Source organism: Sinimarinibacterium arenosum (genome assembly GCF_005047655.1).
Taxonomy (GTDB): domain Bacteria; phylum Pseudomonadota; class Gammaproteobacteria; order Nevskiales; family Nevskiaceae; genus Solimonas.
In genome coordinates, this window is sequence record NZ_SUKF01000013.1 from 1 (window position 1) to 48134 (window position 48134).

General features: G+C 60.6%; 58 protein-coding genes, 1 tRNA gene and 1 other RNA gene. 32 read left to right on the forward strand and 28 right to left on the reverse strand.

What is annotated here, in order from left to right:
• Positions 1 to 303 precede the first annotated feature (303 nt).
• Positions 304 to 909, reverse strand: coding sequence for a hypothetical protein (locus E4T66_RS20430; RefSeq protein ID WP_136851836.1), 606 nt, complete (start codon positions 907 to 909; stop codon positions 304 to 306).
• Positions 910 to 1330: 421 nt separating this feature from the next.
• Entirely contained in the window at positions 1331 to 1804 is a 474-nt protein-coding gene (locus tag E4T66_RS20435; RefSeq protein ID WP_136851838.1) for a hypothetical protein, read from the reverse strand.
• Between the two features lie 78 nt (positions 1805 to 1882).
• Here E4T66_RS20435 and E4T66_RS20440 point away from each other — a divergent pair, with 78 nt between their 5' ends.
• The 11 genes from E4T66_RS20440 to E4T66_RS20490 all read left to right on the forward strand — a co-directional run bounded on the left by E4T66_RS20440 (position 1883) and on the right by E4T66_RS20490 (position 7896).
• Positions 1883 to 2245, forward strand: a complete 363-nt coding sequence (locus tag E4T66_RS20440) for a hypothetical protein (protein WP_136851841.1) — start codon at positions 1883 to 1885, stop codon at positions 2243 to 2245.
• A gap of 82 nt (positions 2246 to 2327) precedes the next feature.
• On the forward strand, positions 2328 to 2669 hold the full coding sequence (locus E4T66_RS20445; RefSeq protein WP_136851843.1) for a hypothetical protein: 342 nt from the start codon (positions 2328 to 2330) through the stop codon (positions 2667 to 2669).
• 134 nt (positions 2670 to 2803) lie between these two features.
• Positions 2804 to 3607 (forward strand): replication endonuclease, encoded by an 804-nt coding sequence (locus tag E4T66_RS20450; protein ID WP_136851845.1) that lies wholly within the window; start codon positions 2804 to 2806, stop codon positions 3605 to 3607.
• Positions 3591 to 3803, forward strand: coding sequence for a hypothetical protein (locus tag E4T66_RS20455; protein ID WP_136851847.1), 213 nt, complete (start codon positions 3591 to 3593; stop codon positions 3801 to 3803). The genes E4T66_RS20450 and E4T66_RS20455 overlap by 17 nt, the downstream gene beginning before the upstream one ends.
• Complete coding sequence (locus E4T66_RS20460; RefSeq protein ID WP_136851849.1) at positions 3800 to 3994, forward strand: hypothetical protein; 195 nt, start codon at positions 3800 to 3802, stop codon at positions 3992 to 3994. The genes E4T66_RS20455 and E4T66_RS20460 overlap by 4 nt, the downstream gene beginning before the upstream one ends.
• Positions 3994 to 4281 carry a hypothetical protein gene (locus E4T66_RS20465; RefSeq protein WP_136851851.1) on the forward strand — a complete coding sequence of 96 codons (288 nt, stop codon included), beginning with the start codon at positions 3994 to 3996 and terminating at the stop codon, positions 4279 to 4281. The genes E4T66_RS20460 and E4T66_RS20465 overlap by 1 nt, the downstream gene beginning before the upstream one ends.
• An 81-nt stretch (positions 4282 to 4362) precedes the next feature.
• A complete protein-coding gene (locus E4T66_RS20470; protein ID WP_136851853.1) occupies positions 4363 to 4593 on the forward strand; it encodes a major capsid protein in 231 nt (76 codons plus the stop codon).
• A 50-nt stretch (positions 4594 to 4643) separates the two neighbouring features.
• A complete protein-coding gene (locus E4T66_RS20475) occupies positions 4644 to 4823 on the forward strand; it encodes a hypothetical protein (RefSeq protein WP_136851855.1) in 180 nt (59 codons plus the stop codon).
• A 75-nt stretch (positions 4824 to 4898) separates the two neighbouring features.
• Positions 4899 to 6371: a hypothetical protein gene (locus E4T66_RS20480; RefSeq protein ID WP_136851857.1), complete on the forward strand. Its 1473-nt coding sequence runs from the start codon at positions 4899 to 4901 to the stop codon at positions 6369 to 6371.
• Positions 6372 to 6373: 2 nt separating this feature from the next.
• The gene (locus E4T66_RS20485) at positions 6374 to 6673 is read left to right on the forward strand and encodes a hypothetical protein (RefSeq protein ID WP_136851859.1); all 300 of its coding nucleotides are present in this window, start codon (positions 6374 to 6376) and stop codon (positions 6671 to 6673) included.
• A 2-nt stretch (positions 6674 to 6675) separates the two neighbouring features.
• Positions 6676 to 7896, forward strand: a complete 1221-nt coding sequence (locus E4T66_RS20490; protein WP_136851861.1) for a zonular occludens toxin domain-containing protein — start codon at positions 6676 to 6678, stop codon at positions 7894 to 7896.
• On the opposite strand, the gene E4T66_RS20495 is transcribed toward E4T66_RS20490, so the two are convergent.
• Positions 7897 to 8079, reverse strand: coding sequence for a hypothetical protein (locus E4T66_RS20495; RefSeq protein WP_136851864.1), 183 nt, complete (start codon positions 8077 to 8079; stop codon positions 7897 to 7899).
• A gap of 243 nt (positions 8080 to 8322) precedes the next feature.
• A complete protein-coding gene (locus E4T66_RS21480; protein ID WP_169577751.1) occupies positions 8323 to 8466 on the reverse strand; it encodes a hypothetical protein in 144 nt (47 codons plus the stop codon).
• Positions 8467 to 8565: 99 nt separating this feature from the next.
• On the opposite strand from E4T66_RS21480, the gene E4T66_RS21485 reads away from it, so the two are divergent.
• Complete coding sequence (locus E4T66_RS21485) at positions 8566 to 9315, forward strand: cyclic nucleotide-binding domain-containing protein (protein WP_169577752.1); 750 nt, start codon at positions 8566 to 8568, stop codon at positions 9313 to 9315.
• Positions 9316 to 9329: 14 nt separating this feature from the next.
• Here E4T66_RS21485 and E4T66_RS20505 read toward each other — a convergent pair whose 3' ends face one another.
• The 11 genes from E4T66_RS20505 to rrtA form a co-directional block, all read right to left on the reverse strand.
• Positions 9330 to 9689, reverse strand: a complete 360-nt coding sequence (locus E4T66_RS20505; protein WP_136851868.1) for a PilZ domain-containing protein — start codon at positions 9687 to 9689, stop codon at positions 9330 to 9332.
• An 86-nt stretch (positions 9690 to 9775) separates the two neighbouring features.
• Positions 9776 to 10813 carry an AAA family ATPase gene (locus tag E4T66_RS20510; RefSeq protein ID WP_136851870.1) on the reverse strand — a complete coding sequence of 346 codons (1038 nt, stop codon included), beginning with the start codon at positions 10811 to 10813 and terminating at the stop codon, positions 9776 to 9778.
• Positions 10810 to 11424: a dTMP kinase gene (gene tmk / locus E4T66_RS20515; RefSeq protein ID WP_136851872.1), complete on the reverse strand. Its 615-nt coding sequence runs from the start codon at positions 11422 to 11424 to the stop codon at positions 10810 to 10812. Before tmk ends, E4T66_RS20510 begins: the two co-directional genes overlap by 4 nt.
• 21 nt (positions 11425 to 11445) lie before the next feature.
• Complete coding sequence (gene mltG, locus E4T66_RS20520) at positions 11446 to 12447, reverse strand: endolytic transglycosylase MltG (RefSeq protein ID WP_248679828.1); 1002 nt, start codon at positions 12445 to 12447, stop codon at positions 11446 to 11448.
• Complete coding sequence (pabC, locus tag E4T66_RS20525; protein WP_136851877.1) at positions 12444 to 13274, reverse strand: aminodeoxychorismate lyase; 831 nt, start codon at positions 13272 to 13274, stop codon at positions 12444 to 12446. Before pabC ends, mltG begins: the two co-directional genes overlap by 4 nt.
• The gene (locus tag E4T66_RS20530) at positions 13271 to 14617 is read right to left on the reverse strand and encodes an aminodeoxychorismate synthase component I (protein WP_136851879.1); all 1347 of its coding nucleotides are present in this window, start codon (positions 14615 to 14617) and stop codon (positions 13271 to 13273) included. Before E4T66_RS20530 ends, pabC begins: the two co-directional genes overlap by 4 nt.
• A gap of 16 nt (positions 14618 to 14633) precedes the next feature.
• Positions 14634 to 15875 (reverse strand): beta-ketoacyl-ACP synthase II, encoded by a 1242-nt coding sequence (gene fabF, locus E4T66_RS20535; RefSeq protein ID WP_136851881.1) that lies wholly within the window; start codon positions 15873 to 15875, stop codon positions 14634 to 14636.
• 48 nt (positions 15876 to 15923) lie between these two features.
• Entirely contained in the window at positions 15924 to 16169 is a 246-nt protein-coding gene (acpP, locus tag E4T66_RS20540; protein ID WP_136851883.1) for an acyl carrier protein, read from the reverse strand.
• Positions 16170 to 16281: 112 nt separating this feature from the next.
• Positions 16282 to 17022: a 3-oxoacyl-ACP reductase FabG gene (gene fabG, locus E4T66_RS20545; protein ID WP_136851884.1), complete on the reverse strand. Its 741-nt coding sequence runs from the start codon at positions 17020 to 17022 to the stop codon at positions 16282 to 16284.
• An 89-nt stretch (positions 17023 to 17111) separates the two neighbouring features.
• A complete protein-coding gene (fabD, locus tag E4T66_RS20550) occupies positions 17112 to 18044 on the reverse strand; it encodes an ACP S-malonyltransferase (RefSeq protein WP_136851885.1) in 933 nt (310 codons plus the stop codon).
• A 3-nt stretch (positions 18045 to 18047) separates the two neighbouring features.
• A complete protein-coding gene (gene rrtA / locus E4T66_RS20555; protein ID WP_248679829.1) occupies positions 18048 to 18677 on the reverse strand; it encodes a rhombosortase in 630 nt (209 codons plus the stop codon).
• 43 nt (positions 18678 to 18720) lie between these two features.
• Here rrtA and gspG point away from each other — a divergent pair, with 43 nt between their 5' ends.
• From gspG to mnmA, 10 genes are all read left to right on the forward strand, one after another.
• Complete coding sequence (gene gspG, locus E4T66_RS20560; protein WP_136851945.1) at positions 18721 to 19167, forward strand: type II secretion system major pseudopilin GspG; 447 nt, start codon at positions 18721 to 18723, stop codon at positions 19165 to 19167.
• An 85-nt stretch (positions 19168 to 19252) separates the two neighbouring features.
• Positions 19253 to 19846, forward strand: a complete 594-nt coding sequence (gene gspH, locus E4T66_RS20565) for a type II secretion system minor pseudopilin GspH (RefSeq protein ID WP_169577753.1) — start codon at positions 19253 to 19255, stop codon at positions 19844 to 19846.
• Positions 19843 to 20235 carry a type II secretion system minor pseudopilin GspI gene (gene gspI, locus E4T66_RS20570; protein WP_136851890.1) on the forward strand — a complete coding sequence of 131 codons (393 nt, stop codon included), beginning with the start codon at positions 19843 to 19845 and terminating at the stop codon, positions 20233 to 20235. Before gspH ends, gspI begins: the two co-directional genes overlap by 4 nt.
• The gene (gene gspJ / locus E4T66_RS20575) at positions 20232 to 20864 is read left to right on the forward strand and encodes a type II secretion system minor pseudopilin GspJ (protein WP_136851892.1); all 633 of its coding nucleotides are present in this window, start codon (positions 20232 to 20234) and stop codon (positions 20862 to 20864) included. The genes gspI and gspJ overlap by 4 nt, the downstream gene beginning before the upstream one ends.
• Positions 20861 to 21850 (forward strand): type II secretion system minor pseudopilin GspK, encoded by a 990-nt coding sequence (gene gspK / locus E4T66_RS20580; protein ID WP_136851895.1) that lies wholly within the window; start codon positions 20861 to 20863, stop codon positions 21848 to 21850. The genes gspJ and gspK overlap by 4 nt, the downstream gene beginning before the upstream one ends.
• A complete protein-coding gene (gspL, locus tag E4T66_RS20585) occupies positions 21850 to 23055 on the forward strand; it encodes a type II secretion system protein GspL (RefSeq protein ID WP_169577754.1) in 1206 nt (401 codons plus the stop codon). Before gspK ends, gspL begins: the two co-directional genes overlap by 1 nt.
• Entirely contained in the window at positions 23052 to 23549 is a 498-nt protein-coding gene (gene gspM / locus E4T66_RS20590) for a type II secretion system protein GspM (RefSeq protein WP_136851899.1), read from the forward strand. The genes gspL and gspM overlap by 4 nt, the downstream gene beginning before the upstream one ends.
• 7 nt (positions 23550 to 23556) lie before the next feature.
• The gene (locus E4T66_RS20595) at positions 23557 to 24318 is read left to right on the forward strand and encodes a type II secretion system protein N (RefSeq protein ID WP_136851901.1); all 762 of its coding nucleotides are present in this window, start codon (positions 23557 to 23559) and stop codon (positions 24316 to 24318) included.
• Positions 24315 to 24758 carry an NUDIX hydrolase gene (locus tag E4T66_RS20600; protein WP_136851903.1) on the forward strand — a complete coding sequence of 148 codons (444 nt, stop codon included), beginning with the start codon at positions 24315 to 24317 and terminating at the stop codon, positions 24756 to 24758. Before E4T66_RS20595 ends, E4T66_RS20600 begins: the two co-directional genes overlap by 4 nt.
• 33 nt (positions 24759 to 24791) lie before the next feature.
• The gene (mnmA, locus tag E4T66_RS20605; RefSeq protein ID WP_136851905.1) at positions 24792 to 25919 is read left to right on the forward strand and encodes a tRNA 2-thiouridine(34) synthase MnmA; all 1128 of its coding nucleotides are present in this window, start codon (positions 24792 to 24794) and stop codon (positions 25917 to 25919) included.
• Positions 25920 to 25923: 4 nt separating this feature from the next.
• Here the strand turns inward: mnmA and folD are convergent, their stop codons facing one another.
• Positions 25924 to 26766 (reverse strand): bifunctional methylenetetrahydrofolate dehydrogenase/methenyltetrahydrofolate cyclohydrolase FolD, encoded by an 843-nt coding sequence (folD, locus tag E4T66_RS20610; protein ID WP_136851907.1) that lies wholly within the window; start codon positions 26764 to 26766, stop codon positions 25924 to 25926.
• 198 nt (positions 26767 to 26964) lie between these two features.
• On the opposite strand from folD, the gene acnA reads away from it, so the two are divergent.
• Positions 26965 to 29634 carry an aconitate hydratase AcnA gene (gene acnA / locus E4T66_RS20615; protein WP_136851909.1) on the forward strand — a complete coding sequence of 890 codons (2670 nt, stop codon included), beginning with the start codon at positions 26965 to 26967 and terminating at the stop codon, positions 29632 to 29634.
• Positions 29635 to 29800: 166 nt separating this feature from the next.
• Positions 29801 to 30574, forward strand: coding sequence for a ParA family protein (locus tag E4T66_RS20620; protein ID WP_136851911.1), 774 nt, complete (start codon positions 29801 to 29803; stop codon positions 30572 to 30574).
• 115 nt (positions 30575 to 30689) lie between these two features.
• Here the strand turns inward: E4T66_RS20620 and E4T66_RS20625 are convergent, their stop codons facing one another.
• The 5 genes from E4T66_RS20625 to hrcA all read right to left on the reverse strand — a co-directional run bounded on the left by E4T66_RS20625 (position 30690) and on the right by hrcA (position 37283).
• A complete protein-coding gene (locus tag E4T66_RS20625; protein WP_136851913.1) occupies positions 30690 to 32114 on the reverse strand; it encodes a GGDEF domain-containing protein in 1425 nt (474 codons plus the stop codon).
• 166 nt (positions 32115 to 32280) lie between these two features.
• Positions 32281 to 33414 (reverse strand): molecular chaperone DnaJ, encoded by a 1134-nt coding sequence (dnaJ, locus tag E4T66_RS20630; RefSeq protein WP_136851915.1) that lies wholly within the window; start codon positions 33412 to 33414, stop codon positions 32281 to 32283.
• Positions 33415 to 33568: 154 nt separating this feature from the next.
• On the reverse strand, positions 33569 to 35494 hold the full coding sequence (gene dnaK, locus E4T66_RS20635; RefSeq protein WP_136851917.1) for a molecular chaperone DnaK: 1926 nt from the start codon (positions 35492 to 35494) through the stop codon (positions 33569 to 33571).
• A gap of 73 nt (positions 35495 to 35567) precedes the next feature.
• Complete coding sequence (gene grpE / locus E4T66_RS20640; RefSeq protein ID WP_136851919.1) at positions 35568 to 36134, reverse strand: nucleotide exchange factor GrpE; 567 nt, start codon at positions 36132 to 36134, stop codon at positions 35568 to 35570.
• A 111-nt stretch (positions 36135 to 36245) separates the two neighbouring features.
• Entirely contained in the window at positions 36246 to 37283 is a 1038-nt protein-coding gene (hrcA, locus tag E4T66_RS20645; RefSeq protein ID WP_136851921.1) for a heat-inducible transcriptional repressor HrcA, read from the reverse strand.
• 102 nt (positions 37284 to 37385) lie between these two features.
• Here hrcA and E4T66_RS20650 point away from each other — a divergent pair, with 102 nt between their 5' ends.
• Positions 37386 to 38285: an NAD(+) kinase gene (locus E4T66_RS20650; RefSeq protein WP_136851923.1), complete on the forward strand. Its 900-nt coding sequence runs from the start codon at positions 37386 to 37388 to the stop codon at positions 38283 to 38285.
• A 14-nt stretch (positions 38286 to 38299) separates the two neighbouring features.
• Positions 38300 to 39985 carry a DNA repair protein RecN gene (gene recN, locus E4T66_RS20655; RefSeq protein WP_136851925.1) on the forward strand — a complete coding sequence of 562 codons (1686 nt, stop codon included), beginning with the start codon at positions 38300 to 38302 and terminating at the stop codon, positions 39983 to 39985.
• 29 nt (positions 39986 to 40014) lie between these two features.
• On the opposite strand, the gene E4T66_RS20660 is transcribed toward recN, so the two are convergent.
• Positions 40015 to 40320, reverse strand: a complete 306-nt coding sequence (locus E4T66_RS20660) for a hypothetical protein (RefSeq protein ID WP_211243060.1) — start codon at positions 40318 to 40320, stop codon at positions 40015 to 40017.
• A 22-nt stretch (positions 40321 to 40342) separates the two neighbouring features.
• Positions 40343 to 40750, reverse strand: a complete 408-nt coding sequence (gene fur, locus E4T66_RS20665; protein WP_136851927.1) for a ferric iron uptake transcriptional regulator — start codon at positions 40748 to 40750, stop codon at positions 40343 to 40345.
• 259 nt (positions 40751 to 41009) lie between these two features.
• Between fur and E4T66_RS20670 the strand changes: the two genes are divergently transcribed.
• A complete protein-coding gene (locus tag E4T66_RS20670; RefSeq protein WP_136851929.1) occupies positions 41010 to 41444 on the forward strand; it encodes an outer membrane protein assembly factor BamE in 435 nt (144 codons plus the stop codon).
• Positions 41445 to 41511: 67 nt separating this feature from the next.
• On the opposite strand, the gene E4T66_RS20675 is transcribed toward E4T66_RS20670, so the two are convergent.
• Genes E4T66_RS20675 through E4T66_RS20685 form a run of 3 tightly spaced genes read right to left on the reverse strand, consistent with a single transcriptional unit; the run spans position 41512 to position 43617 of the window.
• Positions 41512 to 41808: an RnfH family protein gene (locus tag E4T66_RS20675; protein ID WP_136851931.1), complete on the reverse strand. Its 297-nt coding sequence runs from the start codon at positions 41806 to 41808 to the stop codon at positions 41512 to 41514.
• Entirely contained in the window at positions 41795 to 42232 is a 438-nt protein-coding gene (locus E4T66_RS20680) for a type II toxin-antitoxin system RatA family toxin (RefSeq protein WP_136851933.1), read from the reverse strand. The genes E4T66_RS20675 and E4T66_RS20680 overlap by 14 nt, the downstream gene beginning before the upstream one ends.
• Complete coding sequence (locus E4T66_RS20685; protein WP_136851935.1) at positions 42232 to 43617, reverse strand: sodium-dependent transporter; 1386 nt, start codon at positions 43615 to 43617, stop codon at positions 42232 to 42234. The genes E4T66_RS20680 and E4T66_RS20685 overlap by 1 nt, the downstream gene beginning before the upstream one ends.
• A 124-nt stretch (positions 43618 to 43741) precedes the next feature.
• Between E4T66_RS20685 and smpB the strand changes: the two genes are divergently transcribed.
• From smpB to E4T66_RS20710, 5 genes are all read left to right on the forward strand, one after another.
• Positions 43742 to 44221 (forward strand): SsrA-binding protein SmpB, encoded by a 480-nt coding sequence (smpB, locus tag E4T66_RS20690; protein ID WP_136851937.1) that lies wholly within the window; start codon positions 43742 to 43744, stop codon positions 44219 to 44221.
• 291 nt (positions 44222 to 44512) lie between these two features.
• Positions 44513 to 44868, forward strand: a transfer-messenger RNA (tmRNA) gene (ssrA, locus tag E4T66_RS20695).
• A 167-nt stretch (positions 44869 to 45035) separates the two neighbouring features.
• A complete protein-coding gene (locus E4T66_RS20700; RefSeq protein WP_136851939.1) occupies positions 45036 to 46268 on the forward strand; it encodes a tyrosine-type recombinase/integrase in 1233 nt (410 codons plus the stop codon).
• Between the two features lie 115 nt (positions 46269 to 46383).
• Positions 46384 to 46485: transfer RNA gene (locus E4T66_RS20705), tRNA-OTHER, on the forward strand.
• A gap of 274 nt (positions 46486 to 46759) precedes the next feature.
• On the forward strand, positions 46760 to 47377 hold the full coding sequence (locus tag E4T66_RS20710; protein WP_136851941.1) for an HD domain-containing protein: 618 nt from the start codon (positions 46760 to 46762) through the stop codon (positions 47375 to 47377).
• A 183-nt stretch (positions 47378 to 47560) separates the two neighbouring features.
• Here the strand turns inward: E4T66_RS20710 and E4T66_RS21920 are convergent, their stop codons facing one another.
• Positions 47561 to 47953: a rolling circle replication-associated protein gene (locus tag E4T66_RS21920; RefSeq protein ID WP_441347707.1), complete on the reverse strand. Its 393-nt coding sequence runs from the start codon at positions 47951 to 47953 to the stop codon at positions 47561 to 47563.
• 93 nt (positions 47954 to 48046) lie between these two features.
• Positions 48047 to 48134, reverse strand: an 88-nt coding sequence (locus tag E4T66_RS21895) for an IS3 family transposase (RefSeq protein WP_367396750.1), incomplete at its 5' end; no start/stop codon positions are given.

The window sequence follows — 48134 nt, forward strand, 5'->3', positions numbered from 1 at the left end:
CAGAGTAGGGCAGTGGGTCTACAGTTGGGTTAGTGGTCATAGGCCGCGGCACAGCAGGACGGATTGCCACGGCTCTTGTGCATTGGATCCCAAACCATTGAACCGGAGTTGGCGAGGGGCATGGCCAGGATCGCCATGTTTCCGGAATCGGATTGACTGTATCGCCACCATAGCGGCGCAAGCGGTGCGGAAGTCGTACTCGAGGAAGTAGTCGTCGCCAAGCTTCCCCAGTAGCACGCCAAACCACCATTTGCTTGCGAGGATTCGTCCCTTAGCGAGAGCTGCAGCAACAGGATTAGGAAATCAGCCGCCAGAGGGCGGCGGTGTGCATACGTCGGGTACGGAGCCGTTGCCCTTCACGGCACAAACGGTCGGACCACCTCCGTCGCCGGGAGTAGCATCGTCGTCGTTCGGCGTCTTGTTGTCCCCGGAGCCGCCCGCCGCAACTGCAAGGGCCGCAGCGCCCAGAGCGGCCAATCCCACCTTTCCCCAATTGGCGTGCCACCAGGAGTCGCCTTCGCCGCTATTCGCCAGGCCCCATGGGGACAGATCACCGCCAAGTGCAGCGCGGTTGACCAAGAGGGGAATGCCGACGGAACTTACGTATGCCAACTCGGAGCGCACAAACTCCACTTGAACGATGCTCGTAGAGAACGGAAGCGCAACTTCACTCGATCGATTAAGGGCTTCTGCGCCAATGTGCGCCCGAGCGCCGAGACGATCGAAACTCTCGTGGCGAACGTCCATTTGGAGACCGACAGCGGCAGGCAGCTTTTCAGGGCCACCGAAGTCCATCCGTAGGTACGCGTAAGCCTGAACGGGAGCCGATAGGTCTGATGCGATGACTTGACCGGCAAAAAGAACAAACAATACCGCCGCAACTGCCGGCAGATTAAAAAACTTCCTCATGATGACCCTCCCAACCCATCATAATAATAGCGTCCGGTCTGACTCCGGCCGATTCCCTCAGTCGACTGCAGCCTGTCACAGCGGGCGCTTTGTGCTAACCCAGTTACGACACAATCCGAACCTCTTGCCCCCGAGAAAGCTTTCGATGGCACGGCGCGAACGCTATCACGAGGAATTTTCCTACAGCAACTATCCGCCCGGCTAATTGCTTTTTGAGCGCTGCTATGGAATTTGCAATGACCGCACGCGTTGGGCATCGCGCCATGAAAGTTGGGCATTGGAGCTGAATGTGCGTTGAGTCGGGGACCACTCAGCTGCGGAATGCTCGCGGCCCTCTTAGGAATTACTCAGGGCGAGCGCGCCATACGTCGGCCTTCCTTACACGAGGCGCGAGCAGGGACAGGATCACACGATGGCCGGCTTACGAAGCCCAGCAAAACTCGTAGATCCTGAATTCGTTTTCTTTTGCGAAATTACGACTCAATTCTCGTACTGCTGTCAGTGCGAGCATTGAATTGAATTGTGTAACGTAATTCATAATGTATATTGCCCGCTGATGCTCGCGGACCCCTGCCGCATCGGCCTTTGAACTGCTGAAAAGTAGTCCGGACAGCGCCAGCGGCAGAAGTAAAGCCCCCGCACCGCTTGCTAGAAGTCGCCGCCGCCAGTGGGCGCGTTCGGCGTCCGATCTGGCAGCGGCTTCATGCGCCTCTAGTTCAGCTCGCGCCACGTCGGCGCCCATAATTTCTGCACATGCGCTTGCAAGCCAGACGGGCGGTTTTCCGCTGGCCTTAGCTCTCGTCACAATTGCGGGTTCGCATCCGAGCTGTCCGGCGAGTATCGACGGACCTCCGACTTTATTCGCTGCCTGATCAATTAGTTGACTTAGGTTCATGGTTTTGCCTCTTGACGGTTTGACGAGTCGTCAAATACGGTTCGCCCCGAATTTGACGTTACGTCAAAGGGGACGACGATGACGGGCAGGGCGGCGGAATTCGTGGGGGTGAGGGGACGCGATCTACGCATCGTGTTCCTTTCGACAGCGGGTCATCGCAGGGGATTCTACGCGCGCTATCGGACCCGGATGCAGCGTTGGGAGTGCCAGTTATCGGGCTATGGCATGCAGCCGCGCCGCTGGTTCTCGAGAACCCAAACTCTCGCCCTTTGTGAGTTACGCCACATCGCCAGCGTGTGGGACTGGCGCCGCGTGGTCATCGATCAGCGCATTGAATGGGACGGGGTCCGGGACACCGGCTATCTGATCGAGGGCAGGGGACAGCTGGATATGTTCCGCGACCTGCGTGATGACGGCCACGGACTGAGGGCCGCCGCATGAACGGCCTCCCTCGCTACCTCGTCTACCGCGTTCTCGGCGCTCTGGCAGTCACGGCAGCATTCGCGCTGATTCGGTGGCTCTCATGAGCCGCACCAAAGTCATCGAACGTGTGCGCGAGCCTGAGCCGGGCCGCTGGCTGGTGATTCAGGAGGATCACGAGGAGTGGGAAAGCCAGTACGGCTATCACTGGCGCCATGTCCGGACCTGGGTCGGCATGCTCGCGTCATCGGTTGATGATTCCCGGCTTTCGATTATTGCCAATCGCTGCCTGCGAGGCGTGCTGGACGAGCGTCGGGCAGAGGATCAGGCGTCGCATATGCGGCAGGTCCGGGCAGCAGAACGTCAGAGCGTCGCTTCGATGCTGGCACGGCGCACGCTCGCTAACCCCGACGATCCGTTTGCCGCAATGCGGGGTTTGGCGTGATGGCCGCGCGAGCGAGCGAAGCGAGCCGCGAGGGCAGCGCGCCTGGGCTTGTCTCTTGTACAACAAATGTCCCGCGCGTTCTCCCGAGCGAGTCAGAGCTGGTCATCGACACGTCGCGGACGAAGCTGACACGGATGCAACGTGCATTGATGCACGCGGCGAGCCTCCATGAAGCGGCAATTGTTGAACAGTTCGGCCGATGTACTCCGATCATGGTCACAGCGACCCTGCGCGAGGACGTGGCACCGTTGCAGGCTGACGCCAGTACGCCCGTAAAGCTGGCGCGTAAATGGTTTGAACGGCAGGTGAAGCACTATCCCAAGGCGGAACGGCCCCGTTTTCGGTTTGTGCGTGTGGCAGAACTGACGAAGCGGGGCAGGCTGCACTATCACTTCGTGTTTTTCCTGCCTCCGGGGATGCGCTTGCCGATGTGGGACAAGTGCGGATGGTGGCGGCACGGCATGACCCGCATGGAGTGGTGTCGCGGCGCCAGTGTCGGTTACGTCGCCAAGTATCTCAGCAAGGCCACCAACGGTCGGCCAATGCCGAAGGGTTTGCGCATGCACGCCACGGGTGGCCTGACCCGCGACGAAGCCAGCGCGAAGCGATACCACATGGCGCCGACCTGGGTCCGTGAGTACTTCAGCAAGGAAGAACAGCCGCGCCCGATGCAGGGCGGTGGTTGGTGGTCCCGAATCAATGGCTACATCCAGACATCACCCTATTTCGTGAAGTCCACGACGGCTGGTCGCGTCGTCGTGGGCGTCTACAAGTGGTACCGCGATCAGCTCTCCATCAAATCGACTCAAGAGGATTCCCAAAATGCAACAGATGACACTCACGACGCATGTCTTCGGTATCTCAGCCGGTACGTTCTCGGACAAGGACACGAAGGAGGACCGCGAGTACTGCTCGGTACACATGGCTCAGCCGCTTGAAGGCGAGAAGGCCATCGGCTTTCGCAGCGACAAGGTCGGGGCAGAACCCGCAGTGTGGGACCAGCTCAAGGCGGCGAAGCTGCCGGCGCTGTGTGAACTCAACGTGAAGTTGACCCCGACGACGCTGGCCAGCGGTGCCGTCAGCTTCAAGATGCGCATCACCAGCGCGAAGGTCCGCCCGGGCGGTGCAACGTGAGCCGCGAACAATTCCACGTAGACGTGGAACGCAGCGGCGAAGGCGTGCGCGTTGATCTGATCACGCCGGATGGTGAATTGTTGACGGTGGGTCAGATCGACAACCCGGCACAGGTCATGGGCTTTGCGGTCATGTTCGGATCGATGATGTCCGCAATGATCACGCAGGCCATTTTTGAGGTCCGCGGCTGATGGCCTCGGCGTATCTCTTTCAGTGTGCAGGCGCTGACGGCGTCGTCATCGCGAACACAGCCGGCTCGCTGGGAGGCAATGACGGACGAGGCGTACCGCATTGCCCGAGTGGCGGCACCTGGACGCTGATCGAGTACGCCGAACCGGCGCAAGCCTTCAATCCGGCAGATCTCGATCCAGCGATTCTGGCGGAGGCCTTCGGCGCCGGTCTGGTCGTTGTCGGCACCGGCATGGTCATCGCCTGGGCGATCAAGGCTGTCATCCGGCAGGTGCGCGGATCGTTTTGATTTGCCGGCAGTGCACTACCCCCCGAGGTGTGCTGCCGGTTCCTTTAAGTTCGGGGGAAGTGACCGTCGGGAGACGTCCACATGAAGTACGCAAACGTTGCTAAGAAGTACGGTGTTCGCCTGGGCACCGCTGTTGCTGCCTCGGCTGCAACCGTTCCGGCTTTCGCCGTGACGGATTACAGCTCCCTGACCACTGCCGTCGACTGGGCCGATGTTGGCACCGCTCTGCTGGCCGTGGGCGTCGCGATCATCGGCATCGTGGTCGTGATGAAGGGCATCAAGATGATCGTGCGGGCCGTCAAGGGCGCGTGATCGGTAGGGGCGGGGGAAACCTCGCCCCTCTCTTTTTGGGAGGCACTTCGATGAGCGAATACCAATTTAAGGCTGCAAGGCTGGAAACAATGAGGGAGTTGGTGCAGGCCTACCGCGACATGGGCGACGACGACAGCGCAGACGAAATAGAGGACGAGATTGCAGAAATCGAAGCAGAGCTTGAAGCGGAATTCGGAGATTGTGACGGCGACGACGACGAAGGGCTTTGACGTGGACCAGTTCTACTACTTCGCGTTCTTCTGCTACGGCGGGATGGTCGCTGCCTACTTCTTCCGGGGCCTGTGATGCGTGATTTTCGCGCCGCGTTTTGGTTCTTGGTTGGAGTCGTTGGCGTCTCGCTGTTCGCCGTCTCGATGGACTCGTGGGCTGCGACGACCGGTGACAGCTATCTGTGGTATCGGAACCCTGACGGCAGTTGGGCGCGAACTCCTTCGGTAACGGGAACTCCTGCTAAAAATTTTAAGTGGCCCATTGGACGACAGGTCCAATTGAAGCCCGGTGGCGGCGTAGAGGTCGTCAGTGATCGGAAGCTACCTTTGCCGATGCGCGAGGCGCGGTCAGTCGGTGTTCTAGAACGTGTCGGGATTTCGAGGGTCGTCGCTAATCCTTTGCTGCGACGCGCTGCGCGCCTGTTGGGTCCGGCTGCGGTTGCGTTTGAGGTCGTTCACTGGCTCGCCCAAGACGATATTGAATTCAATCAGGATGCGGCGGACTGGCAACGTAAAACGGTCACGCCTCAGTACACCGACCCGAACTGGGTGGATCTGAACAACGTCCCGAACTTTGTAGGCGCGACGGGTCAGGCGGTATGCGATGAGCGAGCGTTCCGCGTCGGCGGTACTTCTTATCAATATGGGCTGGTTTTTGTGTACACCAGCCCGACTCGTGGCAACTGCTATAAGCGCAGCTCGACGGGTCAGGTGACGACCACGGTGATGGCGCAGCCGCAATATGGTGGTTCGACAACCTATTTGACCGAGTTCGATGACGTCACTGACGAGCAGATGGAAACCGCGCTCAACGCGATGCCGGACGAGGATCTTGCTTCTGCCCTCGATACTCACATCGGCGATTCCAGATTGCCGGTTGATCTGCCGTCTGATACGCCGCTCGTGTTCGTTCCTGCGGACGCAGTTGTCTATGCAAATCCGATCACGTCGACCAGCACGACGACGTATCCGGACGGTACGTCTCTGACGACGACGAAGGTATCCGAACAGAAGGCCGATATCTCTGCATCGTCGACTACCGTTTCAGAGTCCCATGTCACCACGACGGTGACGAACACCACGACGACGACGGTCAGGAATCAGGACAACGAAGTCGTTTCGCAGACCACAGAGGAAACCCCTGTAACTCCTGACCCTGCGCCAGATCCGTCCCCGGAGCCGTTCCCGACGCCATATCCGACACCCGTGCCGACGCCTGCGCCGTCAGGTGTGCCTACTCCCGAGCCGTCATACGCTCCGCCTCCTGATGCGTCGTTGCCGGCTATTCCGTCTGCGCCTTCGTTCGCTGAATCGACGCAAGCTTTTCTCGGTCGCGTCTCGGCTTCTCCGATCGGTTCCATGTTCTCGGGTCTTGCTGCTGCGATTCCGAGCGGGGGAGAGTGCCCGACCGCATCTTTCGATGCACTCGGTCAGACCTTCGTGATCGATGCACAGTGTCCCGTTCTAGAAGCTGCGCGCGGTGTCCTGGGCATCGTGATGCTGTTCGTCTACGCCCTCGGCGCAATCGTACTTTTCGGTAAGGCCTGATCATGACCGCATTGTTTGAATGGCTCGGCAATCTCATCGTTTCCGCGCTGTCGTGGCTGCTGGACGTATTCCTCTACGTCCCGCGTCAGGTCTACGCGCTGTTGATGGACGGACTTGCCACAGTGATTGAAGCCTTGCCGGCGCCCGCTGCGGGGTCTGCGTTCGTCACCTATGCGGCGTCGTTGCCATCGGGCATGGGTTATCTCTCCGACGTGTTTCAAGTGCCTGCCGGCGTCTCGATGTTGGCGGGGGCACTGGCGCTGCGCTTTCTGCTTCGCCGCATTCCGTTCATCGGGGGCTAATCATGTCCATCGTCGTCTATGCGGGTCTGACCGGACACGGTAAGAGCTACTCAGCCGTCGAAAACTTCGTGATTCCGGCGTTGAAGGATAAGCGCCACGTCGCGCATAACCTGGACCTTTTTGTCCCGGCGCTGAACGTCGTCTGTGGTCACGACTGCGCGCCGCTGTTGCACCAGATTCCGGCGCAGTGCTCACCTGCCGAAGTGATCGAAAAGTGCCCCGAAGGCGCCGTGATCGTCCTCGATGAGGTCTGGGAGTATTGGGCAAAGGGCCTGACGATCAACGAAATCCCGAAGGACGAGCTCCGGTTTTTCCGTAAGCATCGGCATCGAGTTGGCGAGGACGGCATCGCCTCTGAAATGTGCCTGATCAGTCACAGCCCGACCGACGATCTGCCGTCTTTTATCCGGTCGATTGTGGACCTGACCTACATCCACGAGAAGCACAGCGCCGTCGGCTCAAAGGGCCGTTTTCGCGTGGATGTCTACAGTCGTTGCCAGTCAGCTGAACGTCCGGCAAAAGGCAAGCTGATCCGCAAGTTGCAGGGCAAGTACCGACCCGAAGTCTGGAACTGCTACAACAGCCACACTCAGAGCAAAGCGAAGGTTCTGGGCGAAGGTGGCCTAGAGAAGATGCCAGACGCGCGCGGGAACGTCTGGAAAAGCTTCACGATGGGATCGGCCATGGCTGCGGCACTGCTGCTTCCGTTGTTGTTCTGGCTCGCGTTTCGGGCAGTCACCGGGATGGCGTCTGGCGGTGGGCTCAAAGAAAGCCATGCCGCGATAGCGGCGGAAGCGAAGCGAAACCCGACAATACCTCAACCCACACACGGATCATCGCGGCAGGGTGCACCAGAAGCACACACAGAACTCTCCCGCGCGTCGGACAACCTGGGTGTGGTGGTCGTGTCGCCTCCGGTCGTCGTTGAAGCTCAGACCTTCGACCTGGACAGCCAGACAAGCCGGATTTGGCGGGTTGTCGGCGGCATCAAGCGCCCGGATGGCACCGGAATCGTTGTGCTGGTCAGCGCAACAGGCCGCAGGCTGATGCCGTCCGAGTCCTGCGAGCAAGATGACCTCGGCCAGTGGTCGTGCGCGCTGGATGATGGCCGTGCAACGCTTTGGAGTGGCGCTGGTGGCGGTGGACTGGACGCACGGCAAGCGCCGGGCGTCGGCGTTGGCAGTCCGCCGTTACAGGGCTCTGCGCGGGCTGTTGCTGGTTGATCAGCGCAGTACAGCTACCACCAGCACGACGAGGCCTGCGGCGAGCACGACTAGAAAGTCCCAAAAGCTGAAGATCGGACCTTGTTTCTCGCGGATGATGATGATTCTTTCGGTAATGAATTCGGGGTCATTCGCTACGGGTGGTGCCTGTGTGAATCCAGGGCGTTCTTCTTCGTTGTTCACGCTGTCGCTCGCTGTGCTTTCCCGGACGGAAGCATAAGCCGCCTTTTGACCGTTCGCACTATCCAATTGATCATAATGTATATTATGTTAAGTGTTGGGTGTGCGGATGGAATTGAGTCGTGTCCTCGAAGCGACGTGCTAGCATTCGCAGGCTCTCACCCTTCGACCACATCGCACGCCAACGGCATGACCGAAACCGCAGTCGATCCTTCGATCTTTGCCAACTATGTACCGCTGAACGCGCTACGGCGTGAAAGTCAGCTTGATCTCGCGCGCCACACGCGCCAGCTTCAGGCTGCGCCCGGGGACTTCCTGTTCAGGATCGGAGATGCGGCTAAGGACGTCCTGTACGTCCTTGACGGTGAAGTGCACTTGATTGACGCTCATGGCAAGGCCCTCTCTCGCGTTCGGGCCGGTGAGCCAGCTTCATTTCATCGCCTGGCGCATCAGTCCCCGCGTACCGTCAGCGCTCGCTGCGCAACCACCGTGAAGTACATTGCCGTGGATGCCGGTTTGCTCGATGTCATGCTGACATGGGACCAGACCGGCTCATTCGAAGTTACCGAGCTGTCCGAAGCATCATCGCAGCCCAACGACGACTGGATGACACGTCTGCTGCAGATGCGGACGTTTCAGCTGGTGCCGCCGTCAAACCTGCAGGCAATGTTCATGCGCATGCAGCGTGTTGCCGTAGACCCGGGCACCGTGATCGTCCGTCAGGGCGACGAAGGCGATTTCTTCTACGTGCTGATCTCGGGGCGCTGCATCGTCACCCGCGAGCAATCAGGCCTCAAAGCCGTACGGCTGGCGGAACTCGAATCCGGCGCCTGTTTTGGTGAAGAAGCGCTGATTTCGAACGACCGCCGCAACGCGTCGGTGACGGCGCTCACTCGGTGCGAGCTGATGCGTCTGAGCAAAGCCGACTTCCAGAAGCTGCTGAATGAGCCACTTTCGCGACGTTTGAGCCTCGCGCAGGCTCAACAGAAAGTCGCTGATGGAAATGCGCGGTGGCTGGATGTGCGCCTTCCCAGCGAGTTCCAGACGGGGCACATGCCAAACGCGCTGAATCTGCCTTTGTACATGCTGCGCATGAAGCTTTCGCAGCTTGACACGGCAACCACCTGGATTGCGTGTTGCGACACCGGGCGACGCAGCTCAGTGGCAACGTTTGTGCTGACGCAGAAAGGCTACGACGCCTACCTGCTCGACCAAGGACTCCCGGTACTGGGAAACTAGCCGGCCAGCACTGCCTACATCGTATGCGTCGGGCGATCCGCGCCCAATGCTCCGGCCAGCAAAGCCTCGATTTTCTTCTGCGTGCTACCGCCATCCTGGGCGCTGAACTGCACGCCAATTCCTTGTGCGCGCTTGTTCTGCGCGCCTTTGGGCGTGACCCAGACAACCTTGCCCGCGACCGGGATTCGCTCCGGATTTTCCATCAAGGTCAACAAAATGAAGACCTCATCCCCAAGGCGATAATCCTTGTTGGTCGGGATGAACAAGCCGCCGTTCTTGATGAACGGCATGTAGGCGACGTACAGCGCCGACTTGTCCTTGATATTCAGCGTCAGGATGCCGGGCTGAGAACCGGTCCTGGGCGGGCTACTCATGCGTCGAATTCCCCTGGGACGATACGCATCATTGAATTGCGCTCACTCTACCCGATTTATGCGATCACGCCGACGGCCAACAGTGCTCAATTGCCGACGATCCGCGGCCCGACCCGCAGCCAGCTCACCAACAGCGATTCCAGCAGTAGCTGCGGCTGCGCATTGCCGCCACTAAGCCGAAGCGCTTCGGTGATCTCGTTAAGCATCTTCTCGAAAGCGTCACGCTGCGTCAGATCCGAGCGCTGCAGCACCGCCTCGCGAAACTGGTGGGCAATCCACGACCATGCCCATTGCAGATGCTCCGCCAGCGCTTCACGATCGACACTCGCAGCTGCAGACACCGGATCCTGTCGTCGCCGCGCAACGGCAAGCCACATCTCGCGCCAGGCATGCCGCAGCGATACGCCATCGCCACTGGCAAGCTGTAGCGCTGTCAACGGCGCGCCATAGCCCTGTATCAGGGCATCTGCGTCATCGTGCCCGAGCTGCTGTGCAAGCCACTGTTGTGCGACTTCGGTCTCCGGCGCCGTGAACCGTATTTTCTGGCAACGGCTGCGCAGGGTCGCCGGCAACGCTTGCGGACGCTCCGAAATCAGGATCATCTGCGTACCTGGCGGAGGCTCTTCGATGGTCTTCAGCAAGGCGTTAACGCTAGCCGTATTCAAGGCATCTGCACGATCCACGATAGCGACGCGCTGATGCCCGTAATGCGAGGAAATGCCAAGCCGCTCGATCAGCATGCGAGCCGCGTCAATGGAAATATCGCGACGCTTGCGCTCTGCTTCGGGCTGCCAGTGAATCAGTCCCTGGGCGTGCTGCCCGTTCGGCGTCAGCGCCAGCCCCAACAATCCGTCGGTCCCCAGCAACAATGCATTTGGATGAGCGCCCACTGCAAGTTGCACACAGCTTCTACAGCTTCCGCAAGCGTAGCCGCTGCGATTTTCGCAAACCAAATAAGCTGCCAGCGCGCGTGCAAACCAGCGTTTACCAATGCCCACCGGTCCCTGCAGCAGCAATGCGTGTGGCAGCTGCTGTTGCAGCACCAGCGCGGTCAGATCAAGCCACAATGCTGCCTGCCACGGCAGCGGCTTGCGCAAGTCCTCCGGACGCACGTCCACACTCACAGGCGGACCTCCAGCGCTGCGGCAATCTGGGCCTGGACCTGTTCCAGTGACCGACTTGCATCGATCACCGCAATCCGCCCGGGCTCGTCGCTGGCACGTTGAAGAAAACGCTGACGAACCTGCGTCATGAACCCCAACGTTTCTGCCTCAAAGCGATTGACCTGCCCTCGCGCATGCGCACGGGCCAGACCGATGTCGGGCGGCAGGTCGAGCAGCAGCGTTAGATCGGGCTTGCGCCCCGCCAGCACCAAGGATTCCAGCGCCAGAAGGTGCTGATCCGACACGCCCTTGGCCCCCTGGTAGGCGTAGCTTGAATCTGCGAATCGATCGCATACCACATCGTCTCCGGCGGCAAGGCGCGGTTCAATCTTGTGCTGAAGATGTGCTGACCGCGCCGCGTACATGAGCAGCACTTCGGTCTGCGGTGTAACGCCTTCGCCCCAGTCCGACAGCACCAGCTGTCGAATGGCTTCCGCCTGCGGGGTGCCACCCGGTTCTCGCGTTACGCAGACATTGCGCCCCCGCTGCTCCAGCCACTCGCAGACAAACCGAACCTGCGTCGATTTGCCCGCCCCCTCCCCGCCTTCCAGTGTAATCAGCCGACCGCGCATGGCTCAGAGCTTAGCGGTTTTTCATTTTTTCAACTGATAACGACGCACCGCCGCTTCGTGCTGATCCAGGGTGTCTGAAAACGCATGCGTGCCATCGCCGCGAGCGACGAAAAACAGCGCTTTGCCTTCCGCTGGGTGCAGTGCTGCATACAAGGCTGCACGCCCAGGCAGGCAAATCGGGGTCGGCGGCAGTCCGTTTCGGGTATAAGTGTTGTACGGCGTATCCGCCAGCAGATCGCGCTTGCGCAAATTGCCGTCGAATGCGGAGCCCAAGCCATAGATGACAGTCGGATCAGTCTGAAGCCGCATTCCCAACTGGAGACGCCGCACAAACACCCCGGCAATCTGGGCGCGCTCGGATGCATCACCCGTTTCCTTTTCTACGATGGACGCCATGATCAGGGCTTCGTCCGCTGAAGCGTAGGGCAGATCCGACGCACGCTGATCCCAGGCCTGCTGCAATGCCGTAGTCATGGTGTCGTAGGCGCGTCGAATCACCGCGATGTCGGTGGTGCCGGAGGGAAAGTGATAGGTATCTGGAAACAACCGCCCCTCGAGCGATCCAACCTCGACGCCCAGCTGCTGCAGAATGGCAGCCTCGGCGGCATCACCCAAGGTTTGCTGGATATTGGGATGCTCACGAATTGCTGACAGGGCCTGACGGAAAGTCCACCCCTCAAGCAGTCGCAATTGATACGACACAGTCTTGCCTGACTCGAACAACTGCAGAGCCTGCAACGCCGTCATTCCCGGGCTCAATGGATACTCGCCAGCCTTGATGCGCGTCCCCAGGCCGGTCATCCGTGCATAGGTCCGCAGATACAGCGTGTTGCGCTGTGGCGACACCAGCCACTGTCGCTCCTGAAGCGTCTCCAGCACCGCCGACAGCGTTTGTCCCGGCGTAATTGTCAGCGTTGTATTCGCGCCGAGATTCATCGGAGCGTCCAGCACTCGGCGAACGTCGCTCGCAAACAAGGCTGCTGCCCCCAGGAAAACCACAAAAATCAGTAGCAGACGTTTCACAGGTTCAATGAATGACGTGGATGAGACAGACGCGACCAAAGCTGGCGCGCGTGCAGGCCTGGACTGGGCCATTCACGCGTGCCGCACCGCCGCAGAGGAACAATTCCTGTCAGTGAATTGCAAATGAATGCCTCGTCACATTCCAGAAACTCAGACCAGGGCAAATCGACACACTCAATTGCCCAGTCCAGAGATGCGCAGGTCTCGATGACGCGCTGCCGCATGACCCCGGCAACGCCGCACCGCTCCAGGTTTGGCGTTCGCAGCTTGTTACCCGCGACACAAAACACATTGCTGCGGGTGCCGGAAATCAGCAGCCCGCGCGTATCGAGCATCAACGCCTCGCCAATGGTGTCAGGCCAGTGCCGTGACGCCATCACCTGCTCTAGGCGATTCAGATGCTTGACGCCTGCAAGTGCGGGCTGATCGCCAAGACGGATATCACTGAGCATGACGTCGATGCCAGCCGCCGGTGCCTGTGCGCCCCCTGCAGACTCGGAAGTGACCATAACGAGCCGGTCCGATGCATCCGTGGTTGGCGCATATCCGCGGCTTTGCCAACGCCGCACCACCAAAACCTTGGCACTGGCCCAGACATGCCCTGCCGACAACAGCGCGAGTTCTGAAAGGAGATCTGCCTCTGCCGGCGGCTGCAAGCCCAGAACGGCGCAGTCGGCACAGAGCTTTGACCAGTGATGCGTCCAGTCCACAACGATGCCATCGACGATCAGCATCGTGCGAAATACACCGTCTCCGTAGTGCAGACCGCGCGACCGAGCATGCGCATCATCCTCCGGACGACCGTTGAACAGTGCAATAGCGCTCATTGCACCGGCTCCAGTGCCAGCAGCATGCCTCGCGCCTTCGCTCGGGTTTCCTCAAGTTCCGCGCCCGGCTCGGAATCGGCAACGATGCCCGCTCCGGCTCGAAAATAGACCCGCCCCGGCTCCCAGATCAGACTGCGGATCAGAATGTTGCTGTCGAGCTGACCGTCACGTGATAGATACCCCAGACTGCCGGTGTACGCGCCACGTCCCTCGCCTTCCAGCTCGGCAATGATCTGCATTGCACGCACTTTGGGACAGCCCGTGATGGTGCCCCCGGGAAAGACCGCACGCAGAGCCGCTGCGGGACCAACCCCGCTGCGCAGACGGCCACGCACATTCGACACGATGTGATGCACATGCGCATAGCTCTCCAGCGCCATCAGCTCGCTGACCTCGATGCTCCCCGGCTCGCACACCCGGCCCAGGTCGTTGCGCTCCAGATCGATCAGCATCACGTGTTCGGCGCGCTCCTTCAGGTTGGCAATCAAGACGGCGCGAAGTTGCGCGTCTTCAGCCGCATCTGCACTGCGGCGCCGTGTGCCCGCGATGGGTCGCGTCTGCGCCCAGCCTTCGGCAAGCTGCAACAGGCGCTCCGGCGACGAACTGATCACCGCGGCGCCGTCCCACTGCAACAGACCCGCAAACGGCGCCGGATTGCTTTGACGCAGTTGCCGGTACAAATGCCCCGGTTGCACCTCGCGGGCCAGGGTGGCGTCCCAACGTCGTGACAGATTGATCTGAAAGGTGTCGCCTGCGCTCAGCCATGCGAGGATGCGCCGCACTCCGTCCTCGAATGCCCGGGCATCCTGCTCATGCACCGCCAGGGCCGATGCGCGAGGCGCCACCTCGAAATCCTCGGCGTTGAGCAGGTCCTCGCGCATTTGCGCCAGCACCTGCTCGGAGCGTTCTGACAATAGATGAAGTTGGCCTGTGCTTCGATCATGCATAATCGCAGCGTAACTGCGTACCGCCAGCGCGTCCGGCAAACGACTGGGATTCTGCGGCAACCTCAGCTGCGGTTCGACCCAGTGCGCGGCCTCATAGCCCAGCAGGAAAAACCAGCCACCGCAGAACGGCAGGTCTTCGACACGCTCCACACCAGGTTGGAGCGCGACAAGACGATCAAGCACATCGAAGAAGTTGTCTGTCGCGCGATTAACGCCAGCGCCGCTGAGACGACCGTTCCGCCCAACGAGCACTTCGCCTGGGTCCGCAAACAGGATGTCCCAACGTCCTGACTGAGGATGCCCGGCCACGCTTTCCAGCAGGAGTGGATAGCGCTGCGGGAAGCGCTCGTGCAATACCAATAAATCCGGCCCGGCCGGCAGCTGCGCACGCCACATGGTGCGCCTGCGAAACCTAGCTGAAGCGCTTGAACGCCAGCGTGCCGTTGGTACCGCCGAACCCGAACGAGTTTGACAGCACGACATCCAGCTTGGCGTCACGTGCGGTGCCCGGCACGTAGTCGAGATCGCAGCCCTCGTCAGGCGTATCGAGATTGATCGTCGGCGGAATCACCTGATCGCGCAGCGCCAGCACCGAGAAAATGGCCTCGATGCCACCGGCAGCTCCGAGCAGGTGCCCCGTCATCGATTTGGTCGAACTCACGGCGACCTTGTACGCGTGATCGCCCAACGCGCCCTTCACCGCCAAGGTCTCGGCCAGATCGCCGGCCTGCGTCGAGGTGCCGTGCGCATTGATGTAGTCGATATCTTCCGGATTCAGACCAGCGTCACGCATCGCATTGATCATGCAGCTCCGCGCACCGCGCCCGTCTTCAGGCGGCAGAGTGATGTGATACGCGTCGGAAGACATGCCGAAACCGGTGATTTCCGCATAGATCTTCGCACCGCGCTTTTTCGCGTGCTCGAGATCTTCAATCACGACAACCCCGGCACCATCTCCGAGGACAAAACCGTCACGATCCTTGTCCCACGGTCGGCTGGCCCGCTCGGGATCATCGTTGCGGGTCGACAACGCCCGCGCCTGACAGAAACCGGCCATGCCCGCTGGCGCCGAACCGGCCTCGCCACCGCCGGCAATATAGACATCAGCGTCGCCCGCCTGAATCAGGCGCGCGCCAAGACCGATGCTGTGGGTTGCGGTGGTGCAGGCTGAAACGATCGCGAAGTTCGGGCCGGTAATGCCCAGATCAATCGTGATGTAGCCCGAGATCATGTTGATGATCGAGGCAGGAACAAAAAACGGCGATATCTTGCGCGGACCGCCTGCGTGAAGCTTGCGGCACTCGGCTTCGATATTGCCGATACCGCCGATACCGGAGCCCACGCAAACCCCGATGCGATCGCGGTTGGCGTCGGTGATCTCCAGCCCGGCGTCCTGAACAGCCTGCTTGGCTGCAGCGACGCCGTAGTGAATGAACTCGTCGGTACGTTTGACGTCCTTCACGCTCATCCAGTCTTCCGGCCTGAAATCTTTGATCAGACCGGCGAAGCGTGTGGTGTAGGCCGACGCGTCGAATCGCGTTATCGGCCCAATCCCCGACTTGCCCGCAAGGATGTTCTTCCAGGCCGAATCGACATCGTTGCCCACGGGCGACACGATGCCGAGGCCGGTGACGACAATGCGTCTACGGCTCATGTGACAAGTCTCTGATTCGAAGGATTTGCGCTAAACGAACTACAAATTTCAGCCGGCCTGATTCGTATGGGCCTTGATGTAGCTGAGCACGTCTTTGAAGGTCACGATCTTCTCGGCTTCTTCGTCCGGGATATCAATTTCAAACTCTTCTTCCAGCGCCATGACCAACTCGACCGTGTCCAGCGAGTCCGCGCCGAGATCTTCGACGAAGGAAGCTTCCGGGGTGATCTGATCTTCGCTCACCGACAACTGTTCAGCGATGATCTTTTTTACCTTCTCTTCAAGCGTACTCATGCGTCACTCCGCAGCGTATTTGTGGTGTGTGAAACCGGGGTATTGTAGTGGAACCGGCCCGATGAAACAGTAGGCTTTGGTTGCACTGTGAAATCAGATACTTGAACCGCAGTCAAGACATGTACATGCCACCATTGACATGCAGGGTTTCGCCGCTGACATAGCCGGCCTCGGGCGACGCCAGATAGGCCACTGCGGCAGCAATGTCCTCCGGCGAGCCGAGGCGCTGTGCCGGGACTCTTTCGAGCAGTGCCTTGCGCGTCTCGTCGCCCAGAGCATGAGTCATGTCTGTCTCGATGAAACCAGGCGCAACAACGTTGACGGTGATGCCGCGCGAACCGACTTCTTGCGCCAGCGACTTGCTGAATCCGACCAATCCAGCCTTGGCGGCGCAGTAATTCGCCTGCCCGGGATTGCCCATCTGCCCGACGACGGAGCCAATGCTGACGATGCGGCCATAGCGGGCCTTCATCATCCCGCGCATGACTGCGCGTGACAGGCGGAATACCGAAGTCAGGTCGGTATCCAGCACCTCGGACCAGTCCTCGTCCTTCATGCGCATCAACAAGGTGTCCCGCGTGACACCGGCATTGTTCACCAGAATCGACAGCGGTCCGACAGCTTCAACCAGGGCGGTGCACGCAGCCGCGTCACGGACATCCAGCACTCGGCCCTCACCGCCTTGAGCGGCCAAAGCCTCGGTGATGGCGCTGGCGCCGCCCTCAGTGGTCGCGGTTCCGATCACGCGCGCACCGTCCGCCGCAAGGCGCAGTGCAATCGCACGTCCAATACCCCGGCTGGCGCCGGTGACCAATGCTGTTTGCCCCTGTAGGCGTGTTGTCGCTGCGCTCATGAAGTCGAATTTGGAAACGTTGAAGTCAGAGTGAAGATCAGTGAGTAAACGAAATTACCGTCGACAAGAATAGCATCGAACGCCGATGCTTATTGACCGATAAGAATGGTCGCGGCTTGCTCCAGCCCCATAGGTTCTTCGAGCGCTTGACAAGGCACAGACTTGGCGATGCGCTTGTTCAGGCCACACAGAACTTTGCCTGGCCCGCATTCGACAAAAGCTCCAACACCCTGTGCCACCAAGCTTTCAATGGTCTGGGTCCAGCGCACCGGCTGATGCAATTGATCACGCAGTACTGCGCGAATTGCATCGCCACCTCTCCCGGCCTGACCGTCAAGATTGTGCAACACCGGAATGACAGGCGCGTTAACCGTGACCTCGAGCATCTTTGCATGCAGCTGCTCGGCAGCTTCTCGCATTAGAGAGCAATGCGATGGCACCGACATCGGCACGCGCACTGCCATGCGGGCGCCCAGCGCCTTCGCATTGGCCAGCACCCACTCGATTGCGCCTGCATGTCCAGCAAGCACGACCTGTCCTGGAGAGTTGTAGTTGGCCGCTTCCAGCACGCCCTCACCATCGTACGCCGCGCAAAGTGCCGCAATCTGCGCGTCATCCAGGCCGATCACTGCCGCCATGCCGCCAACGCCCTCGGGCACCGCCGCCTGCATCAACTGTCCGCGCAACTCGACCAGCTTGAGTGCGTCAGCAAAACCCAGGCTTTGCGCTGCAACCAAAGCGCTGTATTCGCCGAGACTGTGCCCAGCCAAGGCGATCGGGTGCGGCACCCCGCGCGCGCACCAGACCCGCCACAGCGCAACATCCGCTGCCAGCAAAGCCGGCTGCGTACGCTCGGTACGATTAAGCTCTTCCACCGGGCCTTCGCTGACCAGCCGGCGCAAATCCCAGCCGAGCACGTCAGATGCTTCGTCGAAGGTTTGCGCAATCAGCGGCGAAGAATGCGCGGCCAGCATGCCAACGGTCTGGGATCCCTGCCCAGGGAACAATACTGCGTAACTCATTGATTACTCTTTTATATTGTCTTGTGCGGGCGACGCCTTGAAGGCCTCCTCGCCACGCAAGGTACGGAATACTGCCGTGTAAGCCAGTGCGCCGACAACTCCATACAGGTGCGATTCCGTCGCAACGTGCCCACCAATGGCCGCCTCGTCGGAAACCGGAGCCCCTGCAAAGAACTCCCAGGCGATCTTTGCAGTCAGATAGGCGAGACAGCCAGAGGCAATCAGATCGCGACGCATCACCTGCGGCAGCAGGCCCAGCACAAACAAACCGTGAATCACACCGGACATGCCGACGTATCGATGCATTTGCGGAACGAAGGCGAGCAGGCACAGGGTCATGAATACCGAAAGCCAGACCACCCGACGCAACCAAGCCCAACCACTCAGATTCTCCGGGCACAACAGCACCAGGACCAACACGCCCATCTGATTGAGAAACAGGTGATACCAGCCCAGATGGACAAAGTTCCCGGTCAGCAGGCGCCACCACTGCCCTTCCAGAATCAGTCCCCGATCGTAGGCAAATGCGGCGCGCCCCCAGTCGCCGAGGCACTCGGCAATCAACATCAACGCCATCAACACCAGCGGCGCGAACCAGATGCCGGCGGACCGATAAGGCGAATTTGATATCATCGATCAGATGTCCACTGCACAGACTGTCCCCTGCACCACCGATATGAATATCCAACAAAAATCTTCCATGCAACGCGGCTTTACGCTCATCGAAATCATGGTGGTCGTGGTCATTCTCGGCATTCTGGCAGCGGTTGTGGTTCCGAGAATTATGGATAACCCTGACAAGGCCCGCATTACCAAAGCCAAGCAGGATATTCGCGTCCTCGAGTCGACGCTGGAGCTGTACAAGCTCGACAACTTCAACTATCCATCGACACAGCAGGGTCTGGACGCGCTGGTCAAGAAGCCATCGGGAGAGCCCGATGCGCCAAATTACAAATCTGGCGGTTACGTCAAATCGCTACCCAAAGATCCCTGGGGAAACCCCTACCAGTATCTGCAGCCCGGCGCTCGCGGAGAGTTCGATCTGTTCTCGCTTGGCGCCGACAATCGCCCCGGCGGTGAAGGCGTCGCTGCAGACATCGGCAACTGGGACCTGAGCAGCTGACGCCGCTCGCGCGGCCATGCCGCGCCGGCTTCAGCCTCGGAATCCGGCGCGCCGCTCGCCAATGCCTCAGTCTCCGGCCCGCGCCATGAACGCCTGTCAGTCGCGCAGCATTTCAACCGGCTTCACGCTGGTTGAAATGCTGGTGGTCGTGCTGATCATCGGAATTCTGGTCACATTTGCCAGTCTGACCATTGGTAACCGCGCGGTATCCGACAAAATCGACACTGAAGCTGCGCGCATGACTCAGCTGTTTCAGCTGGCACAGGAAGAATCCGAACTGCGCGGACTGGAAATCGGATTTCTCTATACAGATGCGGGCTACGAATTTCTCGTTTTGGGCGACAACGGTCTTTGGGCGCCGATCGCCGAAGGTCCACTGCATGCACGCGCATTGCCCGCGCCCATCGAGTTCTCGCTGCGCGTCGAAGGACGCCCTGTGGCTCCTGCGCAAGCCGAAAGAGTAAAGGCGCGACCCGCAGCGAAAGATGAGGATGGCTCGGCTCAAACCGAAAAGTCTAGCGACACACCGCCACTGCAACCCCAGGTCCTGATTCTATCCAGCGGCGAGCTGACCGCATTCGAACTGGACATCGGCGCGGCCGAGCTGGACTACGTCCAGCACATCGAGGGCGATATTGTCGGCAAGATCACCTTGCAGCGCCGTCAGCTCAAGTCATGAAACGCCCAGCCACTGTCGCGCGGCCCGAACATGGATTTACTCTGGTCGAGATGCTGGTTGCCGTTGCAGTGCTGGCCATCGCCATGGCTGCCATTCTGTCCGGCATGGCGCGCTACGCGGACAATACGGCCCATCTGCGTGAGCGTACCTTGGCACTGTGGGTTGCACACAATCGCCTGACCGAAATCGAGCTGCAGCCCAAGTGGCCCGATGTCAGCAAATCGGACGGCGACATGGAGATGGGCGGACGCAGCTGGCGCTGGAAAGTCGAGGTCAAAAAAACCGAAGATCCTCATCTTCGCCGGATCGATATCCAGGTGCTGTCTCCAAATCGCGAGGGCAATGCCGCCACGCTGTCGAGCTTCATTGCTGACACGGGGCGTCAATGAAAGCCCCCGGTCGGCAGTCAGGCTTCACCCTGCTTGAGTTAATCGTCGTACTGGCCATCTTTGCCATCTTTGCCGTGATGGCCTACGGCGGTCTGGATTCGGTGCTGAAGACCCGCAAGCAGGTCGAGACGGCGCAGGACCGGATCGCGGAGCTGCAGCGCACTTACCTGCGACTGCGCAACGATTTTCAGCAAATGCGCCCACGCCCGATCCGGGACGGTTTTGGCGACGTTCAGCCGGCGCTAGCAGCAGGCGACGGCAGTTATGTGGAGTTCACTCGTGCCGGATGGCGCAATCCTCTGAACCTGCCACGCTCCGGGCTGCAACGTGTTGCCTATCGACTCGACGAGGACAAGCTGATTCGTTCGAGTTGGCGGGTACTGGATCGCGCGCAAGACAGTCAGCCCATCGATACGATCCTGTTGGATAAAGTCGAGGAAGTGCAATGGCGATATCTCGATGCCAGCCAGGTTTGGCACAGCCGCTGGCCGGACATTGATACCAACAGCAATCGTGGCGAAGCGGCGCCGCCGATCGGTGTTGAAGTTCGCATCCGCACCAAGGATGCCAGCGAGATCCACTTTCTGTTTGCTTTGGGCTCTCAACCACCGGGCAAGAAAACGCCATGATCCGGCGCAGCACGCCCAACCGCATAGTCCTGCGCAAACCCCGTACCAGCCAACGCCAGCAGGGCATCGCGCTGGTGACCGCCATTCTGGTCGTGGCGCTGGCTGCCATTGCCGCGACAGCGATTCTGAGCTCGGCGAATATCGCCATCCACCGCACCGCGAACCTGCAGAATTCAGAATATGCGTGGTGGTATGCCGATGGAGTTGAGTCGTGGATCAAATCGATCCTGGAGCGCGATCTTGACGAAAACCAGACCGACTCGCTGCAAGATGCCTGGGCCATGCCAATCGACTATCTGCCGATCGACAACGGCGCAATCCGTGGTCGCGTGGTGGATCTGCAGGGTCGCTTCAATCTGAACAATCTGGCGACAACTGATGCCGAGACACTCAAGAACCTCACCACAATCATGGCGCGATTGATGGAAATTGCAGGTGTCGACGACCCTTCTCAGGCACAGGCTCTGGTCAGCGCAATTCGTGACTGGATCGATGTCGACATCGAACCCACCGGGTACAACGGCGCTGAAGACAGCGAATACCTGAGCATGAATCCGCCGTACCGAACGGCCAATCGACTGATGTCGGATGAATCCGAGCTTCTCGCGGTACGTGGCGTGACCAAGGACATCTATTTCAAGCTGCGCCCATTTCTCTGCGCTGTTCCCGCTACGGACGTCACGATCAACGTGAATACGGCCGCGCCGGAACTGTTGACCGCTCTTTCGGCACAACAGCGTCCGGAGCTTGCAGAATTCGTCAGCCAACGCGCAGAAAAACCGGCGGAAAGCCCGCAGGCGCTGTTTGACACCGGAGTTTTCGCCGCCAATGATCCGGGCGCCAAGTTGATTGGAGTCAGCAGCAGCTATTTCCAGTCGCAGGTTGAAGTGTCCGTAGGCACGGGACATCTCAGCTTGTATAGTTCCTACATACGCCCTTCCGGTGGAATTCCGGCTGTCTACGGGCGCAGCACCGATACCCGATAGTGCGCGAAACTCTCTATATCAGACTGGGCGTGGTCGATCCTGACACGCCAGTAGCTTTCTGCATCGCCCGTGCCGACGCGGTGGCGTCGTTCGTGGTGGAGCATGCACCGCTGCGTGCGCTGGCTTCGCAGGCGGCGCATAGGCGCGTTGTTGTGCTGGTGCCGTCTGCCGACCTGAGATTGACCTCGGCGTCTATCCCGGCCCGTCAGGGTGCCAAGGCCCTGCAGGCGGCGCCGTTTTTCCTCGAAGACCAGCTCGCCGACGACATCGACGACCTTCATTTCGCGCTCGGCGCGCGCCAGGCCGATGGCGTTTGGCCGGTTGCGGTTGTCGGCCGCGAACGCATGAACGCGTGGCAGAGCCTGCTCAGCGACAGTGGCCTGCGTGCCGATGCGTTGATCCCTGACGCCTTGTCCCTGTCGGTGCCGGATGCACAACACTTCAGTGTCCTGATCGACGGCTCACAGGTCATTGTGCGCACCGACGCCAGTGGCGGCTTTGTCTGCCAGCGCGAAGACTTGGAGCTCTGTCTGGGCATTGCCGATCCGGACAAGGTCCGCACACTGCGCCTGATCGTGCCACGCGATCAGGCCTTTGATCCCAGCACCTTGAGCTGGCCGCACGAACTGTCGCACGGATTTGCCGAGCCGCTGGAAGCCCTGCTGCAGAATCTGCGCGGCAGCCAGCCGATCAACCTGCTGCAAGGGAACTATTCGATTCAGCAGGACTGGCTGCGCTATGCCGGCCCATGGCGTGTCGCGGCGGGACTCGCCGGCATCGCTTTTGTATTGGCCGCAGCCAACCATGGCGTGCAAGCGTACCGACTGGGTGCCGAGCTGGAGGCGCAGGACGCCGCAAATCGCCAGCGTTATCAGCAGATTTTCCCTGCCGAGACGCGCATCGTTGACCTGTCTGCACAGCTGGATCAACAGCTGACCAGGCTCAATGGTGGCCAGAGCGGCCCCGCCTTCGTCAGCCTGATGAGTGTGCTCGCCGAGGCCGTCGATGCTGTCAAAGGTCTGACCACACAGTCCGTGCAATTCCGCGAGGGTGCCCTGTATGTGAGTCTGAGCAGTGACAGCCTGCAGGCTCTCGAAAAACTGAAAGCCTGGTTCGAAACCTCGCGCCCAGCCCGGATGGAGGTGCAGTCGGCAAACGCCGGCAGTGAAGGCGTGCAAATCCGCATCAAGCTGAGCCCGGCATGAAAGAACAATTTGCCCGACTCCAGGCCGCGCTGCTGCAACTGAATCCGCGTGAACGAATCGCGGTCGGCACTGCGGCCGTCGTGGTGACGCTGACGCTAGTGTTTCTTCTGGTCTGGGATCCGCTGGCGCGCGCGCATCGCGATCGCGCTGAAGCGCTTGACCGGGCTCGTGCTCAGGCGCAGCAGATCGAACGTGCCGCGGCGCTGGTCAAACCCGGCAGCTCTGGCGGACGCACGGCCAATCTGAGCACCTCGCTGCTTACAGCAGTGGATACCACGAGTCGTTCGCCGGTCCTGGGCAAAGCGCCGTCGCGTGTGCAGCCCGAGGGCGATCGCGAAGTCAAGGTCTGGATCGAAGACGTGCCTTTTGCCAACGTGCTGCGCTGGCTCGATCAGTTGCAGACGCAGTATGCGATTTCCGCGAGCAGCGTCGAAATCGAGCGCAGCGATGTCAGCGGTCAGGTCAGCGGGCGGCTGACCCTGGTGCGACAGTAAATCAGCCATGAAAATGCGTTCTTTTCTGATCATTGGCCTGACCACATTCGTTCTGGCCCTGCTGGTCAAAACACCCGCAGCAACGGTGTACGGCTGGTTTGGCCATGCGATATCAGGCTCCCAGCTACGACTGTTCGGCATTGGCGGCTCACTCCTCAGCGGCCATGCCGACGCCGTCGTCGTTCGCGGCATTCCGGCGCTGAGCCGCGTCGAGTGGCGCCTGCAGCCGCTGAGCCTGCTGTTGGCACGCGCACAATTTCATCTTCATGCTGCCGGCGCGCCGATCCTTCTGGACGGCAAGGCCGCCGTCGGACTGGGGCCGGAACGGCTTGATGACCTCAAGGCCTCAAGCGATCTGCGCTCGCTGGCCGCCATTGCCGGCCAGCCCTTCGTCCCGATGCAGGGACAGATCGCATTGGATCTCGCCCACTTGCGTTTGCGGGACAACTGGCCAGTCTCCGCTGAGGGGCGCGCCACTGTCAGCAGTTTGAGCTGGTCGCTGGGACCGCAGCCGATCCCGTTGGGCAACTATCAGGCGGACTTCAGCAACGAAGGCGACGATCTGCTGGCGCTGATCAGTACTCTCTCCGGTCCTCTCGAGGTCAATGGCGATGCGCGCCTGAAAGGCGATCGCAGCTATGAACTGCATCTACAGCTGCGTCCCAAGCCCGACGCGCCGCCAATGATCGCGAATTTGCTGCGTTCAACCGGCGCGCCCGATGCGCAGGGCTATTTCCACTTGCGCCAGTCAGGCAAGGCTGCGCCATGAGTTGGAATCCGCATGTGGTCGTGGCCTGCGTGGTCGAACGCGACGGTCGCTTTCTGATCGTGGAAGAGCGCATCAACGGCGAACTGAAGCTGAACCAGCCCGCCGGTCACTGGGAACAGGGCGAAAGCCTGGTTGAAGGTGCGGTGCGCGAAGCGCTGGAAGAAACCGCGTGGGACGTTCGCCCCACCGCATTGCTGGGCCTGTACCACCATGACCCGGTCGACCTCGACTACGGCTTCCTGCGCATCGCGTTTGCAGCCGACGCCTTGGCGCACCATGCGGAGTGCGCATTGGATTCAGGGATCGAGCGCGCAGTCTGGATGAGTCGCGACGAACTCGCTGCCTGCAGGAATCTGCACCGCAGTCCGATGGTGCTACGCTGCATCGACGACTATCTGTCGGGCCGACGATTCCCGCTCGACCTGCTGGTCCATCTGTAGCGGCGGGCACGCCGTTCAGCCTCGAAGATTGCCATGTCTTCCATTGCTGCAAGGTCTGACGCGATGCCGCATGTCGTTGTCGGCATGTCCGGCGGTGTCGACTCATCGGTCGCAGCCTACCTGCTGAAACAACAGGGTTATCGCGTGTCCGGGTTGTTCATGGTCAACTGGACCGAGGACGAGGAAGGCTATTGCACTGCGGCTGAAGACTTTCAGGACGCTCGCCGCGTTGCCGAGGAGCTCGAGATCCCGTTGCATCGGGTGGATTTTTCAGCCGAGTACCGCGAACGTGTCTTCGCACACTTTCTGGCCGATTACGCTGCGGGCAAGACGCCGAATCCCGACGTTCTGTGCAACCGCGAAGTGAAATTTCAGCCGTTTCGGGAATACGCCCTGCGTCTCGGCGCGGACTTCATCGCCACCGGACACTACGCACGCATCGAACAGGCGGCTGACGGCCCGCAGCTGTGGCGCGCGGTCGACGATAACAAGGATCAGACCTATTTTCTGGCCGCAGTGGCGCGTGAACATTTTCGACAGACGCTGTTTCCGATCGGCCACCTGCGCAAGCCGGAGGTACGCGCACTCGCCGCACAGGCCGGGTTGCCGGTACACCAGAAAAAGGACTCGACCGGGATCTGCTTTATCGGCGAGCGCGAATTTCGCGAATTTCTCGGTCGCTATCTGAAAAGCGAACCCGGCCCCATTGTCGACGACAGCGGTCAGGAAATCGGCCGACACCAAGGCCTGAGCTACTACACCCTCGGTCAGCGCAAGGGACTGGGCATTGGCGGGACGCGTGGCGCCGCGGATGCGCCGTGGTATGTCGTCGAAAAGCAGGCCGCGTCACGCACTTTGATCGTCTCGCAGAATCCGCAGCATCCACGCCTGATGTGCCAGTCTCTGGAGACCGATACGTTCAACTGGCTAGCACCACCCCCTGGACGCGATCAAGCGATCAGTGCCCGCATTCGTCACCGGCAGGCACTCCAGGCCTGCCATGCCGAAGGCATCGGGGGACGGGTGCGAGTGCGTTTCGAGCAACCGCAGCGCGCCGCCGTGGCAGGTCAATACTGCGTACTGTACGACGGTGAACGCTGTCTCGGCGGTGGCGAGATTGCCGGCGTCCACAGCCTCGCCGACACCAGCCAACCACGCTGAAGCATCAGCGGCGCGCTGCGCGAGCAGCCTGCACCGTGTTCTGCATCAACATCGCAATGGTCATCGGGCCAACGCCACCGGGCACCGGCGTAATCCACGCCGCACGCTGACTCGCCACATCAAACTCGACATCGCCGCACAGTTTGCCGTCGGCGCCGCGATTGATGCCGACATCGATTACCGTCGCTCCGGGTTTGATCCACTCGCCTTTGACGAAACCCGGCTTGCCTACCGCTGCGACCACAATGTCCGCACCGGCAACCTTGCTGGCCAAGTCGCGCGTACGGCTATGGCAAACCGTCACCGTCGCGCGCGCCAGCAGCAGCTCCAGCGCCATCGGACGGCCAACGATCGTCGACGCCCCGACAACGACCGCGTCCCGACCGCTGGGGTCGATCCCCGCATGCTCGAGCATGCGCATCACGCCATAAGGGGTGCACGCGCGCAGCGTCGGGAGTTTCGCCGCCAGGCGCCCGAGGTTGTATGGATGGAAACCGTCGACGTCCTTGCGCGGGTCGATTGCCTCGATCACGGCCTCGAAATCGATCAGTGCCGGCAGCGGCGACTGCACCAGAATGCCGTGCACTGCCGGATCGGCGTTGAGCCGCGCAATCAGCGCCAGCAACTCACCCTGTGTGGTGGACGCTGGCAGCTCATGCGAAAACGAGGCAATGGCCGCACGTTCGCACGCGCGCTTCTTGTTGCGCACATAAACCGCCGAAGCGGGATCGTCCCCAACCAGGACCACCGCGAGACCGGGACGCAGGCCCTCCTGCTCAATTTCGGCGCGCAGGCGGTCAAGAATGGAATCAGCCAGCGGTTTGCCGTGAATCAGTTGTGCGGACATGGTGCGAAGTGCGGCCAAACGGGGCGGCATTGTGAAGCAGTCGGCGGTGCCTGTGCCACAGGATGCTCAGCGATCGACGATGACTTTGGTCGGAATACGCAAGAACCGCGCGGCTTTTCGATATAATTCGCCGCCGCTTTCGCCGCAACTATCGCGCGCGGGACGTTGACCTCTAGCCATTCCCGGGAGTTTCAAGCCATGACGGACAGCTTCAAAGCCAAGTCCACGCTCAACGTAGGGTCCAAGTCTTACAGCTACTACAGCCTGAAAGCACTGGAACCGAAGTTCAACATCGCCCGCCTGCCCTATTCGTACAAGATTCTCCTTGAGAACCTGCTGCGCCACGAAGACGGTCAGAACACCACGACGACCGAAATCGAGACGCTGGCCGGTGCCGATCTGAAGAAGCTGCCCGCCAAGGACATCGACTTCACTCCGGCGCGCGTGATCCTGCAGGATTTCACCGGCGTACCGTGCGTAGTCGACCTCGCCGCCATGCGCGACGCCATGAAAAACCTGGGCGGCGACATGTCCAAGGTCAATCCGCTGTGCCCGGTCGAGCTGGTCATCGACCATTCGGTGATGATTGATCACTACGGCACCAAGGACGCGCTCGACCTCAATGCCAAGGTCGAATTCCAGCGCAACGAAGAACGCTATACGTTCCTGCGCTGGGGCCAGGAAGCGCTGCAAAACTTCAAAGCCGTGCCGCCGGACACCGGCATCGTGCATCAGGTCAACATCGAATATCTCGCCCGCGTCGTGTTTGAGAACAGCGAGGGCATGCTGTACCCGGACAGCTGCTTCGGCACCGACAGCCACACGACCATGGTCAACGGCATTGGCGTGCTCGGCTGGGGCGTCGGCGGCATCGAAGCCGAAGCCGCCATGCTCGGCCAGCCGTCATCAATGCTGATGCCGGAAGTCATCGGTGTCCGCGTCACCGGCAAACTGGCCGAAGGCGCCACCGCCACCGATCTGGTACTGACTGTCACCGAGATGCTGCGCAAGCGCGGCGTGGTCGAAAAGTTCGTCGAATTCTTCGGCCCCGGCCTGGCCAACCTGTCGGCCTCCGACCGCAACACCATCGCCAACATGGGCCCGGAATACGGCGCCACCTGCGGCATCTTCCCGATCGACGAAGAGACCCTGAACTACCTGCGCCTGACCGGCCGCAGTGACGAGCAGATTGCCGTGGTCAAGGCCTATGCCCAAGCCCAGGGCATGTGGTGGACGCCGGACGCGCCGGAAGCCGAATACACCGATGTGCTGCATCTGGACCTGTCCACGATCCAGCCGTCGATGGCCGGCCCCAAGCGCCCGCAGGATCGCGTGCTGCTGACCGACGTCAAGGCCAACTTCCGCAAGGCCTTTGAAGGTGAGCAGAAGATGCGTCCGTCCGCGGGCCCGGCCACTGTCACCGACATGGGCCAGACCTACGAGCTGAAGGATGGCGCGGTGGTGATCGCCGCAATCACCTCCTGCACCAACACTTCGAATCCGAGCGTGCTGATTGGCGCCGGTCTGCTCGCCCGCAAGGCGCGCGCGCTGGGCCTGAAGAGCCAGCCCTGGGTCAAGACTTCACTGGCACCCGGATCCAAGGCCGTCACCGAGTATCTGAAAAAGGCCGGACTGGTCGAGGACCTGGAATACCTGGGCTTCAACATCGTCGCCTACGGCTGCACCACCTGCATCGGCAACTCGGGTCCGCTGAACGAGCCGATAGGCAAGGCAATCCAGGACAACAAGCTGTCGGTTTCTGCCGTGCTGTCGGGCAACCGCAACTTTGAAGGCCGTGTGCATCAGGACGTGCGCATGAACTACCTGGCGTCACCGCCTCTGGTCGTTGCCTACGCAATTGCCGGCAGCACCGATCTGGATCTGACCTCCGAACCGATCGGCAAGTCCAGCGATGGCAAGGATGTCTTCCTGAAGGATATCTGGCCGTCCAACAAGGAAATTTCCGACACCGTCGCGCAGGCAGTCACCGCGGATCTGTTCAAAGCCAGCTACGCCGATGTCCTCAAGGGCGACGCGCGCTGGCAGGGCATCAAGATCAGCAAGTCGGAGACCTATCCCTGGGACAGCAAGTCGACCTACGTCGCCAACCCGCCGTACTTTAACGGCATGACGATGACGCCTCCGGGCATCCAGCCGATTCTTGGCGCACGCTGCCTCGCGCTGCTGGGCGACTCGATCACCACCGACCATATCAGCCCGGCCGGCGTGATCAAGCAGGACGGCCCTGCCGGCAAGTTCCTCGAGGCTCACGGGGTGGCCAAGGCCGACTTCAACTCGTTCGGCTCGCGTCGCGGCAATCACGAGATCATGATGCGCGGCACCTTTGCCAACACCCGCATCAAGAACGCAATGACCCCGGGCGTTGAAGGCGGTGTATCCAAGTACATCGGCAAGGACGGCAGCGCCGGTCCGGTCGAAGCGATCTATGACGTCGCCATGAAGCACCAGGCCGATGGCACGCCGCTGGTCGTGCTGGCAGGCAAGGAATACGGCACCGGTTCGTCGCGTGACTGGGCGGCCAAGGGCACGATCCTGCTCGGCGTCAAGGCAGTCATTTCCGAAAGCTTCGAGCGCATCCACCGCTCGAATCTGGTCGGCATGGGCGTGCTGCCGCTGAACTTCGTGGACGGCCAGAGTGCCCAGAGCCTGGGCCTGGACGGCACCGAGACCTTCGACTTTGACGGCTTGGTCAGCGGCGCCACCGAAGTCAGCGTCAAAGCCACCAAGGCCGACGGCAGTGTCGTCGCCTTCAAGGCCAAGGTACGCATCAACACGCCGAAGGAATGGGAGTATTACGCCCACGGCGGCGTGCTGCAGTACATGCTGCGCCAGATGGCGGCAGCATAATTGCGACGACGATAAGTCGAGGGGGCGCTTCGGCGCCCCCTTTTTTGTCGGGTGAAGAACGGATCGTCAGAACCGTCAAGCCGCATTGGCGTGGATTTCGCTTGTTCGAAATCACTTACACTGCAGCCCTTTCTCGCAGTACTCACATCAACGGCTGATGGCAAGCATGACTACACGCGTTGTTTTCAATCAGAAAGGCGGCGTCGGCAAAACAACGATCGTCTGCAATCTCGCGGCGATTGCAGCATCCCAGGGTCTGCGCACCCTGGTGATCGATCTGGATACCCAGGGCAACGCGACGCAATACCTGACCGGATCGTCGCCGACCAAACCGGACCGTACGATCGGCGACTTTTTCGATTCGACGCTGAGCTTTTCGCTGAATCCGCAGCCATTTGTCACCTATTCCAGCAACACGCCTTTCGACAATCTGGACGTCGTGGCTGCTGATCCCCGGCTGGACGAGCTTGCGGTCAAGCTGGAAGCCAAGCAGAAGATTTACAAGTTCCGCGACGCCTTGCGCAAATTGCGGGGCTACGACGCCGTGTTCATCGACACGCCGCCCGCGCTGAATTTTTATTCACGCTCTGCGCTGATTGCCGCTGACAGCGTGCTGATTCCGTTTGATTGCGATGAATTCGCGCGGCAGGCGCTGTACACCTTGCTCGACAACATCGCCGAGATCCGCGCTGATCACAATGACAACCTGGAAATCGGCGGCATTGTCGTCAACCAGTTCCAGTCGCGTTCCAAACTCCCCACGCGTCTGGTCGAGGAATTGCGCGCCGAAGGGCGCCCCCTGTTCGAACAGGCTCTCAGCAGCTCGGTGAAGGTCAAGGAATCACACGAAAACTACACGCCGCTGATTTACCTCGACCGCAGCCACCGGGTAACGCAGGAATATCTTGCGCTGTACAACTCGCTCGACTCAGAGGCGTGAAGACTTCTCTGCCGGATCGGTGCTGAACGCACGGACTCACACGGACCTGGATTCGGTCAGAGACATCGGTATCTCGCGCCGCCTCTGAGTTGCTGCGGCCTGAGGACAGCACGGTTCATGCAGCGTAGTCCTGCATCAGCTCGATCCGGTTGCGGCCATTCTGTTTGGCCCGATACAGCATCTTGTCCGCGGCACGCATGACTGCATGCCCGTCCGGTCCGTGTGTCGGCAACTCAGCGATGCCGATGGAAACCGTCAAGACGCCAAGCGAGCGCCCACGGTGCTCGACGCGGCTCATTTCCAGCGCGGTCCGAATCGCCTCGGCGCGGCGCGCCGCTTCGCCGATCGACGTTCCGGGCAGCAGCAGTAGGAATTCCTCGCCGCCGTAACGGCAGGCAATGTCGGTGCTGCGGACACTGCCTTGCAGCAGGCGCGCAAAGGTTTTCAGCGCGACATCACCCGCGTCGTGACCATAGCTGTCGTTCAATGCCTTGAACCGATCGAGATCGAACATCACGACACACAAAACGCTGTTGGAACGTAGCGCCCGAGCTTCCTCCAACGGCAAAGCCTCATCGAGAAAGCGGCGATTGAACAGCCCGGTCAGCGGATCTCGAATCGATTTCGCCAGCAGGTTTTCGCGCAAGCGGATATTCGCCAATGCGACCGACGCGCGTTCGCGCAGTGTTTCGATCAAGGCGCGGACATGTGCATCGCTTGAGTCGACAAGACCTCGGAACTGGACAACACCGAGAATTTCCTCGTTTGCCTGCAAAGGTACACAAAGGTGCTCGTGACCATCAAAGCGGAACAAGCTGCACTTGGCGACACAGTCGGCGTCCTGAGCTGCAACGTCTTCGACGGCGACCGCCTGGCAGTCATCCATGGGCAACACGTGACCGCTCAGTTCAGGGTCTCCCCAATACGCTGAAACATCCGCCAGCGTTGACTGCGGTCTGGCCAGAAAAACCGCACCGGCGACGCCCAGCTTCAGGTCGTCGGCAGCCGAAGAAACAACCGCGCCAAATTCCTCGAGCGAATCAGCCTTCTGCAGCTGATCGCTCATCCTATTGAGACGGTCCAGCTCAGCGCTGCGCGCGTTGAGCAGCTCCAGCGTCTGCGCGAACTTGGCGTTGACCAGCTCCAGTTCCCGCATGTCGTTTTCACGCTGAGCGATATAGCGGTCCGCCACCGGCACCAGAGGCCACAGGAATATCGCCGTTGCCACGGACACCAGCGCGGTGATCAGCTTGGCGATCGCGTCAAGCCAGTACGCCGGCTGCCAGATATTCAGTACCGCAATCAGATGCGTCGTCCCGCACGCGAAGATGAAAACGCCGAACAGCAGGAACATCCAATGAAACTGGATGTGCCTGCGACGCCGCAGAAATACGAGCAGTGCCAGCGGAATCGAGTAGTACGCCAGCGCGATTGCCATGTCGGAAATCACCATCGTCCATAGCAGACCCGGTGACCACGCGAAGCAATAGCCATGAGGCAGGAAGCCCGATTGACTGAACGTGTCTAGAAATCCTGCCAAGGTAGTCTCGTGCCACTGCTATCTGCAATGGAAGCTACTACGATTGGCGCACCTGAACAGATGCTGCGAGGAAGGACGGCAGCCCAATGGGCGTGAGCGGTCGCACCAGTAGTTTTTCTCTACACGACAGATCCGGAAGATCTGCCGCGCAAACAAAAATCCGCGGTCAGTCGCCAGTCAGATCGTCGAAGAAACGCTTGGCCTTGCCCAGCCACGATGTGCTTTCCGGATGATGCTTGCCGCCCGAAGCATCAATGGTCTCGCCGAACTGCCGCAGCAGCTCCTTTTGTGGCTTGCTGAGCTTGACCGGTGTTTCCACCGTCACGGTGCAGTAAAGATCGCCGGTCCCGGAGCTGCGTACCGAACGCACGCCGCGCCCACGCAGTCGGAACTGACGGCCGCTCTGGGTCCCTTCCGGGATATCGATCTGCGCCTTGCCTTCAAGGGTCGGCACATCCAGCTGTCCACCCAGCGCTGCGGTGACGATTGAAATCGGCACCGAGCAATACAGATCGTTGCCGTCCCGCTCGAAAATCTCGTGCGGTTTGACGTTGATCTGCACGTAGAGATTGCCCGACCCCGCACCTTGCTCGCCCGGCTCCCCTTCACCATTGAGGCGAATGCGATCTCCGGTATCGACACCCGGAGGAATTTTGACCTCCAGGGTCTTCTCGTCACGCACCTTTCCAGCACCGCGGCAGGTCTTGCACGGGTCGGTCACCATGGAGCCGCGACCACGGCACTGCGGACAGGTCTGCTGCAGCACGAAAAAGCCCTGCTGCACGCGCACCTGCCCACTGCCGTGACAGGTGGAACAGTCGCCCGCGCGCTTGCCGTCCGCGGTGCCATGACCGTTACAGGTTTCACAGTCGTGCCAGCTGGGGATGCGGATGGTCTCGGTGCTGCCAAAAACCGCCTGCTCCAGCGTCAGCTCCATCATGTAGCGCAGATCGGCACCACGCCGCGGCCCGCTTCGTCCGCCGCCACCCCCACCGCCGAAGATATCCGAAAACACATCTCCGAAGATGTCTGCAAATCCGCCGGTGCCGCCAAAACCACCACCGCCACCGCCCCGGTTCAGGCCTTCGTGTCCATGCCGATTGTAGATCGCACGTTTCTGCTCGTCGGTCAGGACCTCATAAGCCTCGCTGATTTCCTTGAACGCCTCCTCGGCCGTGTGATCACCGGGATTGCGGTCAGGGTGAAACTTCATCGCCAGCTTGCGGTAAGCCTTCTTGAGTTCGTCGTCGCTCGCATCGCGTGCAACGCCGAGGACCTCATAGTAATCGCGCTTGCTCATGACGGATCAAACCCCGCGTCAGGGTTCTGGCAACGACGACTGACTGAACGCATCACCCTGGAACTCCCTGCGCTTTTCTCTGAAACTGAATGGTCTCGAAAACGATCAAGGCGTGGAGCCGCAGCTCCACGCCTTGTCGACAACTCTGGACGGCTTACTTGTCGTCCTTGACCTCGGTGAATTCGGCATCGACCACATCGTCCGCCTTGCCACCGGCAGCCGACCCGGAAGCATCACCCGCCGTACCGGCACCTTCAGCGTTCTTGGCCGCGTAGACACGCTCCATCAATTGTGCCGACGCCTGCGTCAACGCCTCGGTCTTGGCTTCAATATCTGCCTTGTCCGAGCCCTTGACGGCTTCACGCGCTGCCGCGATCGCGTCCTCGATCGACTTCTTCTCGTCCGCCTGCACCTGGTCGCCAAGATCCTTGAGTGACTTCTCGACCGCGTGAATCATCTGGTCCGCCTGATTGCGCGCGTTGATCAGTTCGTTGAACTTGCGATCTTCGTCGGCGTGCATTTCGGCGTCCTTCACCATCCGCTGAATCTCATCCTCGTTCAGACCCGAGTTCGCGGTGATGCGGATGGATTGCTCCTTGCCAGTCGCCTTGTCCTTGGCGGTGACATGCAGAATACCGTTGGCATCAATATCGAAGATCACCTCGACCTGCGGCATGCCACGCGGCGCCGGCGCGATACCAGTCAGATCGAAACGGCCCAGCGACTTGTTCGCTGACGCAATCTCGCGCTCGCCCTGATAAACCTGGATCGTCACCGCAGTCTGGTTGTCATCCGCGGTCGTGAACGTTTCCGACTTCTTGGTCGGAATCGTCGTGTTCTTCTCGATCAGCTTGGTCATCTTGCCGCCGAGGGTCTCGATGCCCAGCGACAGCGGCGTCACGTCGAGCAGCAGAACGTCCTTGCGATCGCCGGACAGCACCGCACCCTGCACCGCGGCACCAACCGCGACCGCCTCGTCCGGATTGACATCCTTGCGTGCTTCCTTGCCGAAGAACGACTTGACCGCTTCCTGCACCTTCGGCATGCGGGTCTGACCACCGACCAGGATCACCTCGTCGACTTCCGAAGCCTTCAGGCCTGCGTCCTTCAACGCAGTGGCACAGGGCTTCATCGAATTCTCGATCAGATCCTCGACCAGAGATTCGAGCTTGGCACGGCTGAGCTTCATGGTCAGATGCTTCGGACCCGCGGCATCAGCGGTGATGTACGGCAGGTTGATTTCGGTCTGCGTCGTGCTGGACAGCTCGATCTTGGCCTTTTCGGCCGCTTCCTTCAGACGCTGCAGCGCCAGCGGATCCTTGTGCAGGTCGATGCCCTGCTCCTTCTGGAACTCGGCCGCGACGTACTCGATCACGCGCAGGTCGAAGTCCTCACCGCCGAGGAAGGTGTCGCCGTTGGTCGCGAGCACTTCAAATTGCTTCTCGCCGTCAACGTCGGCGATCTCGATGATCGAGATGTCGAAGGTACCGCCGCCAAGGTCATAAACCGCGATCTTCTTGTCGCCGGTGATCTTGTCCAGACCAAACGCCAATGCCGCAGCGGTCGGCTCGTTGATGATGCGCTTGACCTCAAGTCCCGCGATGCGGCCGGCGTCCTTGGTCGCCTGGCGCTGCGAATCGTTGAAGTACGCCGGGACCGTGATGACGGCCTCGGTGACCGGATGCCCGAGGTAATCCTCGGCGGTCTTCTTCATCTTCATCAGCACCTGTGCAGCAACCTGCTGCGGCGCCAGCTTCTGCCCCTTGGCCTCGACCCAGGCATCGCCGTTGTCAGCCTTGACGATTTTGAACGGCGAGTGCTTGATCGCCTTCTGAACTTCGGCATCCTCGAAACGACGGCCGATCAGGCGCTTGACCGCATACAGCGTGTCATGCGGATTGGTCACCGCCTGACGCTTGGCAGCACGGCCGACGATCGGTTGCGGCTCGTCGGTATAGGCGACGATGCTGGGCGTGGTGCGCTCGCCCTCGGCATTCTCGATGACTTTGACGCTATTGCCATCCATGATGGCAACGCAGCTGTTGGTGGTGCCGAGGTCGATACCAATGATCTTGGACATGGGGTGTTTACTCCGCAAAAGTCGTTCCTGCCCGGTTAATTTGAGGCAGGCTTATTGAATTCAAGAGCCGGAACTAACGCCCCGGTGCTTTCGTCACCATCACCATCGCCGGACGCAGCAGGCGCTCATGCAGCGTGTAACCCTTCTGCATCACGCTGTGTACATGGTTAGGCGCAATCTCGGTCGACTCGACCATTGACATCGCCTGATGAAAATCAGGATTGAACAGCTGATTGAGCGGATCCAGCTGCTGCACGCCGTGCTTTTCAAGCACGCTGATCAGCTGGCGGTAGGTCAGATCCATGCCTTCAGCCAATGCCTTGGCCGGCCCTTCGGCGGCGTCAGCCGCCGCACGCAAACCCAGTTCCAAGCTGTCACAGACACTCAACAACTCACCGAGCAGCTTCTCGGCGCCGTATTTGAGGCTGTTCTGCGTCTCGCGCTCGAGGCGGCGGCGGGTATTCTCGATGTCCGCCAGTGCGCGCAACTGCTCTTCCCTAGCGGCCTCAGCACGCTGCTCGGCCTCGGCCAGCTGAGCGCGGAGCGCCTCCATCTCGGCAGGCGTCGGCGTCATGTCTGCACCTGCCGCAGCAGTGAGGTCCGGTTCGGGAACATTGGCGTTTTCCGGTGTTTCACTCATGGTCACTTGGTTTCGTTGGATAGGCCACGCCGGTCGGGCCGGCGGCTCGAAGGGGCGCAATGATAATGGCTTTGGCGCCGTCGATGCGGCGCTCACCCTCGAATCTGGGGCTCAGCCGCGGCCTTTCAAGCCCACCGACAGTGCACGCGCAGTCTGCTGGACCAGCGGAATGATGCGTGAATAGGCCATCCGGGTGGGGCCGATAACCCCCAGGACACCCGCGACCTTGCCATCGACGTAATACGGAGTCGTCACAACGCTGCACTCGTCGAGCACGCGGTAGCCGGATTCGTCTCCGATGAATATCTGCAGTCCGTCGACCTGCAAACACTGATCGAACAGCGCCAGCAGGTCACGCTTGCGATCGAGGGCTTCAAACAGATTGCGCAGACGTCCGACGTCGCTCAACTCCTGGAAGCCCATCAGATTCGGCTGTCCAGCAACGACGTAATCCGAACGTTCGTCACGCTTGAATGCCTGCTCGGCGATCGACGCCGCATCGCGCAACAGACGATTGACATGCGCCTGCGCATCCATCGCCTCCTGTGCCAGCGCCGCGCGCAGGCTGATCAGATCGCGCCCTGCAAAGTGTTCGTTCACCAGCTGCGCATAGCGCATCAGCTCGTCAGCCCCGTATGGGCGCTCGGTGTTCAGCACGCGGTTCTGCACCTCATGCTCATTGACGACCAGAATCGCCAGTACCCGGCTGCCCGACAGCGGCAGAAACTCGATGCGCCGCAATACCGCAAGATTGCGTCGCGGCAGCGTGACGACGCCAGCCATCTGAGTCAGCCGCGACAACAGATCCGAGGCCGCCGCGGCCAGGGATTTCGGGCTGCGGTCACCCGGCACCAGCTCATCGACGATCTGCTGGGATTCGCTGTCAGAAAGCGGCTCGGGCGCCAGCAGGCTGTCGACAAAATAGCGATAGCCGCGCGTGGTCGGAATGCGGCCAGCCGACGTATGCGGCGACGCGACGAAACCCAGTTCGTCCAGGTCGGACATCACATTGCGGATCGTCGCTGGCGACAGTCCGAGGTCGGCCATTCTGGACAATGTGCGCGAACCGACCGGTTGGCCGTCGCGGATATAGCGTTCCACGAGCAGTTTCAGCAGCTCGCCGGCGCGTTCGTCCAAGGGATTTGACATGTCCTAAAAATGAGGCACTTGCGTGCGTTTTTCAATAGGCCGCGCCGGCTTGGATCAAACCGATTCGTGATACCTTGTGCATTCCCCAGCACCGCCAGCTTCATGTTCGATTTTCGCACCATTGGTGTCATCGGCAGACGTGGAGACCCGCGCGTCGCCACGACATTGCTCGAACTGTGCCAAATCCTCACGGAACTCGGCCGCCAGGTGCTGATCGAGCGCGATGCGCCGGGTCTTGAATCCTGCCCCGAGCAGTGCCGGAGGGTCAGCCGCGAGCAACTCGCAACGCAATGCGATCTGGGCATCGTTGTCGGAGGTGACGGCACCCTGCTGTCGATGGCGCGCAGCCTGGCACCGCACAATGTGCCGATTCTGGGGATCAACCTCGGGCGGCTCGGCTTCATGGTCGATGTCCCGCCTGCAGACATGCGTGACGCACTGGCCGCTGTCATCTCCGGCCGCTGCACCCATGAGGATCGCCTGCTGCTGGAAGCGCGGATTCACACCAGCGACGGCCATGCCGGCCCGTTTCTGGCGATCAACGACGTCGTCATCCGCAATCAGGCGGCGATCCGCATGCTGGAATTCGAAACCTGGCTGGATCGCGAATTCATTTCGCTGCATCGCGCCGACGGCTTCATCGTGGCATCGCCGACAGGCTCGACCGCTTACGCCCTGTCCAGCGGTGGGCCGGTACTGCACCCGTCACTGCAGGCGATCACGCTGGTCCCGATCTGCCCGCATACCTTGTCGGATCGACCGATTGTGGTCGGAGCCGATCAGACCGTGCGAATCGTTCTGCTCGGTGACGAATCGACCGCCGCGATGTGTACCTGCGACGGCCAGAGCAGTTACAGCCTGCGCAGCGGTGATGTGCTGGAGGTACGCCGCGCGAGTGCGCGAATGCGCCTGATTCATCCTGAAACCTATAGTTACTTCAATATCTTGCGCAATAAACTTCATTGGGGCCGCGGCCCCGCCTTGCGCCCCGACGAACTTTAAGAACAGCATTCAACATGCTGAAAAACCTCACGATTACAAATCTTGCGGTGATCGACTCGCTGAGCCTGGAGTGGGACGCGGGTTTCAGTGTCCTGACCGGCGAAACTGGCGCAGGCAAGTCGATCCTGGTCGACGCCATCGGCCTGATTATCGGCACCCGCGCTGACGCCCAGCTGGTTCGCGCTGGCCAGGAACGCGCGGAAGTCAGCGCCGCTTTTGAACTCGAACCGGCCTCGGCCGCCACTGGCTGGCTGGAGGAACAGGCGCTGCTGGATCCCGAACAGCCGGACGAACTGCTGATCCGGCGCATCGTGCAGGCCAATGGGCGCACCCGCGCATTCGTCAACGGCAGCGCGGTCACAACCGCGCAGCTGCGCGAACTGGGCGAATTGCTGATCGAAATCTTCGGTCAGTCCGAAAGCCAGACGCTGCTGCGTAGCGAGATTCAGCGCGAACTCCTGGATGTCTCTGGAAATCACGCACAGCTGCTGGCCGCCGTGGCCGATGCGCACGCTCAGGTTGCTGCGATCGACAACCAGATCGAACAGCTTCGACAACAGGCAGGTCGCGACCCGAGCCAGCTCGACTATCTGCGCTACCAGGTCAGCGAGCTGCGTGCGCTGAAACTCGCGGACGATGAACTGGACCAGCTCAATCAGGAGCACAAGTCGCTGGCCAATGCCGGACAGCTGCTGCGGGATGGCGGGCGGGTGCAAGAGCTCCTCTACAGCGGCGACGACAGCGTCTACGATCGCCTCAGCGAATGCCTGAGTACCTTGCAGCAGCTGGCGCCCCTGCATCAGGGTTTTGACGAGCTTGCGAATGTCATCGCCACGGCGCAGGCACAGGTCCAGGACGCGGCCGACGGCGCACGCCAGCTGCTGGACCACCTGGACCTTGATCCGGAACGTCTCTATCAGATCGAACAGCGCCTCGGCGCCATTCACGACCTGGCGCGCAAACATCGCGTACGCCCCGACGCACTGCTGGCCCATATCAGCGCGCTCGGCCAGGAGCTGGATTCAATTGAGAACGGCGCCGAGCAGCTGCAGGCACTGCAACAGCAGCGCGATGCCGCCGAGCGTCACTATCGCAGCGCTGCTGCCGCACTCTCCGCCACCCGGCATAAGAGTGCGCAGCGCCACGCCAAGGAAGTGACCGCAATCGTGCGTCAGTTGGGCATGCCCAACGCCCAGTTCCAGATCGCCGTCGACAGCAACCCGCAGGGACCATTGCGGGTCCATGGCAGCGACGATATTCGATTTGATTTCAGCGCCAATCCCGGGCAGCCGCTGCGACCGCTGGCCAAAGTTGCCTCGGGCGGCGAGCTGTCGCGCGTATCGCTGGCACTGTCAGTGGCCGGCCAACATCGAGGCGGCACGCCGACAATGATCTTCGACGAAGTGGACGCGGGAATCGGCGGCGCAGTCGCCGAGATCGTCGGCCAGAAGTTGCGCGCGCTAGGCTCCGACCGACAGGTGTTGAGCGTGACGCATCTAGCGCAGGTCGCGGCTCAAGGCCATCAGCATTACCAGATTCGCAAGCAGGTCCGCGGCGGAAACACCTTCACCCAGGTCGTGCGGCTTGACGACGAGCAGCGGATCGAGGAACTGGCACGCATGCAGGGTGGCGTAGAAATCTCCAGCGCAGCGCTGGCGCACGCACGTGACTTGCTGGAACGCGCAGCCAACGCGAGCTGAGCCCCCTGCTCGCGCGCGGCGGCGGAGCCTCAGTCGTCCGGCGAAACCGCTTTATCCACCGCCGTAGCCGCATCTTTGGCCGCATCGGCCGTGGCATGACCGACGTCCTTGGCGACATCACGGGTGGCGTGACCCACTTCTTTCGCCGTGTCGCGTGTTGCATGCCCGACCTCTTTGGCCGCGTCGCGCGTCGCGTGGCCAACGTCCTTCGCGACGTCCCGCGTGGCGTGACCGATCGCCTTTGCACCGTCCCGGATCGACTCACCCAGACTCTGATCATCGTCCGCTGCAAAAGTCAGCTGCGGTAACACCAGCATCGCCGCGACAGCCAGCATCCTGAACCTGTTCATTGCGTCCTCACACCTTGCGCTTGGGGCGTACGTACAGTACCAGACTGTGATCCTCGACCAGATAGCCGTGCTTCTCGGCGATCTGACTCTGAAGCTTTTCAATGTCCTCACTGACAAATTCAGTCACCTTGCCGGTTTCCAGGCACACCATATGGTCGTGATGATGGCCGCGCTCTAGCTCGAATACGGCCGATCCCCCTTCAAAATGATGACGGCGGACCAGACCTGCCGTTTCAAACTGGGTCAGCACCCGGTAGACGGTTGCCAGCCCCACGTCCTCGTTGACATCCATCAGCTTGCGGTAAATGTCCTCGGCGGACATGTGCCGCGCATCGCTGTTTTCCAGCAACTCGAGAATCTTGAGCCGAGGCAGAGTAACTTTGAGACCGGCGTTACGAAGGTCTGATGATTCCACGGCATGCGCCCATTGTCGGTGTTTCCGCTATTATTGACGTGCTCACCGAAAGTTTGAACCCTAGAACATCCGCAACTCAGGTGCGCCACCGCTCCGATTCGGAGTTTTTGAACCAAATGCGGATCTGAACGGACCAACAAGCTGACGCGCACCCTTCATGCAGATCACGCCGCAATGCCGCCGGATTCCGGCAGGTACAGTGGCGACGCAGTGGAATGTGCGGTGATCACGTCAATTCTTCCAACAATCGGGTAAATCGATGCGTCTTGCTCTCGTACTCGGGATTCTGGCCCTGCTGGCTGGCTGTCAGATCATCTACAAACTGCCCACCCGGCAGGGCAACGTCATCGAACAGAAGCAGCTTGACCAGCTGAAGCTGGGCATGTCGCGTGAACAGGTGGTGTATCTGATGGGCACGCCATTGGCGGCCAGCCCGTTCCGCACCGACCGCTGGGATTACATCGGATACTACAAATCACCCCGCGGCAAGGTCTCCGAACGCACCGTCACGCTGTATTTCAGCGACGACACCTTGTCGAAAATGGAGGGCGTCGAACCGGTTCGCAACACGGCCGGCATTGAGAACCCCGACTTGAAGACCGTCATTGGGGAAGAAAAGAAGGCCGCTTCGCAGGACGCACGAGATGCGGATGCTGAAAAGCACGAATCCGGCGTCGTGATTACCCCGCAGTAATGCCTGCAGTCACCAAGACCCGCCTGTGATCCTGGACTTGCGCAGGATCACAGCAGAGCGGGGCCTTCTAATGTCGTGCGGCCTTGGCCGCACGTTGACGCCTGACCTCTTTGGGATCGGCGATCAACGGCCTGTAGATTTCGATACGATCGCCAGCCTTGACCGGATCTTCCAGTCGCGCGACGTGACTCCAGAGTCCAACCTTAACCTGTGCCAGATCGATCTCCGGAAAACGCCGGCAGATACCCGAGCGCTCAATCGCGTCTGCAATTCGGGCATCAGGCTCGACATCAATCTTCAGAATCACCTGCTCATCCGGTCGTGCATAAGCGACTTCAACCGAGATCAGATCACCCTTGCTCATACAGTGCCTTTGCTCTTGATGTAAACGCTGCGAGAACATCGTTGACGGCGCGATCGATCCAGGGCGCCAGCACCGACTCCAGAACCCGGCTGCCGAAATCGACTGACATATCGAGCCGTACCTTTGATGCGCGCTCGTCCAGCGGTAGAAATGACCAGCCGCCACGCAGTTGACGGAACGGCCCCTCGAGCATTTCGATCTGAATGCTGCGCGCAGGTTCCATCCGGTTGCGTGTGACGAAACTATCCTCCAGACCACGCACCCTGAATCCAAGACGGGCCTGAATCAGCTCACCCTGACCCTGCTCAATGCGTGCCGAAACACAACCCGGGACGAATGCCGGATAAGACTCCACGTCCCCTACCATGGCGTACAGCTCAGCCGCCCCGAAGGGCAGCAACGCAGTTCGTTCAACGATCGGCATCAATCATTCCAGATTGCCATGATCCGGTCGATCAGACCGGTGGCATACAACAAAATAACGATAAGGCCCAAACGCGCCGGGTAACGCAGCAACAGATACCAGGTGCGATAAAGCCAGCGGTCACGCTCGCCCCAGAGGTGGGACACCAGCTCGCGCGGCATGATACTCACGACAAACACGCAGACCAAAAGTCCGGTTGCCGGGGCAAGCAGGCTGGTTGTGAGGAACTGCACCCATTCGAAGAAGTTTCGCCCCCATACCTCCACGCTCTGCAGCACGCTGAACGACAACAAGCTGCCAATGCCCAGGTACCAGACCAACAAAGCCCCACTGGTTGCGGCAAATACCCGCGTCCAACGCAACCGGTCCATCAAATATCTGGTCAACGGCTCAAGCATCGCCGTGGCGGAGCACAAGGTCACCAGAAACAGCGCCACAAAGAAGCCGACGCCAAACAGAACCCCACCCAAGCCGGCCGGCAGACTGCGCGGCAGCACCTGAAAAATCAGCGCCAACCCCGGCGCCGGCTGCAGCCCTGCGGACAGGATGATCGAAAAGATCGCGATTCCTGCGATCAGGCTGAACAGAACGTCCACGATCACCAAAGTCAACGCCAGCCGCTTGACCGCCACACTCGCCGGCAGATACACGCCCAGATTGATCATCACCCCGACGCCTAGCGCTAGCGTGAAGAACGCCTGATGCATCGCCTCCAGTGTGCCGCGCCAGCCCAGTTTGCCGAAGTCAGGATCCAGCAGATAATGCACCGTCGTCATCGCGTTGCCGCGGCTGATCGCGTAGGCGCACAACGACAGCACCAGCATGGTCGCGGCCGGCATCATTCGAAGAGCAGCGCGCTCCACACCCTCTCGAAACCCGTGAGCAACCACAACACAAACGATGATCATGAAAATCGTGTGCCAGGACAGGCTTCGCTCCGGATCACGCGCAAGCGACAGAAACACACCTGCTGCATCCGTATCGCTCATGCCGCTGAAGTTTCCGGCACCCATGCGAAATGTATACGCCATGCTCCATCCGGCGATGACGCTGTAGTACGAAAGAATCAACACACCGCCACCCAGCGCCATCAGGCCCAGCCAGGACCAGCTGCGTCGCGCGTGCGCGGTTTCCGCCAGCAGGCGGAAACCAGCGACCAAGTCGTTGCGCATCCAGCGCCCCAGCATCCACTCGGCGGCAAGCAACGGCATACCGATCACCAGCAATGCGCCGACGTATACGAGCAGGAATGCCAAGCCACCGTATTCGCTCATCAGGTACGGCACGCGGGTCAGGTTACTGATGCCCACGGTCGCGCCAATCGCGACCCACAGGAAACTGCGCGATGACGACCAGTAGCCGTAGCTGCTCTCGCGAATATTCACGCCACCATCCTTGCCCGTCCTGATCCGGCCAACTCGATCACGCAACCCCCTGCCCTGATAACCGCCACACCGCCCAGGCCGATAGTCTAGCCTGCCGAAGGCGGTGAACTCCTATAATCACCCTATGAGTAAATCCGAGAAGGAAGAACAGGCTGCGCGGCAGATCGCCGTGAACCGTCGCGCACGCCACGAATACCACATCGACGAGCGCTACGAAGCCGGGCTCGCGCTGCAGGGATGGGAAGTCAAAAGCTTGCGCGCGGGTCGCGCCCAGATCACCGAGGCTTATGTCACCCTCAAGAACGGTGAGGCCTTCCTGATTGGCGCGCATTTCACTCCGCTGAAGCAGACCTGCACACATGAAATCGCCGACGCAACACGGACGCGCAAGCTGCTGCTGCACGAACGCGAGCTGGCGGGCCTCATCGGCAAGGTCGAACGCGCGGGTTACACCCTGATTCCGCTCGACCTGCATTGGACTCGCGGCCGCGCCAAGCTGGAAGTGGGCTTGGCCAAGGGCAAGAAGCAACACGACAAGCGCGCCGACATCAAGGAAAAGGATTGGCAGCGCCAGAAAGAACGGCTGATGCGCCACAAGGCATAGTTACCCTGACGCGGCTGACCGGCCTGAAGGGCTCTGCTGACGCTTAAGCGCAGCGCACAGTATTCGGCATTGCGCGGCAATCGCCTACTGATGTAATCGCCCCGATATCCACCCTCGATCAAACCGCTGCAGACACATAAGCGTCTTGAGCATCGAATTCGCATCAGATTCATGGTCCGCAATATGCGCAGTAAATTCCTACTCAAGGAAAGTCGCTCGTCAGGCATGAAGCACTTCTACTTGAATTTCTCCTCACCCATCCCATTAACTGGTAGACTGGAGAAGTTCTTCGGGGGTGACCGGCTTCGACGTGGGTTACGGAATCCGAGGTGCATGCCGAGGCGTCACGTCCTCGTTAATCCTGTGGCAACCTAAGCTAGTTGCGAACGACTCCAACTACGCCCTCGCCGCCTAAATCCGGCGAGCGTCTCACTCCCTGGTTCCGATGCCGGAGAGATTGGGACGTCGACTTACATCGGATCGCAGTGACGTCCGCCCTTGGCCGATCTGCAAAAACCTTAAGGGGATAAGCGACAGCGTTCCGTGCCTGTTCGGCAGCTGTTGACGAAAATTAAAGACAGGCTAAGCATGTAGAGCCGAGGGCTACGAGCTTGCGGACGCGGGTTCAATTCCCGCCACCTCCACCAATTCGTCGTCTATAGATGTCCACAGAAGTACACTAACCCCTTAGAAATAAGGGGTTTTTTATTGTCCGGCATCCACACGAGTTCATCCCAGTCCAGCCAAATCCAGCCCGATATGGGGGTAGCATTGGGGGTATCATGGCTCACCCACGACGTCGATACCCCCATTCATGAGCCTCACCGATACAGCTATCAGAAAGGCAAAGCCGCGCGCTAAACCGTGGAAACTGACAGATGGCGGTGGTCTCTACGTTCACGTCATGCCGAACGGCAGCAAGCTGTGGCGCTACAAATACCGATTCCGCGGGGGCGAAAACACCCATTCGTTGGGTGCCTACCCCGCCGTTGGCCTGAAGCGCGCCCGCGAGGGCCACGCTGAGGCGCGACGCCTCTTGGCCGAGGGAATTGATCCAAACGCACACCGCACTCTGGCAAAGGCATCGGTCGCGGCCTCGACTGAGAACTCCTTTCAGTCGGTCGCCATTGAATGGCTTGCAAAATTTCGCCCCACCTGGACTTCCGGACATGCAGACAAGATCCAGCGACGACTGGAGCGGGACGTCTTTCCGTGGATTGGAACGCGTCCAATTGCTGAAATCACAGCCCCTGAGCTACTGACGGTTCTGCAGAGAATCGAAGGCCGCGGTCGGCTGGAGACCGCACATCGGGCAGGGCAAAACTGCGCGCAGGTATTCCGCTACGCCATATCCACCGGCCGAGCAGAACGCAATCCTGTTGCAGATCTGCGGGGCGCCATTCCACCAACGCGCCAGAAACACCATGCGTCGATCACCGATCCTCGAGAAATCGGCGCCCTGCTCCGCGATCTTCACGCATACAAAGGCTCGTTCATCACTGCATGCGCACTACAGATCGCCCCGCTTCTGTTCGTTCGCCCGGGCGAATTGCGTCATGCAGAGTGGTCTGAAGTCAACCTCGATACGGCGGAATGGCGAATTCCTGCAGAGAAAATGAAAGCGCGCGCCCTCCATATCGTGCCCCTTTCAACTCAGGCCATCGAGATCCTGAGGGAGCTTTCCGCATTTACCGGCACTGGCCGCTACGTCTTCCCTGGTGTCCGCAGTCATCAGCGACCGATGAGCGAAAATACAGTCCTCGCCGCCCTTCGCCGCATGGGCTATACCTCCGAGCAAATGACCGGCCACGGCTTCCGGTCGATGGCATCCACTCTGCTTAATGAGCAAGGCTGGCACCGAGACGCGATTGAACGCCAGCTCGCCCACAGCGAACGCGACAAAGTCCGAGGTGCATACAACTATGCCGAGCACCTTCCCGAACGGCGAAAAATGATGCAGGCGTGGGCGGACTACTTGGACCAATTGCGATCGAAGATGCCCGAGGCCTCGTCGGACGACCGACCGCGTCGGTCACCAAATGACTGACCGTCAGCCACTGTTGCCGAACAAGACCGGAACTTGACTGCCGAAGCCGACAGATCATACTCAGACCATGGACGCACTAGTTATTCGAATACCTAGGGAGCAACGCAGCTGTTGCGCCTGGGTAGCTCAAAGGTAGAGCAGCGGCCTTATAAACCGTCCCGCAAGGGTCCGCTAGATAAGCGGCAGGTTGCCGGTTCGAATCCGGCCCCAGGCACCATGGATACTGCAACTTGATGCGCCTCGGTCCACTACGAGCTGCGCCTCGTGGAGCTGTCCCCTATCGGCGCTCCGACGGGGCACCAGACAGAACTCTCTGGCAAGGGCTGGCTGAATCCGCGGCATCAAGACGCCAACAAAGAAATTACCACCACAGTTTGGCCTGCCTGGACAACGGCTCCTCTCCGCTTTGAATGATATGCGGAGCCTTCCGACCCAACCGAAAGCTCGACGACTGGCGCCGCTGACCGGGCCAGCACTCACAGGAGAGAATAATGTTGACTGCAAAATTTCAGGAAGCAATCGCCCTGGCTGCCGATCTGCATTCCGATCAGGTCCGCAAAGGCACGGACATTCCGTACATCGGCCACCTGCTGAGCGTCGCCGGCCTCGTCCTGGAATTCGGCGGTGATGAAAGTCAGGCGATCGCGGCCGTGCTCCACGATCTAGTGGAAGACCAGGCCCACAAGCTAGGTGGCGCCGACAAGGCGTATGCTGAAATCGGCTCGCGCTTCGGGCCAGAAGTGACGCGGATCGTGGCCAGCTGCACCGACGCAGAAGGCAACGGCACCGGTATCAAACCGCCTTGGAAACAGCGCAAGGTCGCGTATATCGACCACATCCCCCAGGTTGACGCCCGCGCCGCGCTGGTCTCGATCTGCGACAAGATCCACAACGCGCGATCGATCTCATCCGATCTGCGGCAGGTGGGTTTGTCGGTCTTCGATCGATTCTCGGCGGATCGCGACGCTGTGCTTTGGTACTACCGCGCGCTGGCAGACAACTTCGCCGCCCATCACCCCTCAGCGGCGGCCACTGAACTTGCGCACATCGCCACTGAACTTGAACGTCAGACCACGGCGGCGCTCGGCACCGCAAACCTGCACGAGTAGGCGCCCCTCCCGCGCTCAGCTATTGGTACAAACGCCGCCACTTACTCATGACAGGAGAATCACCAGGCAACAGGAATCCGACAAGGGCCGGGGCGGTCGCACTCGGTTTGCGCCTGCCAACCCACCACCCCTTGCGACACATTGCGCTCAGCAGGGGCTTCCATCAGGTACCGCGAATCAGGTTCAGCGCGTCGTCATACCGTTGAGTTCGGGCTCCGCCCCAGGCGCGATGTGCTTGGATAGATAGCGACTTGCCGCGGCCAGATTGTCGACTGCCGCAACCTGCGCAATCCCGTGCCGACGCCAGGCGCCCTCCATCCAGCGACAGTCCTTATGCGATACATCACGACAACGCGCTTTCAACAGTAAGTGTGCATGCCAGTGGCCCGCGAGCGTCGTTTCCAGAACATAGACCCATTCCAGATCGGGCGGCCGATGTCGATACCAGCGGCGCCCGCCGAAACTCCGAGAAACCCGCCCCAGCCAAGCACGGGCAGCAGACGCGGAGACGGCAGACGCGGAGACGGCAGACCGAAAGGTCAGCGTCGCGAAGGTGGTGTAGTTCCCAGCTTCCATGAAGGCCTGCCACCCCGCCTGGAGCGTTGATGGCGCTGGATCAGCAACACCGTCCGTGTGGACTTCCCCCAGAGCAGTAGACAATCCGGCGCCTCACAAAGCAGCCTGTTCAAAGGCCTCGGGACTGACGCCGCCGAGATGGCTGTGACGTCGGGTTCGATTGTAGAAGACCTCGATGTAA

Coding starts and splice junctions, on each gene's coding strand:
- E4T66_RS20430 (WP_136851836.1), bottom strand. CDS start 909: ATGAGGAAGTTTTTTAATCTGCCGGCAGTTGCGGCGGTATTGTTTGTT.
- E4T66_RS20435 (WP_136851838.1), bottom strand. CDS start 1,804: ATGAACCTAAGTCAACTAATTGATCAGGCAGCGAATAAAGTCGGAGGT.
- E4T66_RS20440 (WP_136851841.1), top strand. CDS start 1,883: ATGACGGGCAGGGCGGCGGAATTCGTGGGGGTGAGGGGACGCGATCTA.
- E4T66_RS20445 (WP_136851843.1), top strand. CDS start 2,328: ATGAGCCGCACCAAAGTCATCGAACGTGTGCGCGAGCCTGAGCCGGGC.
- E4T66_RS20450 (WP_136851845.1), top strand. CDS start 2,804: ATGCAACGTGCATTGATGCACGCGGCGAGCCTCCATGAAGCGGCAATT.
- E4T66_RS20455 (WP_136851847.1), top strand. CDS start 3,591: ATGGCTCAGCCGCTTGAAGGCGAGAAGGCCATCGGCTTTCGCAGCGAC.
- E4T66_RS20465 (WP_136851851.1), top strand. CDS start 3,994: ATGGCCTCGGCGTATCTCTTTCAGTGTGCAGGCGCTGACGGCGTCGTC.
- E4T66_RS20470 (WP_136851853.1), top strand. CDS start 4,363: ATGAAGTACGCAAACGTTGCTAAGAAGTACGGTGTTCGCCTGGGCACC.
- E4T66_RS20475 (WP_136851855.1), top strand. CDS start 4,644: ATGAGCGAATACCAATTTAAGGCTGCAAGGCTGGAAACAATGAGGGAG.
- E4T66_RS20480 (WP_136851857.1), top strand. CDS start 4,899: ATGCGTGATTTTCGCGCCGCGTTTTGGTTCTTGGTTGGAGTCGTTGGC.
- E4T66_RS20485 (WP_136851859.1), top strand. CDS start 6,374: ATGACCGCATTGTTTGAATGGCTCGGCAATCTCATCGTTTCCGCGCTG.
- E4T66_RS20490 (WP_136851861.1), top strand. CDS start 6,676: ATGTCCATCGTCGTCTATGCGGGTCTGACCGGACACGGTAAGAGCTAC.
- E4T66_RS21480 (WP_169577751.1), bottom strand. CDS start 8,466: ATGAGCGTCAATCAAGTGCACTTCACCGTCAAGGACGTACAGGACGTC.
- E4T66_RS20505 (WP_136851868.1), bottom strand. CDS start 9,689: ATGAGTAGCCCGCCCAGGACCGGTTCTCAGCCCGGCATCCTGACGCTG.
- tmk (WP_136851872.1), bottom strand. CDS start 11,424: ATGCGCGGTCGGCTGATTACACTGGAAGGCGGGGAGGGGGCGGGCAAA.
- pabC (WP_136851877.1), bottom strand. CDS start 13,274: ATGAGCGCTATTGCACTGTTCAACGGTCGTCCGGAGGATGATGCGCAT.
- E4T66_RS20530 (WP_136851879.1), bottom strand. CDS start 14,617: ATGTGGCGTGCGCAGCTGCCGGCCGGGCCGGATTTATTGGTATTGCAC.
- fabF (WP_136851881.1), bottom strand. CDS start 15,875: ATGAGCCGTAGACGCATTGTCGTCACCGGCCTCGGCATCGTGTCGCCC.
- acpP (WP_136851883.1), bottom strand. CDS start 16,169: ATGAGTACGCTTGAAGAGAAGGTAAAAAAGATCATCGCTGAACAGTTG.
- fabG (WP_136851884.1), bottom strand. CDS start 17,022: ATGAGCGCAGCGACAACACGCCTACAGGGGCAAACAGCATTGGTCACC.
- fabD (WP_136851885.1), bottom strand. CDS start 18,044: ATGAGTTACGCAGTATTGTTCCCTGGGCAGGGATCCCAGACCGTTGGC.
- rrtA (WP_248679829.1), bottom strand. CDS start 18,677: ATGATATCAAATTCGCCTTATCGGTCCGCCGGCATCTGGTTCGCGCCG.
- gspG (WP_136851945.1), top strand. CDS start 18,721: ATGAATATCCAACAAAAATCTTCCATGCAACGCGGCTTTACGCTCATC.
- gspH (WP_169577753.1), top strand. CDS start 19,253: ATGAACGCCTGTCAGTCGCGCAGCATTTCAACCGGCTTCACGCTGGTT.
- gspI (WP_136851890.1), top strand. CDS start 19,843: ATGAAACGCCCAGCCACTGTCGCGCGGCCCGAACATGGATTTACTCTG.
- gspJ (WP_136851892.1), top strand. CDS start 20,232: ATGAAAGCCCCCGGTCGGCAGTCAGGCTTCACCCTGCTTGAGTTAATC.
- gspK (WP_136851895.1), top strand. CDS start 20,861: ATGATCCGGCGCAGCACGCCCAACCGCATAGTCCTGCGCAAACCCCGT.
- gspM (WP_136851899.1), top strand. CDS start 23,052: ATGAAAGAACAATTTGCCCGACTCCAGGCCGCGCTGCTGCAACTGAAT.
- E4T66_RS20595 (WP_136851901.1), top strand. CDS start 23,557: ATGAAAATGCGTTCTTTTCTGATCATTGGCCTGACCACATTCGTTCTG.
- E4T66_RS20600 (WP_136851903.1), top strand. CDS start 24,315: ATGAGTTGGAATCCGCATGTGGTCGTGGCCTGCGTGGTCGAACGCGAC.
- mnmA (WP_136851905.1), top strand. CDS start 24,792: ATGTCTTCCATTGCTGCAAGGTCTGACGCGATGCCGCATGTCGTTGTC.
- folD (WP_136851907.1), bottom strand. CDS start 26,766: ATGTCCGCACAACTGATTCACGGCAAACCGCTGGCTGATTCCATTCTT.
- acnA (WP_136851909.1), top strand. CDS start 26,965: ATGACGGACAGCTTCAAAGCCAAGTCCACGCTCAACGTAGGGTCCAAG.
- E4T66_RS20620 (WP_136851911.1), top strand. CDS start 29,801: ATGACTACACGCGTTGTTTTCAATCAGAAAGGCGGCGTCGGCAAAACA.
- dnaJ (WP_136851915.1), bottom strand. CDS start 33,414: ATGAGCAAGCGCGATTACTATGAGGTCCTCGGCGTTGCACGCGATGCG.
- dnaK (WP_136851917.1), bottom strand. CDS start 35,494: ATGTCCAAGATCATTGGTATCGACCTCGGCACCACCAACAGCTGCGTT.
- grpE (WP_136851919.1), bottom strand. CDS start 36,134: ATGAGTGAAACACCGGAAAACGCCAATGTTCCCGAACCGGACCTCACT.
- hrcA (WP_136851921.1), bottom strand. CDS start 37,283: ATGTCAAATCCCTTGGACGAACGCGCCGGCGAGCTGCTGAAACTGCTC.
- E4T66_RS20650 (WP_136851923.1), top strand. CDS start 37,386: ATGTTCGATTTTCGCACCATTGGTGTCATCGGCAGACGTGGAGACCCG.
- recN (WP_136851925.1), top strand. CDS start 38,300: ATGCTGAAAAACCTCACGATTACAAATCTTGCGGTGATCGACTCGCTG.
- E4T66_RS20660 (WP_211243060.1), bottom strand. CDS start 40,320: ATGCTGGCTGTCGCGGCGATGCTGGTGTTACCGCAGCTGACTTTTGCA.
- E4T66_RS20670 (WP_136851929.1), top strand. CDS start 41,010: ATGCGTCTTGCTCTCGTACTCGGGATTCTGGCCCTGCTGGCTGGCTGT.
- E4T66_RS20675 (WP_136851931.1), bottom strand. CDS start 41,808: ATGAGCAAGGGTGATCTGATCTCGGTTGAAGTCGCTTATGCACGACCG.
- E4T66_RS20680 (WP_136851933.1), bottom strand. CDS start 42,232: ATGCCGATCGTTGAACGAACTGCGTTGCTGCCCTTCGGGGCGGCTGAG.
- smpB (WP_136851937.1), top strand. CDS start 43,742: ATGAGTAAATCCGAGAAGGAAGAACAGGCTGCGCGGCAGATCGCCGTG.
- E4T66_RS20700 (WP_136851939.1), top strand. CDS start 45,036: ATGAGCCTCACCGATACAGCTATCAGAAAGGCAAAGCCGCGCGCTAAA.
- E4T66_RS20710 (WP_136851941.1), top strand. CDS start 46,760: ATGTTGACTGCAAAATTTCAGGAAGCAATCGCCCTGGCTGCCGATCTG.
- E4T66_RS21920 (WP_441347707.1), bottom strand. CDS start 47,953: ATGGAAGCTGGGAACTACACCACCTTCGCGACGCTGACCTTTCGGTCT.